This is a genomic window from Anaerococcus senegalensis JC48 (genome assembly GCF_000321005.1).
GTDB classification, from domain to species: Bacteria; Bacillota; Clostridia; order Tissierellales; family Peptoniphilaceae; genus Anaerococcus; species Anaerococcus senegalensis.
This window is the reverse complement of the sequence record NZ_HE578908.1, coordinates 173,243-213,680: the sequence shown is the minus strand read 5'-3', so window position 1 is coordinate 213,680 and position 40,438 is coordinate 173,243. Positions and strand designations below refer to the sequence as shown.

Genomic DNA, 40,438 nt, shown 5'->3' with positions numbered 1-40,438 from the left:
AAATGATAATTTATAAAATGATTGTTAAATATAGACATACAAAATAAATATTACAAATAAGATTATAAATAATTTTTAAATTACTTAAGATACTGAAAAAAACTTAGTGTCAAATTGTTTATTAATTCTAATGATATTAAGCTCATATTAAGCGAGAAATAAGAAAATAAAGTAGAAAGAATGAAATTATTAGAAAAAAAGATCTTTATTTGGTTAATGGTGGAGATAAAGAAGACTATGATTTTGGTTACAAAATTGGTTATGCTGCTAAAAAAAGCTTGGAATTGGACATCATCTAAGGTTAAGGGAGCAATAGATTACTTTAGAGGTTAAATCACTAAATTAAATATAGTATTATAGTTTTATTAATTTATAAATTTTAAAGGAAAATTATGAAAGAACTAACAGAAAAAGAACTAAAAAAAGTTGAAGGTGGTTTCGACCCATTTCAAATTTATGAAGAAGCTAAAGATTTTGTAAATAATAGAGCAGGCAATTTAATAAGAGGATTTAAAGACGTCTGGAAAAATAATTAATTTTATATAAGTAAAAACAAATTTATTTCTCGCTTACCATATATTTAATTGAAGGAGAATTTATGAAAAAAATATTACTCGGATCTTTGAAAATCTTATATCCATTAATATTTATAGTATTATTTTTAGGATATAAGGGGTTTATTTACCAGGATATAAAAGCTTATATTATTAGGTCATTTTCCGATAATAGTCTTGGACCTAATATAGACACAATTTTTATGAGCTTGGAAATTGTTCTTATGTTGTTAATATATATGAGGTTACCATCTTCTATAAAAAATGGCTACGGGATTAGAAAAATTAATTTAAAAGAAGTTTTATTACTATTTTTAATTTCATTTTTAGTTTATATAGTAGCTCAAAGGGTTTTGGGATACATGTATACACTTAAATACGGCAGTGGTGTTTTTAGAACTATGGGAGATACAATTGGAGAAAAAGTAGATATTAAAAAGATATACTCATATACGAATGGAGATAATTTCATTAATACAATTCTTTTAAGTTCAATATTAGAGGAATTAGTTTATAGGTATTTTATGAACTTACCTTTTACAAGTAAGATTGGTAAACTATATGCTTTAATTATATCATCAATACTATTTGCATTTTCTCATGGTCCAGGAAGACCAATATTTTGGGTTACTTTAATCGATGGCATGGTATCATGCTTAATATTTTTTTATAGTAAAAATATTTTATATTCTATTATTTATCATATTTTTTCAAATGTAATTGTAACATTATTTTTGCTTATATCTGTTAAATTTCCTATTATAGAATTATTTATTAAAGGAAATGAATTAATGGCTATGGTGTTTGAACTACCTATTTCAATTAGTATAACTTTAGTTGGAATTGGAGCTTTTGCAGTTATATTATTTTTCAAAACATATACAAAAAAGGAGTTGTTAATATGAAAACTGAAAATTATTATTTTATTGATAATGTATCAAAAGAATTTTCAAAACAAAAAGTTCTTAAAAATTTTAAAGCCAAGATTCCAAAAGGAAATATTGTTGGACTTTTAGGCCCTAATGGAGCTGGGAAGACTACACTTTTTAAGTGTCTTTTAGGACTATATAATTATACAGGACAAATAAGTATCCATGAAGCGAGTGGCAGCAAATTGTTAGATAAAACTCATGTGGCAGGCATGGTAGGTGAGCCTTCATTTTATGAAAATTTCACTGTTAAAGATAATCTGAAAATAGCTATGGCCTATGCAGATACTAGTAAAGAAGAAGTGATTAATCTAATAAAAAGATTAGATATTGAATATTATTTAGATAAAAAGATAAAAAAGTGTTCTCTTGGAATGAGACAAAGAGTTGCAATAGCCATGACTTTAATAAAAAAATCAGATTTAATCCTTTTAGACGAGCCAACAAATGGTCTAGATCCAGAAGGTATTAGAGATTTACGAAATTTTTTAAAAGTTATATGTCACAAAGAAGGTAAGACTGTTTTACTTTCTAGTCACATACTATCTGAGATGAGCTTGGTATGTGATAAGGCGATATTTATGAACAAGGGTAAATATTTAGGAAAAAGCGATAATGTAAAAGATTTAGAAGATCAATATATGAAGTTGATAAATGAAGATAAGGCTAATTTTAAGGAGAAGTTATGAGAGATATAAAGAATTTTTCAAGGCTAGTTTCAGTTGAAATATCAAAGCTATTTAACTTTAAAAATATTATTTCGCTTTTTTTAATTATTTTAGTTTCAAATGCTCTTGTTTTATGGATTTTTAATACTGATAGTACAGATAACGAAGAAGATATAAAAATTGAAGAAAAAATGAACTCAGCTTCTACTTGGAAAGATAAGGCTAAAGTTCAGATAGAAGCTAACAAAACTTTAGAAGATGTTGTTGGTAAAGACAAGGTCAAAATGAATAATGATATATTAAAGTATAGAATAGATAATGACATTGCTCCAGTAAAGGGTCATAGTAGCTATGAATACCTAAATTATACATCTAACTATATTAATATAGCCGTACTTATTTTTATTATATATTTATCATCAAAATTATATGGTCTAGAGATAGAAAATAAGATGGAGGATTATATATATAGTCAAAAATTTTCAAGATTTTATAGCTTTAATACTAAAATAATCGCTTTACTTATTAGTGTTGTAGCTATAATAGCAGTATCTAGTCTTATCACCTTCATTGCTGGTGGCTTGTTTTATGGATTTGAAGGTGGATTTAAAAAGACTGTATTTTATTTTAGCCACAATGTCTACGAACATACTTATTTAGTTCATAGCCTAATAAATATTTCCTTGTGGTTAATAACTGCGATATTTTTATCTATAATTACTTTTGCTTTGACAGAAATTTCTAAAAATTCTTTAATTTCAAGGATTATATCTATCTTGTATTTTCTTTTAGGATTTTCATTATCAAATAAACTTATAGATTTAAAAGTGGATTCAAAAATAATATCATATACTTTCCTACCTTATGCAAATATATCTAATTTTTTAAATACTCCGATAAATGATTATTTTACCTTTACTAAAGGAATAATTATTATATTTATACTAGGTATTTTGATGTATATAATTTCAAGTACACATTTAAACAAAAGGGACATATAATGAAATATCCATCTGTTAGACAAAAAGATTCTACTGATTGTGCTGCTGCATGCTTGGCTACAGTATGTAAATTTTATGGTAGAAATAAAGATATAGTTAGAATTCGTCAATATGCGAAAACCGATAGCAAGGGAACTAATGGAGTGGGATTAGTAAAGGCAGCACAAAAGCTAGGCTTTATGAAATAGATATAAGTCCGAAAGAAAATCTTGATGGAATTGTGCCATCTGATGAAATAAAAACTATAGAAGTAAAAGACTTGAACTTTTCATATGGTTATAGGGATAGAGTTTTAGAAGATATTTCATTAAACATAAGTAAAGGTGATAAAATAGCTATAGTTGGACCTAGTGGTTGTGGTAAAACTACTTTAGTTAAGTTATTGATGGATTATTACAAAGTAGATGAAGGGATAATAAATATAAACAGATATCCTATTGAAAAAATAAGTAAAAGTTGGTTAAGATCTAAAATAGTTTATATTTCTCAATCTATATTCTTTTTTAAAGCGACAATTAGAGAGAATCTATTACTTGGAAATATATATTGATGATAAAAAAATTAAAGATTATCTTAAAATTGTAGGTTTAGAAGATTTTTTAGAAAAACTACCCATTGGTCTTGATACAATCATAGAAGAAGATGCCTCGAATTTATCAGAAGGTCAGAATCAAAGATTTGCAATTTGTAGAGCTTTATTAAAAAAACCAGAAATATTAATATTGGATGAAGCTACAAGCCATCTAGATAGTATAACTGAAAAAAAGATTAGTGATTTATTTAAGGAGATTTCAGATAAAATTACCACAATAACTATAGCTCACAGACTTAGCTCTATTGTTGATAGTGACTTAATATATTTTATGGATGGGGGAAAGATTATTTCAAAAGGAAGTCATAAAGACTTATTAAGGGAGAATGAATTTTATAGAGAAATGGTAAATAACTTAGCGATTTCACCAATATAAAAAAGCAAGGATTTTTCCTTGTTTTTTTTATATAAAGTAGCTTCTCATAACTATTTAAGAAAAAAATAGTAAAATATAAGAAGAAAGGATTTATTATGGATTTTAAAAAATTATTTAAATTATTTTTACATACCCTATATTTGTCTGCCTTTACTTTTGGTGGGGGATATGTAATCTTATCTTTGATGGAATCGACTTTTGTAAAAAAATTGGGATGGATTAATAAGGAAGAGATGCTTGATATGACCGCTATTGCCCAATCATCTCCTGGGGCTGTTGCTATAAATGCATCTATTTCTGTAGGTTATAAAATATTTGGATTTTTGGGAGCTTTAGTTGCTACTTTGGGGACTGTCATTCCTCCACTTATAATTATTTCTGTAATTTCTTATTTTTATGATGCTTTTATTTCTAATAAGTATATTGGATTAATTCTAAAAGGAATGCAGGCTGGCGTTGGAGCTTTAATTATAAATGTTGTTATAGATATGGCTAAGGAAGTTATTTTTCACAAGGGATATTTGATTTATGGAATTTTTATCATATCATTTATTCTAAATGTTTTTTTGCATGTAAATATTATATATATAATTTTAGCCTTAATTGTTTTTGGAATTATTAGTTCTTTTGTTGGAGGTAATTATGCTTCTTGATTTATTTATAAGTTTTTTTAAGGTGGGACTATTTTCTTTTGGAGGAGGCTACGCTGCCCTTCCTTTGATTCAAGAAGAAGTTGTAAATGCAAATTCTTGGCTTGGAATTTCTGAGTTTAATAATCTAATTACTATTAGTCAAATGACTCCAGGACCAATTGCTATTAATTCTGCATCATTTGTTGGGATGAGAGTTTTTGGGATTTGGGGAGCTATTGTTGCAAGCCTTGGTTGTATTACGCCTTCTTTTATTATAGTTGGTACAATATCTTATTTTTATAGTAAATATAAAAATCTTGACACCATGCAAAGTGTTTTGGGATTTTTAAGGCCTGCTGTTGTGTCTATGATTTTGGCTGCAGGAATTGATATTTTGAAGACTGCTTTTTTTGATATAAATAAAATTTCTATGGAAAATATAGATTTTTCTATGGTGGTTTTATTTATTCTTATGCTTATTGCTATTAGGAAAAGTAAAATTGATCCTATAATTTTAATGATAGGTTCTGGTTTTATTTATTTGTTTATACATTTATTTATTTGAGGTGATTCATAGTGAAAATTAATTATAATTTGAAAATGGAAGAGATCATAAAAAATATTGAAAAGGAAGATAAAAAACCAAAGCTTTTACTTCAAGTTTGTTGTGCGCCTTGTTCTTCTAGTGTTTTAAGTCGTTTGAGAGAATATTTTGATATAGATATTTTTTATTATAATCCAAATATATATCCTGCAAATGAGCTTGAAAAAAGAGTGGAGACTGTAAGAGAGTTAGTTTCTGATATGAATCTTGGTTCTAGAGTGATTTTTCCTGAAAATAATCCAAATGATTTTTATGATTATGTAAATAATAGAAAAAATGACCATGAGGGAGGAGAGTCTTGTTATAGGTGTTATGAATTAAGGCTTGAAAAGTCTGCTATTTATGCAAAAGAAAATTTTTATGATTATTTTACGACAACCCTTTCAATTTCTCCCTACAAAAATTCTGCTTGGCTAAATGAGATAGGGGAAAATTTGGAAGAAAAATATGGAATAAAATATTTGTATTCTGATTTTAAAAAGAAAAATGGATACAAGGATTCGATTGACCTATCTAAAAAATATAATTTGTATAGGCAAGATTATTGTGGTTGTATTTTTTCTTATAGGGAGATGGAAGAGAAGAAAAAATCAAAATAAATGTTATTTTTATCTTTCTTTGGGTAATTTTATATAGGGAGAGATAAATATGGCTGACGTATTACTAATAAAAAATTTAAATGAAGATCAATTAAATAATATAATACCAGTTACAATAAAGACTAACATAAGTGATAGAGATAAACTTGTGGGAATTTTTAATTGTTTAGTTGAAAAAAATTTAGTTGAAACTAATAGATTAGCAATTAAAAAATCTTCTATTACCATAGATTTAATCTCTTCTAATATTACAGAAGTGATAAAAGAGTTAATAAAAAATAAGTGTATGATATATGGTGTATATGTATTGTATGATGATTATTTAGGAGGAAAATATAATGAGTGAAAAATTACTAGAAATGATCAATGACCAAATGAACTTTGAATTACAATCAGCATATGAATACAAGGCTATGCAAATTTATGCTGATGATGAAGAATTTGAAGGATTTGCTCACTGGTTTGGACACCAAGTTAGAGAAGAAATTGAACATGCTGAAAAAATGACTAAATTCTTACAAGAAGTTGGATATAAACCAGTATATAAAGCAATGGAAGCTCCAAATGAAGAATTTGAAGACCTATTAGATGTAACAAAAAAAGCTTTAGATCATGAAAAAGAAGTTACAAGAAGAATTCATGAAATAGCAAAAGCTGCAAGAGAAGAAGGAGATGAAAGAGTAATTTCATTTATCCAATTGTTTGTTGATGAACAAGTTGAAGAAGAAGATACTTTCGGAAAACTTGTTACAAGACTTGAAAGAATTAATGGAAATTACGGTGGCCTTTACATTCTTGATGGCCAACTTGCACACAGAGGATAATAAATTGAGGCCAAGTTTTACTTGGTCTTTTTTTGTTAGATAAATTAAAGATATGAAAATAAAATTAAAAGAAAAAAATCTAGAAATGACAGTAAATTCCTATGGAGCCTACATAGAAAAATTTACTAAAAATAATAAGGCTATTTTTTTTCCGAAACTAATGTTAAAAATAAAAGATGATTTAAAAACAAGGGGAGGAATGCACCCTTGTCTTCCAAATTTTGGAAAAAGTGAGATAAAAAATCTTGATCAACATGGTTTTGGAAGAGTCTCTTTTTGGGATATAGAAGAAAAAGGTGATAATTTCATTAATCTAAAACTCGAAGGAAAAGAAGAATATAAAAATTCTTTTTATAAAATAAGATATGAATTAAAAGATTCTAATCTTTTTGTTTACCTTGAAATAATAAATAAATCGAATAAAGATTTAGAAATTGCACCTGGTTTTCACCCTTATTTTTATATAGACAAAAATTTTAAGATTGAAGATGTAAATCTTGAAAATATAAAATTAGAAGACACATATTTTCTAAAAGAAAAGAAGGCAAATATTAAGGGGAAATATTTTGATATTTTAGTAGAAAATGAAAAATTTAATGAATTTGCTATATGGACCGATTTTCATGGGGAATATTTATGTCTAGAACCATGTTTAAATGGTCCAAGTTTTACTAAAAAAATCAATGATCCTTATATTTTAAAAAGTGGTGAAAAATTTAAAGAAAAAATAAAAATATCTATAGAAGACTAGCTTTAGCTAGTTTTTATTTAATAGAAACTTAAATTAATATATGGAAAATAAAATACGAAAATATTGAATATATTAAAATAAAACTTGAAATATTTAAAAATGTAGTATAATAATATTAAAGCAGGAGGAAATTATGAATGATCAAAGTAGAAATGTTCTAAGAGTTTTGTTGTTGGCACTTGTTGCTGTGATTGTATTAAAACTTTTAGGTCTTGCAATTAATATTATAGTATCAATAGTTATACCTGTACTTCTTATATATTTCCTATACAAAGTTTTAATTAAGAAGGAAGATATTTTTAAATAAAAGGTGATAGAAATGGATAATAAAAATAAAATTATTAAAATAATACTAACAGTTTTAGGAGTGATTATATCTTTGAAAGTATTAAAGTTTATTTTTTCAATGGCTTTTGCACTTTTAATTCCGATTTTAATAGGTGGTGGCCTTATAATTATTCCTATCCTATTTTTGTTAGTTCCAATGGCTATACTTGGAGCTATTATATATTCAATATATAAATTTTTTGTAAAAGAAAAATCAGTATGGTAAAAAATATACCCCAAAGTCTTTATAGATTTTGGGGTATTTTCTATTGGTTTAAAACAAATTTTTCTATAGCTTCACCAACAGCTCCTTGGTCATTAGTGGCTTTTGTTGTATATTTTGATACATCTTTTAATAGAAGGTGGGCGTTTTGAACTGCAGCAGAAAATCCTGCTTCTTCTAACATTTCTTTGTCATTATAATTATCGCCAATAGTTAGGACATTTTTCATTCCAATTCCGTAATGATCACACAACTTTTCAAGAGCTTTTGCCTTGTTTACATTTTTTTTATTTATTTCCATAAATGTATCAGATGAATAAGAAATAGCAACATCCCAGTCGCAAATTCTTGCTATATCCTCTTCTAAGCTCATTAGATAATTTAGATTAGAATTTTTTATTATGACTTTTATAATAATTTCTTTATCAAGATTTTTGATATCTTCTGCATTTTGGACAAATTTATATATATTTTGGTCATAATTTCCATTAACCTCATTACCATTTGCAAATACATAGCAATGTTTATCGGTATAAATTTCAAAATGAACGCCTATTTCTTTACAATAATTTGAAACTTCTATTGCTTTTTTATAATGAATTGGAGAAGAATCTACAACCTCTTTTGTAAGATTGTCTATTATAATTCCACCGTTACAAAGAATTGAAAATCTATCTTCTTTTACATTTCCTATTTGTTCTAAAATATCAAAAAGTTGGTAAGGTCCACGTCCGGTTGCTGTGGTAATTATTATTCCCATATCCTGGGCTTTTTTAATAGCGGCTAAATTTCTTGGATGAATAGTTTTATCAGTTGATAAAAGTGTCTCATCACAATCTGTTGCAATTAATTTAATCATAAACTCTCCTTTTTTAATTTATACCCAAAGTGTCTTATAATTTTTTCATAAAAAAATTTTCTTATAAATAAAATAATGTAATATTTTTATTAAAAATAAAAGCGTGCATTAAAAATACACGCTTAAAAATAATAATTATTTTCCTAAAAAATCAATTATATCATTTGATTCATACAAATACTTTCCATCATGGAAAAGGCAAGGCACTTGTCTTTTACCACCTTTTTGAATTAATTCCATCATAGCATCTCTATCTTCATTTATATTTACAATATCAATTTTTATATCATTTTCTTCTAAAAAATTTTCTACTTTCCTACAGTGAGGACAAGCAGTTCCTACAAATAATTTGTAATCTGACATATATTCTCCTTAAATTAAATTTCATAAATTTTTCATTTTATATTATTATACTAATAGAAAGGAAGATTTAAAGGTGATACTATGAAAGATAAATTATTAAAAATAATTAGAATTATTCTTGTAATCATAATAATAGTTTGCTTGGGTATTTTGGGTAAAAGAGGATATGACTATTACCAAAATTACAAAAATAATAAACATATAGAATCAGTAATGCAAGAAGTTCAGGAAACAAAAGACAATTCAAATGACGTAAAAGTTGAAACTTTTGAAGATAAAGAGAATAAATACATGGAAATTTTGAAAAAATTTCAAAAAGAAAATCCTGATGTAATAGCTTTTATTCAAATTCCAAAAACAAATATAGCTTATCCTATTTTACAAGCAAAGGATAATGATTATTATTTGAGAAGATCTTTGGACTTAAAATACGATATAGCAGGGTCTATTTTCATGGATTATATGAATGATAAAAAAATGAATGATGATAATTCTGTAATTTATGGCCACTATATTCAAGGAATGACATCAATGTTTACAGCATTAAAAGAATTTAGAGACCAAGAATTTGCACAAAAAAATAGAAATTTTTATATTGTAACAGAAGATGGACTAAGGGAATATAGGATTTTTTCCGTTTATGCAACTCCTGCAAATTATGATTATAGAACATTAAATTTTGAAGATAAGGGACAAAAACTTTCCTATTTGGAAAAATTAAAAGAAAAAAGTGATGTAAGTCTAGAAAATCGTAATTTTAAACAAGATGATACAATAGTAACCCTATCAACTTGCCAATATGATTATGAAGATGAAAGATTAGCAGTACACGCCCTAAGAGTGAGATAAGGATTAAAATGAATAGATATATAGAAGAAAATAAAAATAAATTAAATTTAACAAATGAGAAAGGTCAATTGATTTTTTATCATGAATCTTTTGATCCAAAAGATATTTTTACTTGCGGTCAATGTTTTAATTTTTTTGAGGAAGAAGATGGCTCATTTACTGCAGTTTTTTTTGGGAAAAATTATAAATCTCAAAAAAGAAGGAGAAAAAATAATAATAGATAATATTACAGAAGAAGAATTTTATGAAATTTTTTACGATTATTTTGATCTTGGAGTAAATTATGAAGATATAAAAGAAAAAATTTCTGTAGATAAAACTTTAAAAGAAGCAACAGAGTATGGGAAGGGAATCAGAATATTAAATCAAGAATTTTTTGAAACCCTAATTTCATTTATAATTTCAGCCAACAACCAAATCCCAAGAATAAAAAAAGCTGTAAGAATAATATCTGAAATGTATGGGGATTATATTGGAGAATATAAAGGAAGAAAATATTATTCCTTCCCAAGTCCTGAAAAATTATCCAAGGCAAGACCAGAAGATTTAAGAGAAAAAGCAAGAGTTGGTTTTCGTGATAAAAGAATTGTTGAAACTGCAAAAATAATCAATGAAGGATTTTTTGATTTTGAAAAAGATATAAAAATGCCAACAGAAAACTTGCGAAAAAAACTCCAAGAGCTTCCTGGAGTGGGGCCAAAAGTTGCAGATTGTATTTTGCTTTTTGCCTTTCATAAAAGAGAGACCTTCCCGGTTGATGTTTGGATAAAAAGAGTTATGGAATTTTTATTTATAAAAAAAGAAGTTCCAAAAAAAGAAATTTCAGATTATGCTGACAAATATTTTGGAGAAAATGCAGGATATGTTCAACAATATTTATTCTATTATGGAAGAGAAAACTCAATAGGTAAATAAAACTTGCAATATTAAAAATAGCTTGTATATTTATATTAGATGTTAGCAGTCAAAGTTGATGAGTGCTAAAAGGAGGAAATGAAAATGAATTTAAAACCAATCGGTGAAAGAGTAGTTATAAAAAAATTAGAAGCAGAAAAGAAAACTCAATCTGGCATAGTTTTACCAGAATCTGCCCAAGAAAAACCACAATATGCAGAAGTTGTTGCAATTAGTAGTGATATTTTAAACGATAACGACAAAAAAGATTCTTTAAAAGAAGGAGACAAGGTTATTTATTCCCAATATGCAGGAACTGATGTAAAAATTGACGGCGAAAATTACGTAGTATTAGCGTACAAAGATATACTAGCAGTAGTAGAATAGGAGAAAATTATGGCAAAAGATATAGAATACGGCAAAAGTGCAAGAGATGGTCTTGAAAGAGGAATTGATAAATTAGCAAATGCTGTAAAAGTTACTCTTGGACCAAAAGGAAGAAATGTAGTTTTAGATAAATCTTACGGTGCACCAACAATTACAAATGATGGTGTAACAATTGCCCAAGAAATCGAACTTGAAGATAGGTTTGAAAATATGGGAGCTCAACTTGTAAAAGAAGTTGCTACAAAAACAAATGATGTAGCAGGAGACGGAACAACAACAGCAACAGTTCTTGCCCAAGCAATTATAAAAGAAGGACTTAAAAATTTAGCTGCAGGAGCAAATCCAGTAGTTTTAAATAAGGGATTAAAAAAGGCAAGTAATGAAGTTGTTTCTTACATCAAAGAATCTTCAAAAGAAGTAGAAGATAAAAAAGCAATTGAGCAAGTAGGAACAATCTCATCAGCAGATCCTGAAATTGGTAAATTTATTGCAGATGCTATGGAAAAAGTAGGAAATGATGGAGTAATCACAGTAGAAGAATCCAAAACAACAGACACCTACCTTGATGTAGTAGAAGGAATGCAATTTGACAAGGGATATTTGTCCCCATATATGGCAACAGATAACGAAAAAATGGTAGCAGATTTAGATGACCCATATATACTTGTAACAGATAAGAAAATCTCAAATATCCAAGAAATTTTACCACTACTAGAAGAAATTGTTCAATCATCAAAACCATTATTAATAATTGCAGATGATGTAGACGGAGAAGCTCTAACAACACTTGTATTAAACAAATTAAGAGGAACCTTCAACGTAGTTGCTGTAAAAGCACCAGGCTATGGTGATAGAAGAAAAGAAATGCTTGAAGATATAGCAATTCTTACAGGTTCAAAAGTGATTTCAGAAGAATTATCAATGGAATTAAAAGAAGCTACAATCGAAGATCTTGGATCAGCTAAAAAAGTAAAAGTTGACAAAGATCACACAGTAATTGTAGAAGGAAAAGGCGATAAAGACGCTTTGACTGAAAGAGTAGAAAAAATTAAAGGTCAAATAGAATTAAGCGACTCAGAATATGATAAAGAAAAATTCCAAGAAAGAGTAGCAAAACTTGCAGGTGGAGTTGCAGTAATTAATGTGGGAGCTGCAACAGAAACAGAAATGCAAGATAAAAAATACAGAATTGAAGATGCCCTATCAGCAACAAGAGCAGCTGTTGAAGAAGGAATAGTTGCAGGTGGTGGAACAGTTTTAATAGAAGCTATCAAAAAAGTTGAAGCTTTAGAAGAAAAATTAGAAAACGATGAAAAAACAGGAGCAAAAATAATAGAAAAAGCTCTTGAAGCACCACTAAGACAAATTGTAGAAAATGCTGGAATGGACGGATCAGTTGTACTTGAAAATGTTAAAAAATCAGACAAAAATACAGGCTACGATGCCTATGATGATGAATATGTAAATATGTTTGAAAAAGGAATAGTAGAACCAACAAAAGTAACAAGATCAGCCCTAGAAAATGCAACATCAATTGCAAGCATGATTCTAACAACAGAGGCAGCAGTGGCAGATATACCAGAAGAAAAACCGGAAATGCCACCACAAATGCCAATGGGATATTAAAAAAACACGAGCCAGGATTTAATCCTGGCTTTTTTACTGGAAAAATTTATATAAAAAGAAGCTATCATGAAGGCAAAAATTTTGGGTAAAATAATAGCAAATATTCTATATCTTAAATAAGAGGAAAGTTATGAAAAGCAAAACAAAATCTTTTACAACTTATTTACTAATAATATTGTTCTTAATTTTTACATCATCAAGTCTTTCTTTAATTGGAATTTTTATGGGAAAAGTTGTAACTTCAATTTCAAATTTGAATATGGTAGAATTTAAATCTAACCTTATAAAATTAGTATTTTTGATTTTGATAAATTTTATTTCATCAAATCTTGCCTTTAGGCTTAACTATAGGATGGGGATGGAAAAATTTATTGGTTTAAAAAATGAACTTTTTAAAAAGGATTTGAAAAATAATAAGGAAATAAATATAGCAAACTACACTACAGATATCGAAAATTTATATGCCAATCGCTTTATGGTAAAAATAAATGCCATAAATCTAGCCTTGACCATAAAAATATAAAAAAGCTCCTAAACAAAAGATAAAATAGGAAGAAAAATTTAGATTTAAAAATTCCTATAAATCTTTCTGCCAAAAATATTTCTTTTTTATATGCCGATAAAAAAATAGTTGATGATTTTAATTTCGTTTTTTCTTATGGAAATAAATATTTAATCAGAGGAGAACCTGGGAAGGGAAAATTAACCTTGGCAAAAATTTTATGTGGAGAATTTCTCCTAATAAGGGAGAAATCTTATTGAATAATGTAGACATAAAAAATTTTGATTTTAGGGACTATATCTTATATGTTGACCAAAAACCTAATATTATAGATGGGGATTTGAAAGATAATATAAATTTCTATAGAAACGAAATGGGTAAAAAAATTGATTTAACTTTGTTTAATATAAATAAAAAATCAAGTGATAAGGTAAGTGATAATGATGGCTTATCTGGAGGCGAGATGATGAGAATAAGCTTATTAAGATCTCTTGTTAAAACTAGACCTATTATGATTTACGATGAACCGACAGCATCACTTGATGACAAAAACCCAAAAGAAGTTTTAGAAAAACTTCTATCACTATACCAAACTGTTATTATAATAACTCATAAAATTGATGAGGAAATGTTGAATAAATTTGATGAAATTATAGAAATTTAGGAAAAGACTTAAAACATTTCAAGCAGGATTTACTAAAATATTTTAGTAAATCCTGCTTTTTTTATAAGTTAAGAAAACAATACCAGTAAAAATCAAAAAGGGAAGAAAAAAACATAAGATAATAGATTTTTATTATCAATTAGGATATTTAATTTAAGGGGTTTAACAAAATATTAACCTGATTAAAATAATTTGAAAATAAAATCTAAAAAAACTATGAAAATGTTGACATGAAAACGTAAAACTGATATTATTTAGGTAATCTTAAGATTACTATAATTCATTTCAAGGAGGAAAAATAGAAATGAAGAAACTAGGTTTATTGCCAAGACTAATTATTGCAATCATTCTAGGTATTCTAATAGGACTTGCAGGTCAAAAAATTGACGTTTTAAAGATTTTAGTTAGAATATTAATTACTTTCAATGGTCTATTTGGCAACTTCTTAGGTTTTGTTATTCCACTAATCATTATGGGATTTGTAATTCCAGGTATAGCAGATCTAGGAGACTCAGCAGGAAAGACACTAGCAATTACAGCAGGTATTGCATATTTGTCAACCGTTATCTTTGGAAGCATTACATACTTTGTGGGTAGTGCAGTTCTTCCTACTTTTATTAAAAAGGGAGCAATTTCATTTGACCCTGATAAAAATGCAGGAAATGTATTAAAGCCAATATTTGAATCCCCAATGGATCCAGTTTTCTCTGTTACAACAGCACTTATTATTTCATTTATACTAGGTGTTGGTATAGCAGCTGCAAAGGCTGACGTACTTAAAAAAGCAGTTCATGAATTTTCTGATATTATTACAAAATTAATATCAGCAGTAGTAATTCCATTATTGCCATTCCACATTTGTGGTATTTTTGCAAACATGGCTTACCAAGGAACTGTAGCAGTAGTATTATCAGTATTTGCTAGAGTATTTATCATGGTATTGATTCTTCACTGGCTAACAATAACTGCACAATTTACTTTAGCAAGTTCAATGTCAGGCGGAAACCCATTCTCAAAAATTAAGAAAATGATTCCAGCTTATATGACAGCTGTAGGAACTCAATCATCTGCAGCAACAATTCCAGTTACACTTAACCAAACTTATAAATTAGGTGTAAACAAAGGTATAGCAGACTTTGTAATTCCTCTTTGTGCAACAATTCACTTATCAGGTTCAACAATCACACTAACATCTTGTTCATTATCAATTCTTATGCTTAATGGATCAGATATAGGATTCCAACACATGTTTCCATTTATCCTCATGCTAGGTGTTACAATGGTAGCAGCACCTGGGGTTCCAGGAGGAGCAGTAATGGCAGCACTTGGTATTCTTCAATCTATGCTTGGATTTACAGAACCTATGACAGCTTTAATCATCGCATTATATGTTGCCCAAGACTCATTTGGTACAGCATGTAACATCACCGGTGATGCTTCTATAGCTTGTATAGTTAATAAAATCTCAGGATTTAAACTAGATCCAGATGCAAACGCTGAGTACATTGATGAACTAGTTAAGCAATAAAAAGCAATAAAAATAGAACTCTTTTGAGTTCTATTTTTGAGCTTATGATCTTAAGATTAAATTTATGAAAAATCATTAAAAAAATTATTAAAAAGGAGAAATTTTTATGACAATAAACAGAAGAAAAGTTACCATGGATGGTAATACGGCAGCAGCTCACGTATCATATGCTTTTAGTGAAGTATCTGCTATTTATCCAATAACACCATCTTCACCAATGCCAGAATTTATTGATAAATGGGCAGCTAATGAAAGATTAAATCTTTTTGGAAATCCAGTTTCTGTTACAGAAATGCAACATGAAGCAGGAGCAGCAGGAGCAGTTCACGGTTCACTTGCAGCAGGAGCACTTACATCTACATACACAGCAAGTCAAGGACTTTTACTTATGATTCCTGATATGTACAAAATAGCAGGAGAAAGACTCCCAGCAGTTTTTCATGTAGCAGCTCGTTCTTTGTCAACATCTGCAATTAATATGTATGGTGATCATCAAGATGTTATGGCATCAAGAGCAACAGGTTTTGCTATGCTTGCAGAAGGATCTGTTCAAGAAATTATGGACCTATCACCAGTAGCCCACCTTGCAGCTATAAAGGGAAGAGTTCCATTTGTAAACTTCTTTGATGGATTTAGAACAAGCCATGAAATCCAAAAAATTGATGTTTGGGATTATGATCAATTTGAAGATATGGTTGATTGGAAAGCAATTGATGATTTCAAAAATGATTCATTAAATCCACACAGACCAACCATGCGTGGTGTATTTGAAAAAAGTGGATATTTCCAAAGGGCAGAAGCACAAAATAAGGCTTATAATGCAATTCCTGAAATCGTTCTTTCTTATATGGAAAAAGTAAACGAAAAAATAGGAACAAATTATTCTTTATTTAACTATGTTGGTGCTGAGGATGCTACAGATATAATTGTTGCTATGGGATCAGGTACTGATACTATCCAACAAACAGTAGAAGAGTTAAACAAAGATGGAAGAAAAGTAGGACTTGTAAAAGTACATCTTTATAGACCATTTTCAACAAAACACTTACTAGAAAAAATTCCAGAAACAGTTGAAAGGATTGCAGTTTTAGATAGAACAAAAGAAAAAGGATCTGCTGGAGAACCTTTATACTTAGACGTATTGGAAGCATTCTCAGACTCTGATAGAAATCCAAAAATAATTGCAGGAAGATATGGACTTGGACAAAAAGATACAAGACCAGCACATATTAAATCAGTATTTGATAATCTAGCAAAAGATAATCCTAAAAATCACTTTACAGTTGGAATTAATGACGATGTTACTAATACATCCCTTGAAGTTGACGATAGTTTTGTAATTTCTGATGGACAAACAACACGTTGTATATTCTGGGGAAATGGTGGAGACGGAACAGTAGGAGCAAATAAAAATGCTATAAAAATTATAGGCGACAATACAGATATGTTTGCTCAAGGATATTTTGACTATGATGCTAAAAAATCTAATGGTCTAACAATGTCCCACTTGAGATTTTCTCCAAATCCAATCCACGCAGCATACTTTATAGATGAAGCTGATTTTGTGTCATGCTCACCACAAGCTTATGTAAGACAATATGATTTAGTTAAAAACTTAAAAGAAGGCGGAATTTTCTTACTTAATACAATTTGGTCAGAAGAAGAACTTGAAGAACATATACCTAATTATTTATTAAAAGAAATTGCAGATAAAAATATTAAATTCTATACAGTAAATGCTTCAAAAATTGCTCAAGAAGTTGGATTGGGACATAGAACAAACATGGTTATCCAAACAGCTTTCTTTATTCTTTCAGAAGTATTACCAATAGATGATGCTATAAAATATCTAAAAGATTCTATAGAAAAATCTTATGGTATGAAAGGTCAAGATATAGTTGACATGAACAACAAGGCAGTTGATCGTGCAAGTGAAGAATTACAAGAAATAAAAGTTAAAGAAGAATGGAAAAACCTAAAAGATGATAGAGAAGATGAAAATGAAAACGAACCTGACTTTATCAAAAATATGGTTAAACCAATTATAAACTTAAAAGAAGACGACCTACCAGTTTCAACATATCTTCCATACGATGACGGCCAATATATGGCAGGAACTTCTAGATATGAAAAACGTGGTATAGCTTTATTTGTTCCAGAATGGAATATAGATAATTGTATCCAATGTAACCAATGTTCATATATCTGCCCACACGCTACAATTAGACCATTCTTATTAGATGAAGAACAAAAGAAAAAAGCACCAGAAGGATTTGAAACTAAAAAAGCTATAGGCAAGGGACTTGAAGGATACGAATTTAGAATTCAAGTTTCACCATATGATTGTATGGGATGTGGAAACTGTGTTGACGTATGTCCTGCTCCAAAAAAAGCTTTAGCTATGAAACCGATAGATGAACAAATCGAAAAACAAGCAGAAAATTGGGAATATGCTCATGGCGAAGTTGGATATAGAAATGATGAAATAGCTCCAACAAATGTTAAAAATTCACAATTTAGCCAACCATTATTAGAATTTTCAGGCGCATGCGCAGGTTGTGGAGAAACTCCTTATGCTAAATTGATTACTCAATTATATGGTGATCATCAAATTATTTCAAATGCAACAGGATGTTCATCAATTTGGGGATCATCAGTTCCATCAATGCCATATTGTACAAATAAAAACGGAGAAGGTCCAGCTTGGGCATCATCCTTGTTTGAAGATGCAGCAGAATATGGTTATGGTATGCTTCTTGCAACAAAATCAAACAAATTCTTACTAGAAACATTAATGAAAAAATTCTTAGAATTAAAAGTTTCTACACCACTAAACGATGCCTTTAATGAATGGTTAGAAAATAATGATGATTTTGAAGAAAGCAAAAAAGCTGCAATAAAAATTGAATCTTTATTAGCAAATGAAACTGACAATGAGGAAGCTAATAAGATTATTGAAAGAATTAAAAATCTAAAAGATTATTTAGTTAAAAAATCAGTTTGGATCTACGGTGGAGACGGTTGGGCTTATGATATAGGCTTTTCTGGAGTAGACCATGTTCTTGCAAGTGGCGATGACATTAATATAATCGTATTTGATACAGAAGTTTACTCAAATACAGGTGGACAAAGCTCAAAGGCAACTCCTCTTGCAGCTGTAGCAAAATTTGCAGCAAGTGGTAAAAAAGTTAGAAAGAAAGACCTTGGTTTAATGATGACAACTTATGGTTATATTTACGTTGCACAAGTTGCAATGGGAGCAAACCAAGCTCAAACCCTAAAAGCAATAAAAGAAGCAGAATCTTATCATGGACCATCATTAATAATTGCCTATGCTCCATGTATAAACCACGGACTAAAAGCAGGAATGGGTAAAACACAAAGAAGAGAAAAAGAAGCTGTAGCAAGTGGATATTGGCACTTATGGAGATTTAACCCACTTCTTAAAGAAGAAGGTAAGAATCCATTTAGCCTAGATTCAAAAGATCCTACAGAATCTTTCCAAGAATTCTTACAAGGCGAAGTAAGATACGCATCCCTTAAAAAAGCCTTCCCAGAAGATGCAGACAGGTTATATGCAGAAGCTGAAGAAGCTGCTAAGGAAAGATTAGAATCTTATAAAAAAATGGAAAATAAATAGAATATAAATCCTAAAAATAGCATATGAATTACTAAGTGTTTTATAATAGACCAAGATTTCTCTTGGTCTATTTTTTTTACATTTCAATATAAAACTCGTAATTATATCTTTGTATACAAGTTTTTAAGCTTAAGTAATTTAGTATAACTTTTATAATTAGTAACGAATAATTTAGAGAATTAAGCTTTTAGCTAAGATTATTGATTAGTAAATTTAATAAAGCCTAGTGAAAATATAATTTAATAGAAGTTAAAAAATATTAAATAAAGTTTCTAAAATTTTTAGACTTGTTTTATTGGAGTTTTAGCTTTGATGTTTATAGGGGATATAAATAAAGTGGTCAGATAAATATATCAGACTTTAAATTAAATAGAAGTACTTTATAGCAGCATATACCTAAACTATATAATTTTTTAAATCTTAGATAAATTTAATTCAAATCAAAGTTTAAATTAAAAAGCTGCGTTTCAAAATAGAAACACAGCTTACGATTTATTTATTTACTTCTTTGTTGTTATCACTAACAATCTTATATACAAATAAGATACCAAAGATTGCACTTATTACTGTAAAAACCATATCATTTCTTCTAAAGCAGATAATAGCTATTACTGCGCACAAAATTATCATACCAATTCTAAAAATATTTTTCATAATTTTCTCCTTTCCTAAATTATTGCAAGTACTAAAAAACTTATGATAAAAACTATAACTGAAAGTATGTATTTTCTAGGTGACTTCCATACGGCCATATCAGTTTTTTTCTCGCTTATAGTAAAGCTTTTCTCTAAGATATATGAAATACTTATATCAATGATATTTACTATTAGAAAAACTAAAATTAGTTTTATATTTAAATTATTAATATTTAATACAAGCACTAAGCCATTTACAAATAAGAAATATATAATAAGTATAGTAAGATATTGTCTTCTTAGACTTATATATGTATCTGGAAGTGTTTTTTCGTATACTCTTAGTCCCTTTTCTGTTGAAAATATTGATAAAAGAGGTGAGTTTATAGTAGCTACTGCAAAGGCAAGTGCCATGTTTATTGGACTTGGTAAAAGTAGGGAAACTACTACTATAAAGATTATGATAAAAAGTGTATTAATAAGGTAAACTCTTTCTGAGAGTATAAATTTAAGAAAATAATTACCTATATTAAAACCCTTTATTAGACTGTCATTTTTACTGTTTATAAAGCATGAAGAAAAGTAAAATTTATAAATTAAAAACATATATATAAGGCTTAAGCTTGAATAGATAAGTAGTATTTGTAAAGGATTTTCTAAGATTTGATTAAGTGGGTATAAAAAAGCTATTAAGGCAAAACCCAAAATAGTAAAGCATACTTTCTTGATTTTTCCAACATTTGTAGCATTCATAACCAAAGATAGACTACATACTATTATTACATTTACAAATATGAAAATATAAGTTAAATAATCTGCCCCAGATAGGTATAGAAAGATAAAAATAAATAATAGCTTTCTAAAGATAGAATCTATGATTAAAGCCATAAGTAGACTAAAATTTACATTTTTTCTATCATATATTAGGGCATAATAGGGTAGGATTTTATTACTTCCAGTATATGATTTTATGAAAAAATATACTGAAGTCATTAGGGCGAAGGACATAAAAAATAAAAAACTTAGTCCAAGATCGATTTTAAAAATATCAATGTTTCTTTCTAAAAGATAGTCTCCTCCAACATAAAAAAGTACTAAAAATATAATGTATGTACCAATAGTCTTCTTATCTAGCATATCTTTAAGAAATACACGAGTCATGACTTGCTCCTGAAAACTTTCATAATATCTTCCATATCAAGGTCATCTTCTAAGATTTTTTTGTCTGAAAGTATTCCATCCTTAATTAAGACAAGACTGTCGCAAGATTCATTAATACTTTCTAGTATGTGAGTTGACATGAAGATTGAACCGTATTTTTTGTAGCCTCTAATTATTTTGTATAAAAAGGCAGTAGATTCAAAATCAAGCCCATCTACAGGTTCATCTAAAAAAACCAAAGGAAGCTTTAAAGAAAGGGCTGCTATAGTAAAAAACTTCTTCTTGTTACCCATGGATAAATCTTTACAAGCCTTATCATAGTGTTCTTTGAAAGAAAATCCCTCTACCATATAGTCTATAAAATCCTTATCTTCTTTTTTATTATAAGACTTATGTAGAAAGTTTTTGTATTCCTCAAATGTCCAATACCTAAAAGAAGAATCTTCAGAAAAGACTGCTATCCTATTTTCCTTAAAATTCTTATCAGAAAAGGAAGATTCTTTATCAGAAAAAATCATATTTTTCAGGGAAAAATCAGGGTGGATGTTCATTATTGTCTTAATCATAGTAGTCTTTCCAGAACCATTTGCCCCAACTAAGGCAAGATTTTCATTTTCCTTGATTTCAAAACTTACATCTTTTAAGATAAGCTTGTCTTTTTCATACCATGATTTCAATGAATCAATGGATAAAATGTTATTTTTCATAATTATAAACCTCCAAAGCATAGCTTTACTTTATTATCTCAATCAAGTGTAAAATATATGTAAAGAAATATAAAAATTAAGAAAAAATATGTAAATTTTTTATGTAGACTTAGTTAATTATTTTACAAAAACTTTATTTAATCATAATTTTATTATATAATGAATCACGAGGTAAAAACTAATTAGCGCCAGATCCCTTTGGGATGACGAGGAATGGAGTTATCGAAAATTCGGCGGATGCTCCATAGCTTTCACAGGCTTAGTATTTTACAAAAATAAGAAGCAATTCTTATTACAAAGAAAATAAAGTGATACCTCTAAAATTAAATATATAAGGAGGATACTATGTGCGGAATAGTATGTTACAAAGGAAATTTAGAAGCTAGGGATGTAATTGTTGAAGGTCTAGAAAGATTGGAATACAGAGGATATGATTCTGCTGGAATTTCATTAATTGATGAGGGAGTACTTTCTACAGTTAAAAAAAGTGGTAAGGTTAAAGTTTTAAAAGATGAACTTTCTAAAAATCCTATCAAGGGACATTTGGGTATTGGCCATATTAGATGGGCAACTCACGGTGGTCCTTCAGATGTAAATTCACACCCACACCTTTCAAATAATGGGAAAATTGCTGTAGTTCATAATGGAATTATTGAAAATTACAATGAGTTAAAAGAAAATCTTAAAAAAGAAGGATATACTTTTAAATCAGAAACTGATACAGAAGTAATAGCAGTTTTAATTGAAAAATTCTATGAAAATGACTTATTAGATGCAGTAAGAAAAGCTAAGGCTATGCTTAGGGGATCTTATGCACTTGGAATTATTTGCCAAGACGAAGATGATAGACTTATTGTTTTAAGAGAAGAAAGTCCACTTGTTTTGGGACTTACTGATGATGGAATTCTTGCAGCAAGTGATTTACCATCAATTATTAAATACACAAAAGATGTAGTTTATCTTGAAAATGGAGACCTTGTTGATATAAAAGGAAATGATTATACTATCTATGATAGGGAAAATAAGAAAGTAGAAAGAGAAGTTTCTAAGGTTACTTTCTCATTTGAAGATGCTACAAAAGAAGGCTATGACCATTTCATGATTAAAGAAATTAATGAGCAACCAAAGGCTATTGCTGATACTATCAAATACAAGATGACAGATGGTCTTATAGATTTTAAAGAAAATGCCTTTAGCAAAGAAGAACTTGAAGGATTTAATAAAATTTATATGGTAGCTTGTGGTACAGCCTACAATGCAGGTATTGTTGGTTCATATGCCTTTGAAAAGTTTGCAAAAATTCCAGTAATTTGTGATATAGCTAGTGAGTTTAGATATAATGATCCATTTATTGATGATAAAACTTTAATAATTTTACCATCTCAATCAGGAGAAACTGCTGATACTCTTGCAGCATTAAGACTTGCCAGACAAAAGGGAGCAAAGACTCTTGTTTTGACAAATGTAGTAGCATCATCACTTGATAGGGAAGCTGATAAGACAATTTATTGTTATGCAGGTCCAGAAATAGCAGTAGCATCTACTAAGGCTTATACAACACAAATAATTTCATTTTATATGCTAGCCTTAGATTTTGCTAGAAAACTAGAAACAATAAGTGAAGAAGAATACAAAAATATCCTAGAAGAAATCAAGAAAATCCCAGAAAAAGTTAAGGAAATTCTTGATGATATAGAAGATATCAAAAAATATGCCCAAGAGATTAAAAACTCTGAATCAATATTTTACCTAGGTCGTGGCCTAGATTATAAATCTGTAATAGAAGGAGCTTTGAAATTAAAAGAAGTTTCATATATTCACTCAGAAGCTTTTGCAGCTGGAGAATTAAAACATGGTACAATTGCCCTAATTGAAGAGGGAACACCAGTTGTTACAGTTGCAACTCAAGAAAATATTATGGAAAAGACAATTTCAAATGTAAAAGAAGTAATTTCAAGAGGAGCTAATATTTTCTCAATAGCAAGAAGTGATGATCATCTTGAAGATATTTCTCACTACACATATAAATTACCAGAAACAATAGATGCTCTTTATCCGGTATTAGCGGTAGTTCCTCAACAATTATTAGCTTATTACACATCAAATGCAAAAGGTATCGATGTAGATAAACCAAGAAATTTAGCTAAATCAGTAACAGTAGAATAACTTGCACAAAAAATTAAATACAGTATATTATTAGTGAATTTATTTTACCAAAACCATGAAGAAGCCTTAGGGCTTCTTTTTTTTATTTAATTTTTTATAGGTAACTTTTTAAATAAATTAATTTTAATACTTATTGTAGAAAGATTTAAAAATCAAGCTTTTTATTAATAATTTACATTATAAATTTATAAAAATTAAAAAAAGTCTTGACAGAAAATTTAAAAGATAGTATTATCTAATTATCAAAGAGATTTACAAAACCAGATAAAGAGAAGAGTAATCATATGGATTATTGTACAGAGAGCCCTGTTTTGCTGAGAAGGGTGAATAAAAAATGTGATGAAGATGGTCTCAGATGGGATAGGTCGATATTTAGACTTATACGGGAACTCCCGTTATAGAGTTAGGATATAGTAGTATCTGAAGTGGCATTTTTTAGTGCAAAAAAGGTGGTAACGCGGAAAATTTCGTCCTTATTGTAGTTTATCTACAGTAAGGACTTTTATTTTACTTAATTTTAGAAAAGAAAGGTGGAGAATATGGGAAAAAATATAAGTATTGATGAATTAAAATCTTTGATAAATGAAAATTTGGATTTTTCTAAAGATATAAAAAGTTATTTACATGAAAATCCAGAACTTTCAAGCAAGGAATTTGAAACTCGTAAATTTCTTATAGATGAGTGTAAAAAACTTGGCCTAGAAACCCAAGAAGTTAATAATTCAACTGGATTTGTGGCAATTATTGATACAAAAAGAGATGGAAAAATTTTAGGATTAAGAACTGATATTGATGCTCTTCCAATCCTAGAAAATGATAAAAATTTAAAAAGAAAAAAAGAAGTTGTATCGAAAAATTCTGGCGTAATGCATGCCTGCGGTCATGATTTCCATATGGCTCTTGCCTTAACGAGTGCAAAAATTTTAAGTAAGATTAAAGAAAGATTAGATGGAAAGTTTTATTTTATTTTTGAAGAAGGCGAAGAAACAGGTTCAGGAATCGATGCTATGGTTGATCATTTAAAAAACGTAAAATTTGATGCGATTTATGGAAACCATGTTGATACAGAAATTGAAACTGGAAAAATTGCTATTTCTAAAGGGAAAGTTTATGCAGGTTGCGCAGGAGTTGATTTTGATGTAATTGGAAAAGGTGGTCATGGATCAAGACCAGATCTTTTGACTTCTCCTATAAATGCTCTTGTTGCAATTATAAATAATTTAAATCAAACTTGGGCAACAAATCTTGATCCAAATGAAATTGTAACTTTGGGAATAGGATCAATTAATGCAGGTTTTGCTTCAAATGCTATTCCTGACAGGGCAAATTTAAAGGCAACATTAAGATTTTTTAAAGATGAGGTTGGAGAAGATGCCTTGGAAAAATTAAAAAGTGTGGCAGAAAAAACTGCAAATCTTTATGATTGTAAGATTAAATTTAATGATTATACAAGGGTGGTTGCCTATCCGGTGACAAATGATGAAAAACTTGCAGAATTTGCAAGAAAATCCTTAAATGAGATACTTCCTGATGCCTTGGTTGACCAAGAAGTTTCTTATGGGGGAGAGTCATTTTATGGATATGCAAAAAATTGCCCAACAGTTTTTGCAAAAATCGGTATAAAAAATGAAAATGAAGGCTATGGAGCAGGTGCTCATACAGAAAAGTTTGATGTAGATAATGATGGACTTTATTATGGATTATCATCTGCACTTAATTTTTTAATAAATTTTAGTAGGAAAGAGAGTAATAATGATTGAACTTAAAAATATAAGCGTTGACTTTGATGGTTTTAAAGCAGTTGATGGAGTAAATCTTAAAATTGAAAAGGCTGATGCCTTTGGTATTGTAGGATTTTCCGGAGCTGGAAAGTCAACTTTAGTAAGATGTATAAATCTTTTGCAAAAACCAACAAATGGTGAGGTTTTGATAAAGGGTGAAAATCTTTTGACCTTATCTCAAAAAGATTTAAGACAAAGACGTAAAAAAATAGGAATGATCTTCCAACACTTTAACCTTTTAAATAATATTTCTGTAATTGATAATGTAATCTTTCCAATAAGAAAAGATAATATTTCAAAAGAAGAAAAAATTAAAAAGGCAAAAAAACTTTTGGACTTGGTTGGAATAGGCGATAAGTCTGATGCTTTCCCAAGAGAGCTTTCAGGTGGACAAAAACAAAGATGTGCAATTGCAAGAGCCCTTGCATCAGATCCAGAAATTTTACTTTGTGATGAGGCAACAAGTGCCCTTGATCCAAAAACTACCAAGCAAATTTTAAAACTTCTTGGAGAAATTAAGGAAAAAATTGGTCTTACCATTGTAATTATCACCCACCAAATGGAGGTTGTAAAAGATCTTTGCAATAAGGTTGCTGTAATGCAAGATGGAAAAGTTATAGAAGAAGGCACAACCCTTGAAATTTTTTCAAATCCAAGACACAAACTTACAAAAGATTTTGTAGAAACTTCAACAAATGTAAACCAAACTCTTGAGGAAGTTAAAAACAATCTGGGAGTTTTGAAAAAAGGTGAATTTTTGGTAAAACTTTCCTATGTTGGAGAAGCAACAACAGAACCTGTTATAAATGAAATTTATGAGAAATTTAAGGTTAAGACCAATGTTTTAGCAGGAAATATTGAATTTATTACAAATGTTCCAGTTGGAAATCTTATAGTAACCTTCAAAGACGAAGGAGAAAATATTGACAAGGCTATTGAATATTTAATAGCTGGTGGAACTAATGTACAAATTTTAGGAGATAGTAATGGAATACTTTAATTATGCACTTTCAATAAAAGATAGAATTTTTGAAGATATAGGCCTTACATTTTATATGCTATTTTTATCAGCTATATTTTCAGGAATTTTTGGACTAATAATAGGAGTTGTATTAGTTGTAACAAATGAAGGCGGAATTTTAGAAAATAAAAAAGTTTATAGCATTTTGGATAAGATAACAAATCTTTTCCGTGCAGTTCCTTTCATAATTTTGCTTGCAGTTATAAGTCCTTTGACAAATTTAATTGTAGGAACGAGAATTGGGCCAACAGCTGCAATCGTGCCTTTAGTTTTTTCTTGTGTGCCATTTTTTGCAAAGCAAGTTGAACAAGCTCTTGCAGAGGTTGATCCGGGAGTAATAGAAGCGGCGGAAGCTATGGGAAATTCTCCCTTTGAAATTATAACAGCAGTTTATTTAAGAGAAGGCTTACCATCACTTGTTAGAGCCTCAGCCATAACTCTAATTTCACTTTTGGGACTAACAGCAATGGCTGGAACAATCGGAGCAGGAGGAATAGGAAATCTTGCAATAGCAGTCGGATACAACAGATACAAAAACGATGTAGTTATTATATCGGTAATAGTTATTTTGATCATTGTCTATGCCATCCAAGGCATAGCCAATTTAATCATAAAAAAAACATCACATTAAAAATATTAGGAGGAAAATGATGAAAAACTTAAAGAAAATTGCCCTAGGATTGTCACTTGTACTAACTTTAGTAGGATGCGGAAATAAGAAGGATGATACAAATTCAAATTCTTCCCCATCAAACCAAGCAAAAACAGAAGACAGATTTGCTGATGCCAAAGAAATAAAAATTGGTGTTTGTGGAGAAAAAAATGAAGTTTTAGAAGATATTGCAAAAAGATTTGAAAAAGATACAGGAAAGAAAATAAAAATAGTTTCATTTTCAGATTACAACCAACCAAACGAAGCTTTAAAATCTGGAGATATTGACTTAAATGCCTTCCAACACAAAAAATTCTTGGAAGATTATAACGAATCTCACAAAACAGATATAGTTGCAGTTGGTGATACCTTGCTTGCCCCAATGGGAATATATTCTGACAAAATTAAAGATGTAAAAGAAATAAAAGACGGAGATAAAATTGCAATTCCAAACGATCCAACAAACGGAGCAAGAGCACTTTTCCTACTTCAATCAGCAGGCTTACTTGAGCTTGAAGGAAAAGAAGGAGATGCAATTACCCTTGATAATATAAAGGAAAATCCAAAAGATCTAGAAATAATTGAACTTGATGCAAGTCAAACAGCAAGAAATCTTACAGAAGTTGCAGCATCAGTTATAAATTCTGGAGTAGCAGTAGATGCAGGATTTGTTCCAACAGAGGATGCAATTTATCTAGAAGATAAGGACGATCCAGCAAAAGCAATCTATGTAAACATAATTGCAGCAAGAAAAGAAGACAAAGACTCAAAAACTGTAGAAAATTTTATAAAAAATTATTACCAAACAGACGAAACTAAAAAATTAGTAGAAAAAGAAACAAAAGGTTCAGAAATTCCAGCTTGGAAATAAAAAAGGAGATAAAAAATGAAAAAATTAGGAAAAATAGCCCTAGGTCTTGCCCTACTTGTAGGACTTAGCTCATGTGCAAACAAGGAAGCTAATAAAGCCACATCAAATTCAAATGAAAATCCAAAAGATAAACAAACTATAAAAATTGGAGTTGTTGGAGAATATAATGACGTATTAAATGAAGTATCTAAAAGATACGAAGAAAAAACAGGAAATAAAGTTGAACTTGTAGTATTCTCAGATTATAACCAACCAAACGAAGCTTTAGAATCAGGAGATATTGACTTAAATGCCTATCAACACAAAAAATTCCTAGAAGAATTTAATAAAGACCATAATACAGACCTTGTATCAATAGGAAATACAATGCTTGCACCACTTGGAATATATTCAAAAAAATATAAATCTCTAGATGATGTAAAAGAAAAAGATGAAATTGTAATTCCAAACGATGCATCAAATGGTGCAAGAGCCCTATTCTTATTACAAGATGCAGGACTTATAAAAGTAAACGGAAAAAAAGGTGATTCTGTTACTATAACAGATATAAAAGAAAATCCTAAAAATCTAAAAATTACAGAAGTTGACGCAGCACAAACTGCAAGAAATTTAGACTCAGCAGCTCTTGCAGTTGTAAATGATACCTTTGCCCTTGATTCCAAAATTGCAACAGAATATCCAGCATTAAAATTTGAAGAATCAAAAGCGGACGATTCAAATCCATATGTAAATGTATTTGCAGCTAAAAAAGAAAGAAAAGATGATAAAATTTTAAATGATTTTGTAAAAAAATATTACCAAACAGAAAATACAAAAAAAGACTATGAAAAATTTACAGGTGGAGCTTGGGTTCCAGCTTGGTAAAAAATAAAATAATCCCCTTAATTATATAAAGGCTATGAATTTTATTCATAGCTTTTTTATTTGAAATCAAACTAATTTCAAATTTAAATAAAAAACATTTTTAATGTATAATAATAGTATGAGAATAGCAGAAATTAAAGATTTAGATGAAATTATGACTATAATAGATGATGGAAAAAAAGCTTTGAAAAAAGATGGAATCGACCAGTGGCAAAACGGACTTCCTGATAGGGAGGGGATTTGTGAAAATATTTTGGCAGGAGAAAGTTTTGTTTATGAGGAGGATGGAGAAATTTTATCTTTTGCTTATTTGAAAAAATCCTACGAGGAAGATTATAGGGAAATTGAAAAAAATTTTAAAAAACATGGTCCTTATCTTACAATTCATAGACTTAGTGTGAAAGAAAGTGCCAAAAAAAGGGGAGTAGCCAAGAAATTTTTTGACCAAATTATCTCTTACGGCAAAGACTTAAAAGTGGATGCCATAAGAATTGACACCCATCCCGATAATTTTAAGATGCAAAATTTGATTAAGAAATTTTCTTTTGAAAAAGTTGGAATTTGTACGGTTGACGATAAAATTAAAAGATCAAAAAGATATGTTTATGAGCTAGTTTTATGATAAATAAAAAACAAAATTTGATTATAAATGATTCAAAATATCCAGCTGCAGTTATTGCAGGTCCTGGAACTGGAAAAACTTTTACTCTTGTTCAAAAAATTATTTCTTTAATAAAAAACGAAGGGTTTAGTCCCAATAAAATTCTTGTTACAACTTTTACAAAAAAGGCTGCAAACGAGCTTATAGAAAGGGTTGAGTCAGGACTAAAAAAAGAAAATATAGAGGCTGATACTTCAAATATGCTAATAGGAAATTTTCATTCCCTTGCCCTTTCTTTCTTAAAAGATTATAGATCATTTTCTAATAAAATTTTTGATCCCTTTGTTATAGATTCAAATATTGAAGGGTATTTGCTTGAAAAAAATATGAATATATTTAGAGAAATTTCTAATTTTAATGACCTTATTTCTTATAATGAAGTGGGTCAAATAATGGGGATTTTTTCAAATATTACCAATAATTTAGTAGATTTAAATAAGCTTAGAAACTCTTCTAATCCAAAAGATATTTTAGCCTTAGAAATTTATCTCAAATGGGCAGATTTTCTTGATAGGAATAATTTTATAAATTATCAAATGATACTTAAAAATTTCTACGACCTTTTGGAAGATCCTGTTTTTGGCAAAAAAATTAGAGATAGGATTGATTTTGTAATTATTGATGAATACCAAGATACCAACAAAATCCAAGAAGAAATTGCCTTTAACCTTTGTAAGGGAAAAAATCTTATGGTTTTTGGAGATGATGACCAGGCTCTTTATTCTTTTAGGGGGGCAAGTCCCAGAAATTTAAGGGAATTTGATAGATCTTGCAAGAAAAAAATGAAAACAGATGCTAAATTTTATGAGCTTGATATAAATTATAGGTCAAATCAAGAAATAATTGATAAATCAAGAGAGTTTCTTTTAAAATCAGATGCATTTGATGAGGAAAAAATTAAAAGTTTAAAAGCAAATGTCAATAATAAAAATGAAAATTCTGTGGTAAGAGCAAGGGCCAATAATTATGAAAATATTGAAAAAATTGTAAAATTTTTAAATCAAAAAATCAATTTAAATCAAATAGCCTTTTTATTTCCTTCTTTAAATAGCGATTATCCAAAAGCCTTGCAAACTTATTTTGAAAAAAATGGTATAAATGTTTTAAATAAGTCATCAAAATTATTTTTTAAAAGAAGAGAAATAAGGCTTTGTCTTTATGTCCTGCTTTCAATTTATTCAAAAAAACCAAGAAAACTTACAGGATCAAGCCCAGATAAATACAAATGGGTTCAAGAAACGAATTTTAAAAAATATATTGCTGGAATTTTTGATGATAAAGAATTCGTAAAAGGTGAAAAATTGAATGCCTTTATAAAGGAAGAAAAATTATCTTTAGCCCAAAATAAATCCTACACTGACATTTTGTATAGAGTTTTTGGTCTTAACATATTTAGGGAAATTTTAGATCAAAAAGTCGATAACTTAAACCATATAAGAGAACTTTCAAATATTGGAAAATTCACATCGATTTTGGCAGATTTTATAAATTTACAAAATAGCGATATTAACTTTTACAAAAAATCAGTTGATTTAATTTATGGATATATTTTTTATCTTTTCAAAAATTCAGCTATAAGTGAATTTGAGAATTTCGATGCTCCAAAAGATTCTGTAATTTTTTCTACAATACATCAAGCTAAAGGGTTAGAATACGATGTGGTATTCGTTTCAAGCTTATATGATAATCCAAGAAAAGATAGAGATGCTTTTAGTCCCCAAATTGACCAAGAAAACAAAAGTGATTTTTTGAAAAATTATTATAGAAAATACTATACAGCCTTTACCAGGGCAAAAAATTTATTGGTCATATTAGATAATTCAAAAAATTCATATATGACAAATTTTTCCTATGGCTTAAATTCATCATCAAATTTAAACTCTATAGATTTTAAATTTAAAAAAGATCATATTAAAAAAGAAATTCTTGCCTATACAACAGATATTTCTATCTATGATACTTGTCCATTAAAATATAAATTTATTAGGCTTTTAAATTATAGAAAAGAAAAAACCAAAGCTTTAGATTTTGGATCAAAAGTACATGGTCTTTCAGAATATCTTACAAATCTAAAAAAAGAAAATCTTTCTTTTGAAAAAATAAATAACTTTATAAAAGAAAATAAAGAATTTCAAAAGCCGATAGAAAATTTTGTAAATAGAAATTTTCCAGTAAAAGATTCAGAAATGAATATAAAACTAGATAGAAAATATTATATCCTTCAAGGTAATATTGATATAGTTCTTGATAATGGAACGATTATAGACATAAAAACAGGGCGAGTAAACAAAAACAATTTAAACTCATATAAAAATCAGCTCCTTACTTACTACAATTTGTTGTTATATAATAAGAAAAAAGTTAATAAATTGTTTTTATATTTTGTAGAAGAAGATGAACTAATAGAAGTTGAAAAATCTAACTTCGATATAGAATATATTGATAGGATAGGAAAAAATATAGTAGAAAAAAATATAGAAATTAGGACAGACGACAAAAATAAGTGCAGATATTGTCCGATGATGTATTTTTGTAAAGGAACTTGAATATGATCTACTATGTAATACAATGTTCTTAGGTGATAAAATGAAATCTCAAATGCTAAAGGGAGTTATCGAAGGGGTAATTCTAAAAATTATAAAAGATAAAGAAACATACGGATATGAAATAGTAGAAACTTTAAGGTTAAATGGTTTTTACAATATGACAGAATCAACAGTTTATCCTATTTTGCAAAGACTATCAAAAAAAGGACTTATATTTTCATCAAAAGAAAAATCTAAAGTTGGACCAAAAAGAAAATATTATTATATAACTCCAAAAGGGGAGGAATATTTGATAGATTTTTCAAAAGACTTTTTGGAACTTGAAGAAAATGTAAGAAATATTTTAGGAGTAAAAAATGATAATGAGAGTAGATAAGATGATTGGAAATGCCAATTTAGATACAAGAAAAAATATAAAAAGAAATGCAAAAAAAGGTGAACTGGTAATAAATGGTCAAATTGTAAAAGATTCATCAGTAAAAGTTGACCCAAACTTGGACGAGGTCATTTATATGGGTGAGCTTGTAGATTATTTTGATAATATTTATATAATGATGAACAAAAGAGAAGGGCTTATTTGTCAATCAAACGAACTAGATGGGACAGTAATGAGCGATTTAGATGAATTTTATTTAAATTTGGACCTTGCCATAGCAGGACGACTTGATAAAGATACCACAGGACTTTTATTATTATCAACAGATGGAAAATTTATCCACAAGGTCATAAGTCCAAACTCAAATATTTGGAAAAAATACCAAGTTGAAACATCCAAAAAAATAGATCCATCCTTAGTTGAAATTTTTAATGATGGAGTATATATTAAAGAAGATGACTATTATGCAAGAAGTGCAAAACTTGATATAATAGGAGAGAAAAAAGCCTATGTATATGTAACAGAAGGTAAATTTCATTTAGTAAAAAGATTATTTTCAAACAATGACAATGAAGTTATAAAATTAAAAAGACTCGCTATAGGAGATCTAGAATTAGATCAAAGCCTAAACCCAGGTCAATACAGGGAACTTAGCGAAGAAGAAAAAAATTTATTTATAAAAGATTAACACAGAAAATAATTTGTGTTAAGGAGAAAATATGTACGAAAATCATATAAAATTTATACTGGACAAAATACTAGCTGTATTTGCCTTAGTATTTTTAAGTCCAATAATTCTTATCACAGCGATAATAATAAAAATAAAGGAGCCAAAGGCTCCTGTCCTATTTATCCAAGAAAGATCAGGAAGAAATAGAAAACCATTTAAGTGTTATAAATTTAGGTCCATGAGAACAACAGCTCCCCAAAACGCATCAACATGGGAACTTGAAAATCCAGAAAATTATATAACTCCTTTTGGAAAATTTATAAGAAAAACATCAATAGATGAAATCCCACAAATATATAATATCTTAAAAGGTGATATGTCCTTTGTGGGTCCAAGACCTGTAATATTAAAAGAAGAAAAACTTTTAAATTTAAGAGAAGAATACGGTGCTTGCGGGGTAAAACCGGGCATAACAGGCCTTGCTCAAATTTCAGGAAGAGATGACTTACCCCCAAGACAAAAGGCTAAAATGGATGGACTTTACGCAAAAAATATAAACTTTGTAGATGATATAAAATTATTTTTAAAAACAATACCTGCCGTAATATTTGGAGAAGGAATAAGAGAAGGAAAAAGAAGCGAAGAAGATTTTAAATAAAAACAAAATAATTCCATATTGAAAGCTAAATCTATTAATTTAAGATTTAGCTTTTTTTAGTTCATATAATTATAAAGTTAGAAAACTCTAAAAAAATTTGCATATATATATGTATTAGTATTAATATTAAAATATAAGTATTTGAACTATAATAAGTAAGGGAGAGATAGTATGAAAAAAAGAATATTAATTTTTACGCTTTTAACAATTCTTTTATTAATTTATCATGTATGTAGCACAAATTCATCTAATATAGTAGATCTTATTTATCTAATAATAATTGCTACAGGTATAATATTTGATAATAAAAACTACAGTAAATTTAATAAATTAATAATGTTAATTCCAATTTTAGTGTTAGTATTTTATAGTATATTTATAGAAAAAGTAAATATTAAGCAAAGCACTTATCCTATAATTATAGCTTTAATTATGGTCACTATTGGTTTTTTAAGCACACTTATACCATATAATGCTTTTTTTGGAATAAGAATATTTTCTACTAGGTCAAGCGAAAAAAATTGGATTAATACCCACAGGTTACTATTTTATTTAAGCATTCCAATGGCATGTCTATTAATTATTTTACAAAATTACTATGATATAGAAAATACTATTATAGTTACATTTATAATATGGTTAGTAATTCCAGTTATTTATTCTATATATAACTATTTAAATCTAGAAAGATATAACAAATAGTAAGTTAATAAAAAGATTTTTAAAAACAATCCTTGCCGTAATATTTGGAGGTGGAATAAGAGAAGGAAAAAGAAGCGAAGAAGATTTTAAATAAAAAGATGGATTTTCCATCTTTTTATTTTGAAAAATTGTTTAAGAAGATTCTGTGAAATTGTTTGCATTTAAAAAAGTTATATGTTAAAATGAAAATGTAATAAATATATTGGAGAAGCGAGTACTTATTAAAAAAATAGGTCTCGCTTTGTGTATTTGGAGGAGAAATGGTTGATTTAATGGATATACTTTTTGAAAATCCTTGTATTATGGCAATTAAAGATAATACAGATTTAAAAGAGTGTTTGAAAGATGAATACGAAAACAACAAGGTAGTTTTTGTTTTATATGGAAGTATAGAATCAATACCTACTATTGTTGAAAAATTAAAAGACCGTAATAAGGTCGTTTTTGTTCACGAAGATCTTATTGAGGGGCTTTCATCATCTTCTTTATCATCATCATTTATCAAAAAATACACAAATGCCGATGGAATTATTACAACAAGAAGTCAAAATGCTGCTTATGCAAGAAGGATAGGACTTTTATCTATATTAAGATTTTTTGTACTTGATTCCCTATCTTATAAGAATGTAAAAGAAACATTAAAAAAGGCAAATTGCGATCTTGTTGAAATACTTCCTGGTATTATGCCAAAAATTCTAGATGATATAGAAAAAAGAACATCTATTCCAATTATAGCAGGAGGTCTTATAAGGGATAAAAAGGATGTTTTTGATGCCCTAAATTCAAAGGCTGTTGCTGTATCATCATCAAATCATAATGTTTGGAAAATGTAAAAGGAGTTTGTATGACAAAGTATATAATGGCGTTAGATGCTGGAACTACAAGTAACAGAGCAATTTTATTTAACAAAAAAGGTGAAATAATGTCTGTTGCTCAAAAAGAATTTACTCAATTTTTCCCACACCCAGGCTGGGTTGAACATGATGCGACAGAAATTTGGTCAACTCAACTTGGAGTTTGTACAGAAGCAATTGCAAAATTAGGTATCGAAGCTAAAGATATTGAAGCTATAGGAATTACAAATCAAAGAGAGACAACAATAGTTTGGGAAAAAGATACAGGAAAACCTGTATATAATGCAATCGTTTGGCAATGTAGAAGAACTGCTGACATGGCAGACCAATTAGTAAAAGATGGTTATAGAGAAACAATTCAAAATAAAACAGGTCTTGTAGTTGACCCATATTTTTCAGCAACAAAAATAAGATGGATTCTTGATCATATTGAAAATGGACAAGAAAGAGCAGAAAACGGAGAACTTTTATTTGGGACTGTTGATACATGGTTAATTTATAACCTAACTCGTGGAAAAGTTCACGTAACAGACTATACAAACGCTTCAAGAACTATGATTTTTAATATTCATACTCTTGAATGGGATGATGAACTTCTTGAAATTTTAAATATTCCAAAATGTATGCTACCAGAAGTAAAACCATCTAGTCATGTTTATGGAAATACTTTTGCAGGATACTTTGATGGTGAAATTCCTATAGCAGGAATTGCAGGTGACCAACAAGCTGCACTATTTGGACAAACATGCTTTAACAAAGGTGATGCTAAAAATACTTACGGAACAGGCGCATTCTTACTTATGAATACTGGTGAAGAAGCAGTTAAATCTGATAATGGTCTTGTAACAACAATTGCTTGGGGACTTGAGGAAGGAAAAGTAAATTATGCCCTTGAAGGTTCAATTTTTGTTGCAGGTTCTGCAATTCAATGGTTAAGAGATCAATTAAGAATTGTAGATGCTGCTGATGATACAGAATATATGGCTACAAAAGTTGATGATACAGATGGCTGTTATGTAGTTCCAGCTTTCACAGGTCTTGGCGCTCCATATTGGGATGCTTATGCAAGAGGAGCAATCGTTGGACTTACAAGAGGAACTAGCAAATATCATATAGTAAGAGCAACTCTTGAATCACTTGCATATTTAACTAATGATGTACTAACAGCAATGGCAAAAGATTCTGGAGCACCACTTAAAGAATTAAAAGTTGACGGTGGAGCAAGTGCAAATAATTTCTTGATGCAATTCCAAGCTGATATGATTCAAACAAAAGTAGAAAGACCAGAAACTTTAGAAACAACAGCTCTTGGTGCTTGCTATTTAGCAGGACTTGCTGTAGGATTTTATAAAGATCTTGAAGAAATTAAAGAAAATAGATTAGTAGATCAAGAATTTAATCCTGAAATTTCTGTTGAAGAAAGAGATAAAAAAGATAGAAATTGGCAAAGAGCAATGCAAAGAGCATTTGGTTGGGCAAACCATTTTGAAGAATAATTTTACAAATTATAAAAATTGTACTATAATATAGTTAACAAGTAAATAAAGCGATGAGAAAGCGAGTTGAAGTAAGCCCTACTTTAGCTTGCTTTTTTTCATTTAAATTTATAATGAAAGGAAAAAATATGTTTGATGCAATAATTATAGGAGCAGGAGTAACAGGAACATCTGTAGCCTACCAACTATCAAAGAAAAAAGGAAATTTCTTAGTTTTAGAAAAAAATGAAGATGTATGTACAGAAACATCAAAAGCAAATTCAGCAATCTGCCACGGTGGTTATGATGCAAAACCAGGCACAATGAAAGCAAAAATGAATGTAAGAGGAAACCACATGATGGAAGAGGAAGCAAAAAAATTATCTTTCCCTTACAAAAAAATTGGAACCTTTGTTCTTTGCCACAGCGAAGAAGATATGCCAAAACTACAAGCCCTTTATGACCAAGGAATTGAAAATGGCGTTTCAGGAATGGAAATTATAAATAGAGATAAAATCTTAGAAATGGAACCAAATATAACAGATGATGTAGTTGCAGCCCTTTATTCAAAAGAGGCAGGAATTGTAGATCCATTTTTAATGAATATAGCATTTGCAGAAGTTTCTAACATAAACGGGATTGATTATAAATTTAATGAAAAAGTAGTAAAAACAGAAAAAAAAGATGGTTATTGGGAAGTTACTACTGAAAATAATACATATAAGACAAAAGCAATAGTAAATGCTGCAGGAGTTTATGCAGATGAAATTCACAACCAAGTTTCAGATGAAAAATTTGAAATTAAGGCAAGACGTGGAGAATATTTACTATTAGATAAGGATACAAAGGGTTTTGTAAATCATGTAATGTTTAACCTTCCTACAGAAAAAGGTAAGGGAATTCTTGTAACACCAACAATTGATGAAAACACCCTTGTAGGCCCAACATCAGACTTTATAGATGATAAACACGACAGACGTTCAACAAGAGAACACATAGAAGAAGTTGTTGAAAAATCAAATAATACAGTTAAAAATGTTCCTGTAAGAATGGTAATAACATCATTTTCAGGAAATAGAGCCCACGAAGTTAGTGGAGACTTTATTTTAAAAGAAAGCCTTGATGGATTTTTTGACTGTGTAGGAATTGAGTCTCCTGGTCTAACATCAGCACCAGCTATTGGCGAATACATGGCAAATCTTGTAAATGAAAAATTAAATTTAGAAGAAAATAAAGATTTTACCTATGATAGGAAACCAACACCTAAAACAAGTGAATTAAGTTTAGAAGAACATGACAAATTAATCAAAAAAGATAAGAGATACGGAAAAATTATTTGTAGGTGTGAATCTATAACAGAAGGTGAAATTGTTGATGCGATAAATCGTCCACTTGGAGCAAGAACTGTTGATGGTGTAAAAAGAAGAGTAAGAGCAACAGCAGGAAGATGCCAAGGAGGTTTCTGCCTACCAAGAGTTATGGAAATTATTGCAAGAGAAACTGGTGTAAATTATGACGATGTAGTAAAAAATGGAAAAGATTCTTACTACATAAAAGGACATGTAAAGTAAGGAGCATTTGAGATGAAAAATTATGATTTAGTAGTAATAGGTGGAGGTCCTGCAGGACTTGGAGCTGCTGCTCGTGCCTATGATGAAGGAATTAAAAATATATTAGTAGTTGAAAGAGATGAAATGCTTGGTGGAATTTTAAACCAATGTATCCATAACGGATTTGGTCTTCATAGATTCAAAGAAGAACTTACAGGTCCTGAATATGCTCAAAGATTTATAGATGAAGTTGAAAAAAGAGATATAGATGTTTTATTAAATACAATAGTAGTAGATTTTGCAAACGATAAAACAATCACATTGATGAATGAAGAAAATGGAATGTTTACAATAAAACCAAAAGCAGTAATTCTTGCTATGGGTTGTAGGGAAAGACCAAGAGGAGCCCTAAATATTCCAGGAAGCAGACCTGCAGGAGTATATTCAGCAGGAACAGCCCAAAGAATGATAAACCTTGAAGGCTATATGCCAGGTAAAAAAGTAGTAATTTTGGGATCTGGTGATATAGGATTAATAATGGCAAGAAGAATGACCCTAGAAGGTGCAGACGTTCAATGTGTTGCTGAAATTATGCCATTTTCTGGAGGACTAAAAAGAAATATAGTTCAATGTTTGGATGATTTTGATATTCCACTATATTTTAATACAACAATCTCATCAATAGAAGGAGATGAAAGAGTAACAGGATGTACCCTTTCAAAAGTTGATGAAAATATGAAAGTAATACCAGGAACAGAAAAACACTTTGACTGTGATACAATTTTACTTTCTGTAGGACTTTTACCAGAAAACGAACTTACCAAACAAGCTCACATAGAAATGGATCCAAAAACAAAAGGAGCTATCGTTTCTGATAGACTAATGACAAATGTTGATGGAGTATTTGCAGCAGGAAATGTTCTTCACGTTCACGACTTGGTAGATTATGTAACAGAAGAAAGTGAACTTGCAGCAAAAAATGCAGCAGATTATATAAAAGATAAATTCCAAAAATCTCAAACTAATCCAATATACTTAAAAGCAGGAGATGGAATATCTTATACCCTCCCACAATATATAAATCCAGATACAATGCAAGATGAAGCAATAATAAGATTTAGGGTAAATAATGTTTACCAAAATAGAGTTTTAAAAATGTATGTAGATGGAAAAGAAGTTACAAAGAAAAGAAAATTAGTATATGCTCCAGGTGAAATGGAAAACTTAATACTAAAGAAAAAAGACATAGATGAAAATGCAAAAGAAATAGAAATAAAATTGGAGGAAATATGAAAAAAGAATTAACCTGCATAAATTGTCCTCTAGGTTGCCTTGTAACAGTAACAATGGATGAAAATGGAAATGTAGAAAATGTAACAGGAAATACTTGTAAAAGAGGAGAAGTTTACGCAAGAAACGAAGTAAAAAATCCAGTCAGAGTAGTAACTTCTACAGTAAAAGTTGATGGCGGAAAAGAATACTCAGTTTCAGTAAAAACTGCCGATGCAATTCCAAAAAATAAAATGAACGAAGCCATGGATGAAATAAATAAGGCAAAAATAAAAGCTCCAGTTCATGTTGGAGATGTAGTTATAGAAAATATAGCAGATACAGGAATTTCTCTAATAGCTACAGCAAATAGAAAATAAAATAAAAAAGATTGAAATCTCAAGCTTAGGCTTGAGATTTTTTTAGT

General features: G+C 29.0%; 45 protein-coding genes, 1 pseudogene and 1 other annotated feature. Of the genes and pseudogenes, 41 read left to right on the top strand and 5 right to left on the bottom strand.

From position 1 onward, the window contains the following. Positions 1–180 precede the first annotated feature (180 nt). The 16 genes from ASHG_RS09225 (at position 181) to ASHG_RS07590 (ending at position 8,083) form a co-directional block, all read left to right on the top strand. Positions 181–333 (top strand): hypothetical protein, encoded by a 153-nt coding sequence (locus ASHG_RS09225; RefSeq protein ID WP_187364737.1) that lies wholly within the window; start codon positions 181–183, stop codon positions 331–333. A gap of 59 nt (positions 334–392) precedes the next feature. Further along, positions 393–536, top strand: a complete 144-nt coding sequence (locus ASHG_RS08930) for a bacteriocin (protein ID WP_167320529.1) — start codon at positions 393–395, stop codon at positions 534–536. A 62-nt stretch (positions 537–598) separates the two neighbouring features. Further along, the gene (locus ASHG_RS08795) at positions 599–1,459 is read left to right on the top strand and encodes a CPBP family intramembrane glutamic endopeptidase (RefSeq protein WP_051145905.1); all 861 of its coding nucleotides are present in this window, start codon (positions 599–601) and stop codon (positions 1,457–1,459) included. Next, positions 1,456–2,172: an ABC transporter ATP-binding protein gene (locus ASHG_RS07635; RefSeq protein WP_051145904.1), complete on the top strand. Its 717-nt coding sequence runs from the start codon at positions 1,456–1,458 to the stop codon at positions 2,170–2,172. Before ASHG_RS08795 ends, ASHG_RS07635 begins: the two co-directional genes overlap by 4 nt. Next, the gene (locus tag ASHG_RS07630) at positions 2,169–3,152 is read left to right on the top strand and encodes an ABC transporter permease (RefSeq protein WP_040398692.1); all 984 of its coding nucleotides are present in this window, start codon (positions 2,169–2,171) and stop codon (positions 3,150–3,152) included. The genes ASHG_RS07635 and ASHG_RS07630 overlap by 4 nt, the downstream gene beginning before the upstream one ends. Next, positions 3,152–3,340 (top strand): cysteine peptidase family C39 domain-containing protein, encoded by a 189-nt coding sequence (locus ASHG_RS08790; RefSeq protein ID WP_051145903.1) that lies wholly within the window; start codon positions 3,152–3,154, stop codon positions 3,338–3,340. Before ASHG_RS07630 ends, ASHG_RS08790 begins: the two co-directional genes overlap by 1 nt. Before the next feature lie 32 nt (positions 3,341–3,372). Continuing rightward, positions 3,373–3,702, top strand: coding sequence for an ATP-binding cassette domain-containing protein (locus tag ASHG_RS09505; RefSeq protein WP_051145902.1), 330 nt, complete (start codon positions 3,373–3,375; stop codon positions 3,700–3,702). Further along, the gene (locus tag ASHG_RS09500) at positions 3,686–4,120 is read left to right on the top strand and encodes an ATP-binding cassette domain-containing protein (RefSeq protein WP_051145901.1); all 435 of its coding nucleotides are present in this window, start codon (positions 3,686–3,688) and stop codon (positions 4,118–4,120) included. Before ASHG_RS09505 ends, ASHG_RS09500 begins: the two co-directional genes overlap by 17 nt. Positions 4,121–4,215: 95 nt before the next feature. Then, positions 4,216–4,773, top strand: coding sequence for a chromate transporter (locus tag ASHG_RS07620; RefSeq protein ID WP_040398690.1), 558 nt, complete (start codon positions 4,216–4,218; stop codon positions 4,771–4,773). Beyond that, a complete protein-coding gene (locus tag ASHG_RS07615; protein WP_084689300.1) occupies positions 4,763–5,317 on the top strand; it encodes a chromate transporter in 555 nt (184 codons plus the stop codon). Before ASHG_RS07620 ends, ASHG_RS07615 begins: the two co-directional genes overlap by 11 nt. A gap of 8 nt (positions 5,318–5,325) precedes the next feature. Continuing rightward, positions 5,326–5,955, top strand: a complete 630-nt coding sequence (locus ASHG_RS07610) for an epoxyqueuosine reductase QueH (RefSeq protein ID WP_040398688.1) — start codon at positions 5,326–5,328, stop codon at positions 5,953–5,955. Positions 5,956–6,004: 49 nt separating this feature from the next. Continuing rightward, entirely contained in the window at positions 6,005–6,301 is a 297-nt protein-coding gene (locus ASHG_RS07605; protein ID WP_040398687.1) for a hypothetical protein, read from the top strand. Next, positions 6,294–6,779 carry a ferritin gene (locus ASHG_RS07600; protein ID WP_040398685.1) on the top strand — a complete coding sequence of 162 codons (486 nt, stop codon included), beginning with the start codon at positions 6,294–6,296 and terminating at the stop codon, positions 6,777–6,779. Before ASHG_RS07605 ends, ASHG_RS07600 begins: the two co-directional genes overlap by 8 nt. A 52-nt stretch (positions 6,780–6,831) precedes the next feature. Next, complete coding sequence (locus ASHG_RS07595; RefSeq protein WP_040398683.1) at positions 6,832–7,530, top strand: aldose epimerase family protein; 699 nt, start codon at positions 6,832–6,834, stop codon at positions 7,528–7,530. Positions 7,531–7,663: 133 nt separating this feature from the next. Then, positions 7,664–7,837, top strand: coding sequence for a hypothetical protein (locus tag ASHG_RS09160; protein ID WP_167320528.1), 174 nt, complete (start codon positions 7,664–7,666; stop codon positions 7,835–7,837). 12 nt (positions 7,838–7,849) lie between these two features. Then, a complete protein-coding gene (locus ASHG_RS07590; RefSeq protein WP_040398681.1) occupies positions 7,850–8,083 on the top strand; it encodes a hypothetical protein in 234 nt (77 codons plus the stop codon). 40 nt (positions 8,084–8,123) lie between these two features. On the opposite strand, the gene ASHG_RS07585 is transcribed toward ASHG_RS07590, so the two are convergent. Beyond that, on the bottom strand, positions 8,124–8,939 hold the full coding sequence (locus ASHG_RS07585) for a Cof-type HAD-IIB family hydrolase (protein WP_040398679.1): 816 nt from the start codon (positions 8,937–8,939) through the stop codon (positions 8,124–8,126). Positions 8,940–9,074: 135 nt separating this feature from the next. After that, positions 9,075–9,302 (bottom strand): glutaredoxin family protein, encoded by a 228-nt coding sequence (locus ASHG_RS07580; protein WP_040398678.1) that lies wholly within the window; start codon positions 9,300–9,302, stop codon positions 9,075–9,077. An 81-nt stretch (positions 9,303–9,383) separates the two neighbouring features. Between ASHG_RS07580 and srtB the strand changes: the two genes are divergently transcribed. From srtB to nifJ, 8 genes and pseudogenes are all read left to right on the top strand, one after another. Further along, on the top strand, positions 9,384–10,151 hold the full coding sequence (gene srtB, locus ASHG_RS07575; RefSeq protein WP_040398677.1) for a class B sortase: 768 nt from the start codon (positions 9,384–9,386) through the stop codon (positions 10,149–10,151). An 8-nt stretch (positions 10,152–10,159) separates the two neighbouring features. Next, a pseudogene (locus ASHG_RS07570) lies at positions 10,160–11,066 on the top strand (DNA-3-methyladenine glycosylase family protein). Positions 11,067–11,150: 84 nt separating this feature from the next. After that, a complete protein-coding gene (locus ASHG_RS07565; RefSeq protein WP_040398717.1) occupies positions 11,151–11,432 on the top strand; it encodes a co-chaperone GroES in 282 nt (93 codons plus the stop codon). Positions 11,433–11,441: 9 nt separating this feature from the next. Then, on the top strand, positions 11,442–13,058 hold the full coding sequence (groL, locus tag ASHG_RS07560) for a chaperonin GroEL (RefSeq protein ID WP_040398676.1): 1,617 nt from the start codon (positions 11,442–11,444) through the stop codon (positions 13,056–13,058). A gap of 130 nt (positions 13,059–13,188) precedes the next feature. Continuing rightward, the gene (locus ASHG_RS07555; RefSeq protein ID WP_244264283.1) at positions 13,189–13,581 is read left to right on the top strand and encodes a hypothetical protein; all 393 of its coding nucleotides are present in this window, start codon (positions 13,189–13,191) and stop codon (positions 13,579–13,581) included. A 145-nt stretch (positions 13,582–13,726) separates the two neighbouring features. Further along, positions 13,727–14,224, top strand: a complete 498-nt coding sequence (locus tag ASHG_RS07550) for an ATP-binding cassette domain-containing protein (RefSeq protein ID WP_316244691.1) — start codon at positions 13,727–13,729, stop codon at positions 14,222–14,224. Positions 14,225–14,528: 304 nt separating this feature from the next. Next, positions 14,529–15,752 (top strand): dicarboxylate/amino acid:cation symporter, encoded by a 1,224-nt coding sequence (locus ASHG_RS07545; protein WP_040398673.1) that lies wholly within the window; start codon positions 14,529–14,531, stop codon positions 15,750–15,752. A 106-nt stretch (positions 15,753–15,858) separates the two neighbouring features. After that, a complete protein-coding gene (gene nifJ / locus ASHG_RS07540; protein WP_040398672.1) occupies positions 15,859–19,392 on the top strand; it encodes a pyruvate:ferredoxin (flavodoxin) oxidoreductase in 3,534 nt (1,177 codons plus the stop codon). A gap of 492 nt (positions 19,393–19,884) precedes the next feature. On the opposite strand, the gene ASHG_RS09070 is transcribed toward nifJ, so the two are convergent. The 3 genes from ASHG_RS09070 to ASHG_RS07530 are packed head-to-tail and all read right to left on the bottom strand — an operon-like array spanning position 19,885 to position 21,895. Further along, positions 19,885–20,046 (bottom strand): hypothetical protein, encoded by a 162-nt coding sequence (locus tag ASHG_RS09070; RefSeq protein ID WP_156981413.1) that lies wholly within the window; start codon positions 20,044–20,046, stop codon positions 19,885–19,887. A 14-nt stretch (positions 20,047–20,060) separates the two neighbouring features. Next, positions 20,061–21,188: a hypothetical protein gene (locus ASHG_RS07535; protein WP_040398670.1), complete on the bottom strand. Its 1,128-nt coding sequence runs from the start codon at positions 21,186–21,188 to the stop codon at positions 20,061–20,063. After that, positions 21,185–21,895 (bottom strand): ATP-binding cassette domain-containing protein, encoded by a 711-nt coding sequence (locus tag ASHG_RS07530; protein WP_040398669.1) that lies wholly within the window; start codon positions 21,893–21,895, stop codon positions 21,185–21,187. The genes ASHG_RS07535 and ASHG_RS07530 overlap by 4 nt, the downstream gene beginning before the upstream one ends. A 345-nt stretch (positions 21,896–22,240) precedes the next feature. Between ASHG_RS07530 and glmS the strand changes: the two genes are divergently transcribed. The 17 genes from glmS to ASHG_RS07445 all read left to right on the top strand — a co-directional run bounded on the left by glmS (position 22,241) and on the right by ASHG_RS07445 (position 40,391). Further along, on the top strand, positions 22,241–24,061 hold the full coding sequence (gene glmS, locus ASHG_RS07525; protein WP_040398668.1) for a glutamine--fructose-6-phosphate transaminase (isomerizing): 1,821 nt from the start codon (positions 22,241–22,243) through the stop codon (positions 24,059–24,061). 255 nt (positions 24,062–24,316) lie between these two features. After that, positions 24,317–24,539: a binding site (T-box leader), on the top strand. 61 nt (positions 24,540–24,600) lie between these two features. Continuing rightward, entirely contained in the window at positions 24,601–25,821 is a 1,221-nt protein-coding gene (locus tag ASHG_RS07520; RefSeq protein WP_244264282.1) for an amidohydrolase, read from the top strand. Continuing rightward, positions 25,814–26,842, top strand: a complete 1,029-nt coding sequence (locus ASHG_RS07515; protein WP_040398667.1) for a methionine ABC transporter ATP-binding protein — start codon at positions 25,814–25,816, stop codon at positions 26,840–26,842. Before ASHG_RS07520 ends, ASHG_RS07515 begins: the two co-directional genes overlap by 8 nt. Then, complete coding sequence (locus ASHG_RS07510) at positions 26,829–27,494, top strand: methionine ABC transporter permease (protein ID WP_040398666.1); 666 nt, start codon at positions 26,829–26,831, stop codon at positions 27,492–27,494. The genes ASHG_RS07515 and ASHG_RS07510 overlap by 14 nt, the downstream gene beginning before the upstream one ends. Positions 27,495–27,513: 19 nt before the next feature. Beyond that, positions 27,514–28,386, top strand: a complete 873-nt coding sequence (locus ASHG_RS07505) for a MetQ/NlpA family ABC transporter substrate-binding protein (protein ID WP_040398665.1) — start codon at positions 27,514–27,516, stop codon at positions 28,384–28,386. A 15-nt stretch (positions 28,387–28,401) separates the two neighbouring features. Continuing rightward, positions 28,402–29,250: a MetQ/NlpA family ABC transporter substrate-binding protein gene (locus tag ASHG_RS07500; protein ID WP_040398664.1), complete on the top strand. Its 849-nt coding sequence runs from the start codon at positions 28,402–28,404 to the stop codon at positions 29,248–29,250. 118 nt (positions 29,251–29,368) lie between these two features. Next, the gene (locus tag ASHG_RS07495) at positions 29,369–29,872 is read left to right on the top strand and encodes a GNAT family N-acetyltransferase (protein ID WP_244264281.1); all 504 of its coding nucleotides are present in this window, start codon (positions 29,369–29,371) and stop codon (positions 29,870–29,872) included. Beyond that, entirely contained in the window at positions 29,869–32,457 is a 2,589-nt protein-coding gene (locus ASHG_RS07490) for an ATP-dependent DNA helicase (protein WP_040398661.1), read from the top strand. The genes ASHG_RS07495 and ASHG_RS07490 overlap by 4 nt, the downstream gene beginning before the upstream one ends. 40 nt (positions 32,458–32,497) lie before the next feature. After that, a complete protein-coding gene (locus tag ASHG_RS07485; RefSeq protein ID WP_004817003.1) occupies positions 32,498–32,833 on the top strand; it encodes a PadR family transcriptional regulator in 336 nt (111 codons plus the stop codon). Continuing rightward, complete coding sequence (locus tag ASHG_RS07480) at positions 32,814–33,521, top strand: pseudouridine synthase (protein ID WP_040398660.1); 708 nt, start codon at positions 32,814–32,816, stop codon at positions 33,519–33,521. The genes ASHG_RS07485 and ASHG_RS07480 overlap by 20 nt, the downstream gene beginning before the upstream one ends. 31 nt (positions 33,522–33,552) lie before the next feature. Beyond that, the gene (locus tag ASHG_RS07475; RefSeq protein ID WP_040398658.1) at positions 33,553–34,161 is read left to right on the top strand and encodes a sugar transferase; all 609 of its coding nucleotides are present in this window, start codon (positions 33,553–33,555) and stop codon (positions 34,159–34,161) included. A 171-nt stretch (positions 34,162–34,332) separates the two neighbouring features. Then, entirely contained in the window at positions 34,333–34,863 is a 531-nt protein-coding gene (locus ASHG_RS08775; RefSeq protein ID WP_051145900.1) for an SdpI family protein, read from the top strand. Positions 34,864–35,123: 260 nt separating this feature from the next. Next, the gene (locus ASHG_RS07465; RefSeq protein ID WP_040398657.1) at positions 35,124–35,696 is read left to right on the top strand and encodes a glycerol-3-phosphate responsive antiterminator; all 573 of its coding nucleotides are present in this window, start codon (positions 35,124–35,126) and stop codon (positions 35,694–35,696) included. Between the two features lie 11 nt (positions 35,697–35,707). Then, on the top strand, positions 35,708–37,213 hold the full coding sequence (gene glpK / locus ASHG_RS07460; RefSeq protein ID WP_040398656.1) for a glycerol kinase GlpK: 1,506 nt from the start codon (positions 35,708–35,710) through the stop codon (positions 37,211–37,213). Between the two features lie 128 nt (positions 37,214–37,341). After that, positions 37,342–38,763 carry an NAD(P)/FAD-dependent oxidoreductase gene (locus ASHG_RS07455; RefSeq protein WP_040398654.1) on the top strand — a complete coding sequence of 474 codons (1,422 nt, stop codon included), beginning with the start codon at positions 37,342–37,344 and terminating at the stop codon, positions 38,761–38,763. A gap of 12 nt (positions 38,764–38,775) precedes the next feature. Next, positions 38,776–40,035 (top strand): NAD(P)/FAD-dependent oxidoreductase, encoded by a 1,260-nt coding sequence (locus ASHG_RS07450; protein WP_040398653.1) that lies wholly within the window; start codon positions 38,776–38,778, stop codon positions 40,033–40,035. Continuing rightward, the gene (locus ASHG_RS07445; RefSeq protein WP_040398652.1) at positions 40,032–40,391 is read left to right on the top strand and encodes a DUF1667 domain-containing protein; all 360 of its coding nucleotides are present in this window, start codon (positions 40,032–40,034) and stop codon (positions 40,389–40,391) included. The genes ASHG_RS07450 and ASHG_RS07445 overlap by 4 nt, the downstream gene beginning before the upstream one ends. Positions 40,392–40,438 lie beyond the last annotated feature (47 nt).

Coding starts and splice junctions, on each gene's coding strand:
- ASHG_RS09225 (WP_187364737.1), top strand. CDS start 181: ATGAAATTATTAGAAAAAAAGATCTTTATTTGGTTAATGGTGGAGATA.
- ASHG_RS08930 (WP_167320529.1), top strand. CDS start 393: ATGAAAGAACTAACAGAAAAAGAACTAAAAAAAGTTGAAGGTGGTTTC.
- ASHG_RS08795 (WP_051145905.1), top strand. CDS start 599: ATGAAAAAAATATTACTCGGATCTTTGAAAATCTTATATCCATTAATA.
- ASHG_RS07635 (WP_051145904.1), top strand. CDS start 1,456: ATGAAAACTGAAAATTATTATTTTATTGATAATGTATCAAAAGAATTT.
- ASHG_RS07630 (WP_040398692.1), top strand. CDS start 2,169: ATGAGAGATATAAAGAATTTTTCAAGGCTAGTTTCAGTTGAAATATCA.
- ASHG_RS08790 (WP_051145903.1), top strand. CDS start 3,152: ATGAAATATCCATCTGTTAGACAAAAAGATTCTACTGATTGTGCTGCT.
- ASHG_RS07620 (WP_040398690.1), top strand. CDS start 4,216: ATGGATTTTAAAAAATTATTTAAATTATTTTTACATACCCTATATTTG.
- ASHG_RS07615 (WP_084689300.1), top strand. CDS start 4,763: ATGCTTCTTGATTTATTTATAAGTTTTTTTAAGGTGGGACTATTTTCT.
- ASHG_RS07605 (WP_040398687.1), top strand. CDS start 6,005: ATGGCTGACGTATTACTAATAAAAAATTTAAATGAAGATCAATTAAAT.
- ASHG_RS07600 (WP_040398685.1), top strand. CDS start 6,294: ATGAGTGAAAAATTACTAGAAATGATCAATGACCAAATGAACTTTGAA.
- ASHG_RS07595 (WP_040398683.1), top strand. CDS start 6,832: ATGAAAATAAAATTAAAAGAAAAAAATCTAGAAATGACAGTAAATTCC.
- ASHG_RS09160 (WP_167320528.1), top strand. CDS start 7,664: ATGAATGATCAAAGTAGAAATGTTCTAAGAGTTTTGTTGTTGGCACTT.
- ASHG_RS07590 (WP_040398681.1), top strand. CDS start 7,850: ATGGATAATAAAAATAAAATTATTAAAATAATACTAACAGTTTTAGGA.
- ASHG_RS07585 (WP_040398679.1), bottom strand. CDS start 8,939: ATGATTAAATTAATTGCAACAGATTGTGATGAGACACTTTTATCAACT.
- ASHG_RS07580 (WP_040398678.1), bottom strand. CDS start 9,302: ATGTCAGATTACAAATTATTTGTAGGAACTGCTTGTCCTCACTGTAGG.
- srtB (WP_040398677.1), top strand. CDS start 9,384: ATGAAAGATAAATTATTAAAAATAATTAGAATTATTCTTGTAATCATA.
- ASHG_RS07565 (WP_040398717.1), top strand. CDS start 11,151: ATGAATTTAAAACCAATCGGTGAAAGAGTAGTTATAAAAAAATTAGAA.
- groL (WP_040398676.1), top strand. CDS start 11,442: ATGGCAAAAGATATAGAATACGGCAAAAGTGCAAGAGATGGTCTTGAA.
- ASHG_RS07555 (WP_244264283.1), top strand. CDS start 13,189: ATGAAAAGCAAAACAAAATCTTTTACAACTTATTTACTAATAATATTG.
- ASHG_RS07545 (WP_040398673.1), top strand. CDS start 14,529: ATGAAGAAACTAGGTTTATTGCCAAGACTAATTATTGCAATCATTCTA.
- nifJ (WP_040398672.1), top strand. CDS start 15,859: ATGACAATAAACAGAAGAAAAGTTACCATGGATGGTAATACGGCAGCA.
- ASHG_RS09070 (WP_156981413.1), bottom strand. CDS start 20,046: ATGAAAAATATTTTTAGAATTGGTATGATAATTTTGTGCGCAGTAATA.
- ASHG_RS07535 (WP_040398670.1), bottom strand. CDS start 21,188: ATGACTCGTGTATTTCTTAAAGATATGCTAGATAAGAAGACTATTGGT.
- ASHG_RS07530 (WP_040398669.1), bottom strand. CDS start 21,895: ATGAAAAATAACATTTTATCCATTGATTCATTGAAATCATGGTATGAA.
- glmS (WP_040398668.1), top strand. CDS start 22,241: ATGTGCGGAATAGTATGTTACAAAGGAAATTTAGAAGCTAGGGATGTA.
- ASHG_RS07520 (WP_244264282.1), top strand. CDS start 24,601: ATGGGAAAAAATATAAGTATTGATGAATTAAAATCTTTGATAAATGAA.
- ASHG_RS07515 (WP_040398667.1), top strand. CDS start 25,814: ATGATTGAACTTAAAAATATAAGCGTTGACTTTGATGGTTTTAAAGCA.
- ASHG_RS07510 (WP_040398666.1), top strand. CDS start 26,829: ATGGAATACTTTAATTATGCACTTTCAATAAAAGATAGAATTTTTGAA.
- ASHG_RS07505 (WP_040398665.1), top strand. CDS start 27,514: ATGAAAAACTTAAAGAAAATTGCCCTAGGATTGTCACTTGTACTAACT.
- ASHG_RS07500 (WP_040398664.1), top strand. CDS start 28,402: ATGAAAAAATTAGGAAAAATAGCCCTAGGTCTTGCCCTACTTGTAGGA.
- ASHG_RS07495 (WP_244264281.1), top strand. CDS start 29,369: ATGAGAATAGCAGAAATTAAAGATTTAGATGAAATTATGACTATAATA.
- ASHG_RS07490 (WP_040398661.1), top strand. CDS start 29,869: ATGATAAATAAAAAACAAAATTTGATTATAAATGATTCAAAATATCCA.
- ASHG_RS07485 (WP_004817003.1), top strand. CDS start 32,498: ATGAAATCTCAAATGCTAAAGGGAGTTATCGAAGGGGTAATTCTAAAA.
- ASHG_RS07480 (WP_040398660.1), top strand. CDS start 32,814: ATGATAATGAGAGTAGATAAGATGATTGGAAATGCCAATTTAGATACA.
- ASHG_RS07475 (WP_040398658.1), top strand. CDS start 33,553: ATGTACGAAAATCATATAAAATTTATACTGGACAAAATACTAGCTGTA.
- ASHG_RS08775 (WP_051145900.1), top strand. CDS start 34,333: ATGAAAAAAAGAATATTAATTTTTACGCTTTTAACAATTCTTTTATTA.
- ASHG_RS07465 (WP_040398657.1), top strand. CDS start 35,124: ATGGTTGATTTAATGGATATACTTTTTGAAAATCCTTGTATTATGGCA.
- glpK (WP_040398656.1), top strand. CDS start 35,708: ATGACAAAGTATATAATGGCGTTAGATGCTGGAACTACAAGTAACAGA.
- ASHG_RS07455 (WP_040398654.1), top strand. CDS start 37,342: ATGTTTGATGCAATAATTATAGGAGCAGGAGTAACAGGAACATCTGTA.
- ASHG_RS07450 (WP_040398653.1), top strand. CDS start 38,776: ATGAAAAATTATGATTTAGTAGTAATAGGTGGAGGTCCTGCAGGACTT.
- ASHG_RS07445 (WP_040398652.1), top strand. CDS start 40,032: ATGAAAAAAGAATTAACCTGCATAAATTGTCCTCTAGGTTGCCTTGTA.